This window comes from Beijerinckiaceae bacterium, from assembly GCA_004564215.1.
In the GTDB taxonomy this organism is placed as follows: Bacteria; Pseudomonadota; Alphaproteobacteria; order Rhizobiales; family Beijerinckiaceae; genus Methylocapsa.
On sequence record CP024846.1, the window covers coordinates 173014 to 230413 of the forward strand.

The following is a 57400-nucleotide window of genomic DNA, read 5'->3' on the forward strand; positions in this document are numbered from 1 at the left end:
AATGGAGGTTGCCAATGCCTCGATGTATGATGGGTCGACCGCCACGGCTGAAGCCGTGGCCATGGCCCATCGCATCACCAAACGACGCAAGGCCCTGCTGTCGGGCGGCCTTCATCCGCAATATGCCGAAGTCGTGCGCACGTTTGCGCAGATGAGCGGCGACGAGGTTGTAACGCTTCCGCCCGATGTTTTCGCGGCCGAAAATCTCGGTGCGCTCATTGAGGGAGATTTATCCTGCGTCGTTGTACAAAGCCCGGATGTGTTCGGCAATCTGCGGGACCTTTCGGAGCTCGCCGCCTTTTGTCAGGCGAAAGGCACCTTGCTGATCGCGGTTTTTACCGAGGTGGTCTCACTGGGTCTGATCCAGCCGCCCGGAGCGATGGGCGCCGATATTGTCGTTGGCGAAGGCCAGGGGATCGGCAATCGCCTCAATTTCGGGGGCCCCTATGTCGGGCTTTTCGCGGCGAAAGCCAAATATCTGCGGCAAATGCCGGGCCGCCTTTGCGGCGAGACCGTAGATGCTTCCGGCCGACGCGGCTTCGTGCTGACTCTTTCCACCCGCGAACAACATATCAGGCGCGACAAGGCCACCTCGAACATCTGCACCAATTCCGGTCTCGCCAGTCTCGCTTTCACGATTCATCTGACCTTGCTCGGAGAGGCCGGTCTGCACCGGCTTGCCTGGATCAATCATGCCAACGCGGTTGAACTTGCCGAGCGGCTGGGATCCCTGTGGGGCGTCGAGGTTTTGAACGAGACATTTTTCAATGAATTTACAATCAGGATTAAGGGCGATGCCGCGCAAGTGGTCGAGCGCATGGCGGAAAAAGGCGTGCTCGGTGGCGTCCCCTTGTCGCGGCTTCTGCCGGACTCCGGATTGGACGATCTTATTCTCGTGGCCTCGACGGAAATGAATACGAATGCCGACCGTGAGGCCCTCGCCAAGGCTTTGCAAGGAGCGCTTTCATGTTGATGCGGCAGGTGCAGGCGACGCAAGCAGCCGAGATTGCGGCGGCGGAGCCGCGGACCTTCACGGGCAATCGCGGCCTTGAAATCGAAGAGGGCCTGATCTTCGAGATCGGCCGTCCCGAGACCACAGGCGTCGATCTCGACGAACCCGCGCCGTTCAAACATCGGCTTGGGCCGCACGAACGCCGGCAGCAGACCGGCCTTCCGGGCTTGAGCGAGCCTGAAGCGATCCGCCATTACGTTCGGCTCTCGCGGATGAATTATGCGATCGACGCTAATATCTATCCGCTCGGCTCTTGCACCATGAAGCACAATCCGCGCCTCAATGAGGCGATGGCGCGGCTGCCGGGCTTTGCGGATATTCATCCTCTGCAACCGCAATCCAGCATTCAAGGGGCGCTTGAGCTCATTGCCGAGCTTGGCCATTGGCTGATGACCCTGACCGGGATGGACGCGGTGGCGATGTCGCCTCGGGCCGGCGCGCAAGGCGAAGCTTGCGGCATGATGGCGATCAAATCGGCGATTGCGGCAAAAGGCGAGGGCGCCAGCCGCCGGATTGTTCTGGTACCGGAATCGGCGCACGGCACCAATCCGGCTTCGGCGGCGGGTGCGGGATTCGAGGTCCGCCCGGTTCCGGCTCGGGCCGACGGCACCCTCGATCCGGCTGCCGTCAAATCCCGCCTCGGGCCGGATGTCGCTGCGATTATGCTGACCAATCCGAACACCTGCGGATTGTTCGAGAAAGACGTTGTCGAAATCGCCGCCGCGGTTCATGCGGCCGGCGCCTATTTTTATTGCGATGGAGCCAATTTCAACGCGATCATGGGCAAGACGCGACCAGGCGATCTTGGCGTCGACGCGATGCACATCAATCTCCACAAGACCTTTTCGACGCCGCACGGCGGCGGAGGTCCGGGCGCCGGCCCCGTCGTCCTTTCGCCCTTGCTGGCCCCTTACGCGCCGGTCCCATTCCTGCGCCGGGATGAGCGGGGATATCATCTTGTCGAGCATCGCGGCGAAGCGCCCGATGCGTTTGGCCGGATCGCTGCGTTTCACGGCCAAATGGGCATGTTCGTGCGGGCCTTCGCCTTCATGTTGTCGCATGGCGCCGATGGCTTGCGGCAGGCGTCCGAGGATGCTGTTCTGAATGCAAATTATGTCCGCGCGAGCCTGAGGGATCTGATGTCGCAGCCGTTCGGCGACAGGCCCTGCATGCATGAAGTCTTGTTCGATGAGGCCTGGCTGAAGCCGACCGGTCTCACCACCCTCGATTTCGGCAAGGCGATGATCGATGAGGGTATCCACCCGATGACGATCTATTTTCCGCTGGTGGCGCATGGCGCCATGCTCATCGAACCGACCGAGTCGGAATCCAAGGCGTCGCTCGATCTTTTCATCGCGACTCTGCGCGATCTCGCCTTGGCTGCCCGAGAGGGCGACAAGGAGCGCTTTTTGGGGGCGCCGTATTTTGCGCCCCGCCGCCGTCTCGATGAGACCCGGGCGGCCCGAAATCCCATTCTCAAATGGGTCAAGCCTAAGGCTTAGTCTGCTTCTCTGGCCACATAAAGACTTGCTTATATCTTTATTGCCTCCTGGCCGGGAGCCTGCTATAGACGCGGAAACTTCATCTGGAGCGCCACAGCCCATGACCCATTCGTCGCATGACTACGCCATAACCGACATCGGACTCGCCGGTTGGGGCCGCAAGGAAATCGCGATCGCGGAAACCGAAATGCCTGGGCTCATGGCCGTGCGCGCCGAATATGGTCCGGGCCAGCTGCTCAAGGGCGCGCGGATTGCCGGATCGCTCCATATGACGATCCAGACCGCCGTGCTGATCGAAACGTTGAAGGCGCTGGGCGCCGACGTCCGCTGGGCCTCCTGTAATATTTATTCCACTCAGGATCATGCCGCCGCCGCGATCGCCGCCACGGGAACGCCCGTGTTTGCCATCAAGGGCGAAAGTCTCGTCGATTATTGGGACTACACGCATAAGATTTTCGAGTGGAGCGATGGCGGCACGCCAAACCTCATTCTCGACGATGGCGGCGATGCAACCATGCTCATTCATCTCGGGATGCGCGCGGAAGCGGGGGATATTGGCTTTCTCGACAAGGCCGGCAACGAGGAAGAGGAAGTTCTCTTCGCGGCGATCAAGAAGCGGATTGCCTTTAACCCCGGCTGGTACGGCAAATGCGGTCAGGCCATCAAGGGCGTGAGCGAAGAGACGACCACCGGCGTGCACAGGCTCTATCTGATGGAGCGCGATGGCAAGCTTCTATGGCCTGCGATCAATGTCAATGATTCCGTCACCAAGTCGAAATTCGACAATCTCTATGGCTGCCGCGAATCGCTCGTCGACGGGATTCGCCGCGGAACCGATGTGATGATGGCCGGAAAGGTCGCGATGATCGCCGGTTTCGGCGACGTCGGGAAGGGATCGGCGGCCTCATTGCGCAATGCCGGCTGCCGTGTCCTCGTTTCCGAAGTCGATCCGATTTGCGCCTTGCAGGCGGCCATGGAAGGCTATGAAGTCACGACGATGGAAGAGGCCGCGCCGCGCGCCGATATTTTCGTCACCTGCACCGGCAATGTCGACGTCATTACCGTCGATCATATGCGGGCGATGAAGGATCGTGCGATCGTTTGCAATATTGGCCATTTCGATTCCGAGATTCAGGTCGCCGGCCTTCGCAATTTCAAATGGCACAATGTGAAGCCGCAAGTGGACGAGATCGAATTCTCCGATGGCAAGAGAATTATTCTTCTGTCGGAAGGACGCCTCGTCAACCTCGGCAACGCGACCGGACATCCGTCCTTCGTGATGTCGGCATCCTTCACCAACCAGACCCTGGCGCAGATCGAGCTTTGGACCAAGCAGGGTCACTATGATCGCAAAGTCTATACTTTGCCGAAGCATCTCGATGAAAAAGTCGCCGCTCTTCACCTCGACAAGATCGGTGTCAAACTGACCAAGCTCACGCCGGCGCAGGCAACCTATCTTGGCTTGCCGGAGAGTGGTCCCTTCAAGCCGGATCATTATCGCTATTGAGGTGTTGGGGGTTCAAGGATTTGACATGGGAGCGCAAGGGCAACCGGGCAAGCGATCGAGCAATATCCTCGATGCGGCGCTGACCGGAGCGCTTGGAGGCTCCCATGCGGGTGGGCATTTCAGGTTGGGAAATAGGGACGTTTTTGATCGTCCTTCTTGCGGGCTATGGGTTGCCGGTGTTGTTCACAACGACCGGCCCCGACGCTGCCCCGGCCGGTCCCAACGCGGGAATTCCGGCAGCTTGTGAGCCTGGAAGCCGAACCGGCCACGCTAACCGCGACGACAGTGTGCGAAGCTCGGACGGGCTGAGACTCCTGGTGCGCACACCGAGCGATTATGACCCGACGCGGGCCTATCCACTTCTCGTGGTCTATCCGCCGGCCGGGTCGGACCGCCGCCAATCGGAGCGTTTTTACGGTCTGACAACCGAGGCGACACGGCGCGGGTTCATCGTGTCCTATAGCAATCATTTGCCGTTGTCGCGCGACGCGATTTTTTCACAGGCAAAAGTCTCCGCCACCGTCGCGGCGCGCTTCTGTGTCGACACGCACGCGATTGCCTATCTGGGTCATTCCGACGGCGGCGCGATGGCTGAAGGCATACCTGCTTTTGCGCCGGCGGGCGGTCCCCCTCCAAGCGCCATCGTCGCAAGCGCAGCGGGGATCACCTTTGATGATCTCAATGCAGTCAAGTGCCCGCCCATCCGTTCCATATTGATCGTACACAACCACAAGGACCGACGTTTTCCGGATTTCGGTCGCGGCACCGCGGCCTATTGGGGCAGTTGCGCCTTCTGCAAGCCGGCTCATCTGGACAGCTTAACCTATGGATGCCACGATTTTTCCGGGTGTGCCGAAGGGAAGCGGGTGACCTATTGCGAAACCTCCGAGCCGCATAAGCGCTGGCCGGGTTTGAATCCGTTCATGCTGGATTTCATCGAAGAAGGTGTCGCCAAGTCGCAGTAAAGCCCTGCCATCGGGTCGCTTAGACTTGATCGGAGGGTGGCCGGACATCGGACCATTTTTCGAGCGGTTCTCCGGCAAAGCGGGCGGCCTCTTTTGCGATGGAGCGCCCCGAGAGGCGCAATTGCGGCGCGATCTCGGCCAAGGGGACCAGCACGAAAGCGCGCTCGAATAAATCCTTGTGCGGCAAATTCAATTGCGCGTGCTCGAAGGCGGCTTCGCCATGGAACAGAATGTCGATGTCGATGAGCCGCGGTCCCCAGCGCACGGTCGGCTGCCGGCCCATTTCGATCTCAACGGCGTTGGTCGCGGCCAGCAGTTCAAGGGGCTGCAGGCAGGTTTCTCCGATGGCGCAGGCATTGGCGAAAAAATCCTGGTCCAAAAATCCCCAGGGCGGGGTCCTGTAGATCGACGAAACCGCGGTCAATCTCACAATTCCACGATCTTGCAGAAGAGCCAGCGCCCGCCGGATGTTGGCCGCCTTGTCGCCGATATTGCTCCCGAGGCCGAGACCGATCGCGGTCAGTGGCCCGGTGCCTAAGTGGTCAGGCGCGGGCGATGGCATCGAAAACCTTGAAAGCGGCAACATGTTCGGCCGCGTCATGCACCCGGAAAATGGATGCGCCATGGAAAGCCGCCGTGAGATTGGCCGCGAGGGTCCCGATAAGATCGGCATCGATCGGGCCGGAAGCGAGCTCGCGAACCAGGGATTTTCGCGATACGCCGACGAGGATCGGCATGCCATAGTCCTTGAGTGCGAAAAGATTAGCTAAGGCTTGGAGATTTTGGGAACGGCTTTTGCCGAAACCGATACCAGGATCGAGAATGAGGTGGTTGCGCGCGATGCCCGCCTTCTCGGCGATATTCACGGACCGATCGAAGAAGCGGCGCATGTCCGCGACGATATCGAGCTCCGGATCGACGGCGTCTCGATTATGCATAACGACCACCGCCGCGCCAGTCTCGGCAATTGCGGCGGCCATGTCCGGGTCCTTTTGCAATCCCCATACGTCATTGACGACACTGACCCCGAGCGCCACGGCACGGCGCGCGACGTGCGCTTTGGATGTATCGATTGAAAACGGAACCTCGACGGATTTGATCAATTCTCCGAGGATGGGTTCAAGGCGCGCAAGCTCTTCTTCTACGGGGACCGGTGTGTGGCCGGGGCGTGTCGATTCTGCTCCGACATCAATGATATCGGCGCCCTCGTCCGCGAGTTTTTTTGCTTGCTTCAAGGCCGTGTCGAGGGAAGCAAATTTGCCTCCGTCGGAGAATGAGTCTGGGGTTACATTCAATATGCCCATGATGACCGACCTGGTGCCAAGAAGGGCCAGGAATTGGTCGCGCCGCTCGATCATGGATAAATGCCTAGACTGCTATATTCGGCCGGGCTTTTGGCGCACAAAATCTCAATGACCTTGATAGAGGAACGAAGAGCCGCGTTGCGCAGGCGACGATTGGCAACGACGTAGCTTTTAAGCTGGAAAGAAGATTTCTCCCTTCCCGAGGGCAGCCATGTCCCCCGCGAAGCGATAAAGCGGCCGGGCAAAAAGTCTTGCGGCGCCGGGGCTTTCGGGCCGCAACAGCCCTGCGAAGACGCCGGCGAAAGCCAGTTTGTGAGTCCCGCAATCGGTGAAGGTTGGCGCCAGCTCAGGCGGACGCGCGAGCGCGATTGTGCCCCTGCGCATAAGATAGCCGGGCATCTGGCCACAATTCCCAAGGACGATCAGCGTCCCCGCAATCATGCGGCTGCCGGGGTAATCTCCGGCAGAGCGCTCGACCACGATTGTTCCGCGGCGAAGCCTGTCGCCGGCGCGTTTCCCCACCGAGCCGCGCACAATTAAAAGCCCTCCACTCATGCCTTCCATTTCGCCGTCGAGCGGACCGCCCAGAAAGTCGCCGGCGTTGTTGCCTATTTCCAGCTTTCCGCCCGACATGCAAGAACCGGCGAAGGGGCCGCAATCGCCAACCACCGTGACGGTACCGCCGCTCATGTTGCGGCCGGTATTTTTCCCGCAATCGCCTTCAACGAGAATTTCGCCGCTCTTCATCTCATGCCCGACATTGTCGAGCCGAAGCGAGCCGCCCTCGAATCGGATCGATTGCGCGCTCCCGGCCCGGATCTTGAAAATATCCCCCACCGTGAGTTTTTCTCGGGTTGTCTGCAGTTCAATCTCGGCGATCTCATTCACCGATTTGCCCTCGATCTGGTTGGGTGTCAGCTGGCCGAGATCAAGCCGCTGGTCTGGCTCTTGTTTGAGAGTGAGGACAAGTGGCTTCACGGCAAGAGATCCTTCAGATGGAAATGGAACGGCCCGAGCTTTCCGCCGTAGTTTCCGGCGCCGACGCGCACCGCGCCATTGTCCGGTCCGAGCTCGATGACGGCCGCGAGTCCGGCGCGCATGGCGTCCGCGACGGCCTTTTCAGTCAATCCGTCGATGACGATTTCGAGCACGCAACCGATATCATCGTCGAGGCTGGTGGCGACCGCGCCGCGCAAGGTCGGGCAATAGGCATCGTTGGTGGAGGCCATCATCATCTTATATTTGGAGCCGACCTTGGAGCCCGACCGGACGACGCCGCCGGGGAAGGGCAGCACGACGCCTTCGACCTCATTCATCGCGTCCACCGCGAGTTCGGCGGCACGCATGGTGTTTTTCGGATCGGCGCCCATGAGAAGCAGATTGCCGCCGCCGACCGCGTTCTTGGTCAGGCCCGTCGTCGCCTCGCAGAGAAACTCGCCGTCCATGACCGGAACACGCCAGAAATGGCGGTTGCCGAATTTTTTGGAGATCTGCCAACCGTCGCCGAAATAGCGGATCGCGTCGCCAATCTGCAGCCTGTCCGTGCCGTGAAGATCGGCGAAGCAGGCCGATCCCGGCGAAGTCAGGACGCATTGGCCGACACGATTGACGAGCTGCGTCTGCAAAGTGTCGCTCGACATCGAAAACAGGAGAACCCGAACGCCGGGGCGGCCGTCCGGGGTGCTTTTCTCTGATACTTCGTGATCGATACCGGCTTCGGCACCGCAGCCGATGACGGAGGTGGCAAATCCGGTCATCGTGGTGGCCGCCTGCATGGCCCAGCGGCGATTGGGCGCGGTGATCAGGATCGCCGTGCCGCGCATTGGAAAGGCTTCGGCAAATGAATCGTCGATCCGAACGCCGTTCCTGCTTATCGGGCGCATGCGACCTCCTGAAATGGTTCTGCATGCGGCAGGATGTGCTCCTTGACCGCAAACGTACTGCGAGGGATACCGAAATGCCGGTCGTAGTAGCCGGCGAGACGGCGGTCCATCGCCTTGTCATAGCCTGGGTTCACTTTGAGAGCCTTGCCCCAACGATAATGGGTGACCCGTCCGTCACGCACGACGAGATCGCCATCCTTGAAGACCAGATGCGCAAACCGGAACATTTTGGCCAAATCCTTGCCGGGCGAATAGACGGCGACATCGGCGAGAGCGCCTTCGCCGAGGTGGCCGCGGTCTTTTAAGCCAAGCAGTTTTGCCGGCGAGGCGCGGGTCATGATGGCGATTTCATTATAGTCATATTCGCGCCCGATGGACGGCAAGGTCGTCATCGAAACCGCATCCTGCGGCAAGCGCGCGGTTGCCTCGGCGCGCGCATCGCGGCTCATGATCAGCGCAAAAATTTCGGGATAGGTCGTGAAGGGCGCGCCGTTCGGATGATCCGTGGTGAAAAAGACCTGCCATGGGTCATTGATGAGCAAGAACAGTTCCAGACCGCAAGCCCATTGCACCGCGTTGACGAAATCGCTCTCTCGATAGAGGTAGGGCACGATGCCGCCGCCATTGCCATCGCCATCGTGAATCACCGACTTCCTGGGCTTTGCCATGCCGGTGCTGTTGAACTGGCGCAGCACGTCGGCCGAGACCGTGACGGTCTGCCGGAACATGATCTGGCCCACGTCTATCGTAACATTCGGCGCGGCGTTGACGGCCGCTGCAAGCTCGGCGGAGGCGGAGGAAAAGCCCCGGTCGCCTTCGTCGCCATAGGCGTAGAATTGCAGATGCGCGAGATGCAAAGCCTGTCCCCGCGCCGCTTCGATCGTTGCGATCGCGGTGGAAACATTGCCTGGAATACCGAGATTATTGGCGTGCAAATGCAGCGGATGCGGAATCTTAAGATCGATCACCGCGCGTTGCAGGGCCTCGACGATCTGTCTTGAGGTCAGACCGTAGTAGGGCACGACGTCATCGAGACTGAACGCGCGTTCGTTATATTTGAACGCCGTCGCCCCGCCGGCATTGATGCATTTGACCCCAAGGCCATTGCTTGCAGAGACAGACGCGGCGACATAGTCCGCGACGGCGGCTTGCCCCTCGCCATCGCGCAGCAAGGACAGCAGAAAATCGTCATTGCCGAGGACCGTCAGCGTCCCCTTGTCGATGATCGGGATGTCCGAAAGCTCGAGATGCGCCTGGAGCGCTTGATGCGGAACGATGGCCGGCTCGATCACCGTGGTGAAGCCCATGGACGCATAGATGGTCCCGGTCTGATAGGTCGACCATCCGGCCGTGGAGAGCGGCAGGGCGGCGGGGGCCGGAGTGCGGGCCGGATGTTTTTCGGGGAGCAGAAGCCGGGCGCAATTCACATTGCCGCCCGCGATGTGGGAGTGAATATCGATCGCGCCGGCCATCACGATCTTGCCGGAGACGTCATGCACTTCGTCAGGGAGCTTGCCGCGCGGCTCCGCGACAATGCGCGCGTTCTCGATCCAAAGATCGGCGACTTCATCCCGTCCGTTCACGGGATCGACGATGCGGCCGCCTTTGAGAAGTATCAGCATTTAGGCGTCTCTCCCGATGTGTTGTGCAATTTGGCCGACTACGGCGGCAACCGAAAGCGCTTCACTGGTATGCGAGGCGTCCCGACCGACAATCGTCCCCGTTTCACGCGCAAACTCCGCCGCATCGTGATCTATCCCCGGCTGACCGATTTCGATTCGCACCTGCGGGACTCGCGCAAATTTGGTTTTTGGTGGAACTAGCGCGATGAGCGGAACCTGCTTCTTCCAACTCGGCACCTCGCGGCCGTAAGACGAGATCCACAAAGCGGCATCGGCCTCGCCGCTTTCGATCATGCGGTTTGTGTCGAAGCGCCAACTGTCATGCTCCGGATAGCCGCGCCCAAAGGATGTCCGCATGGGAAAGCCGGTCATCCAGCCCGACGTCTGTAAAACGCCGCCCGCATTATTCTCGGCGCCGAGCGGCAGACCCGTGAATCGCGTGGTCTTGTTGATGTCGGTGATGAGGCCGTACAGCATTTCAACTGAAAGACTATCGAGCATATCGCCGCCCCAGACAGCGACGCCGAAGCGAGCGTTCTTTAAGACTTCGGCAAATTCGTCGAGTTTGCGAAGCACGGCCTTGCCGGCATTGATGGGCTTGCCGGAGAAGCGAGCGCGCAAGGACGCAAGCGTCGCGTGCAGATTGGTGGTGTCGAGCGTTTCGATGGGGAACTTCTCGGCCTTCGCCGCGCTCCGGGAGGGGGCGATCCACAAGACCTTCCGCTTTTGGTGGGCAAGATCGAACGGCGGCATTTCGCCGGGCGAAAGCCGCTCCATCATTGCCGGCCAAATGCGCGTCAGATCATTGCCGATGAAAAGCAGAACGTCGGCCCGCAGCCGCGCCTCGCTCGGCGTGGTGAACATTAGGCCCGCTTGCCGCATGACGTCGAGGTCAGCAAAAATTCTGTCCGACTGCAAATGATCATAGGCGCCGCGCAGCCGCTCCATGAGCGAGATTGAAACGCGGGCGCCCGCAACGTCCGTTCCAAGCCCGGCTACGATGGGCATGCGCGCGCTGAGCAGGATTTCCGCCGATCGCTCGGCTGCCGCTTTGAGCGAAACCGGCTTGCCATCTATTTCGGCTTCACTCATCTCTCCTCCTGAAGCACGCAAGTGTTCTGCAAATGGCCGCGGCCGTCGTCACCCGGCATTTGGACGCTCACGGCTACGTCATGCGACCCATCGGTGCAAGACGGGGATTGAGTTTTTTTTCTGCGGAGCAGGTTTCGCAGGCTTCTGGCAAAGCGGACAATGACGAGAGATTCAAAAATTCGTCAGAGGCCAGCCGGTGGCCGTTTTTTCCCACAGACAGACCATGCGGGCTGCGGCCTTGACGAAAATCGCGTTCGAGCCGAATAAGGCTCAGCAGGAGGGCCCATGCCACACACGAACGGAATTCTGAAGAAAACACAGTTTGCGCCCGCCACCGCTTTGGGTTTGCGAGCAGCGTCGCCTTCTACGAGACGGCGGACCGATCGATTTGCCTACAAGGGGCGCCCGGCCGCCCGTCCAGCGGCTCCTCAGAAAGCGGCCCCCCGCCGCCGGATAAGAAATCCGCACCACCAGCCCCGGAATCCCCGAAGCCGTCGGAACCTCCAAAAAAGCCCGGAAAATGACCGAGGCGTTGAGCCAGCGACGGGAAATTGCGAGATAGCTGGCGGAAAACCTGCTGCGACCCTCGGGTTAGGCTTGGCGGACGCGCTCCGGTTCGTCATATTGGGTGAGTCCCGCCGTTAGCCGATTGTCTTGGCGTCGGCCGTCGCGTGTTTGAACGGGGCTTTTGGAATCTGTGGGCACCTCCCATATCCAATGAGTTCCCGGCAACGGCCGAAGAACCGGGGAGGGTTTTCATCATGGCCGGGAAGTTGCAAAGGCAGCTCGATGCACGTCATCGAAATCGATTTTTGTGACCCGGCCGAGGCTGCTTTTGCGCTTCGCGATCTGCCGTTCCTGACTTTTCTCGATAGCGCGATGGCGGACCCCAAGCTTGGCCGCTACAGTTTTATTGCCGCGGATCCCTTTGCGCGACTTGAAGCCGCAGAGGCCGGGAGCGGCTGGGCCGCACGCCTGAAGGCCGCTCTGGACAAATATAAGATCGCGCCTTCGCCTGGCTTGCCCCCGTTTCAGGGTGGCATCGCCGGTTTGTTTTCCTATGAGCTCGGCCGCAGTTTGGAAAATCTTCCGAAACCGGCGTTGAACGATCTCGCCTTTCCGGACCTTTCGCTCGGACTCTACGACGTGGTCGTTGCCTTCGACTTGAGCGAACGCCGCGGTTTTGTGCTTTCGACGGGTCTACCCGAGATGGAGCCGGCCGCGCAAATTCGGCGTGCCGTCGAGCGTGGGCGTAAATTCGAGGATTTGCTGCGCCGCGCTGGCACGGCGCCCAGGGACGGAAATACATCGCTTCTCGGCTGGCACAGCAATTTCACCCGCGCCGGATATGAGAGGGCGGTTGGCGAAGTGATCGAGCGCATCCTTGCCGGCGATATTTTTCAAGCGAACTTGTCGCAAAGATTTGAAGCTGCCGTTCCGGCGGATTTCGATCATTTCGGTTTCTACCGCCGCCTGCGTAAACGCAATCCAGCCCCTTTTGCGGCCTATCTCGAGCACGCCGATTTCGTCATCGCCTCGGCCTCCCCCGAGCGATTTCTCAGGGTTGCGGGCGATCGCGTCGAGACACGGCCGATCAAAGGCACGCGGCGGCGCTTCTCGGATGCCATTCTCGATTCATTGCAGGCGCGGGCGCTGACTGAAAGCCGCAAGGATCGCGCCGAAAACGTCATGATTGTCGATCTGTTGCGCAACGATCTCTCGAAAGTGTGTCAGCCCGGCTCGGTGCAGGTTCCGCAATTGTGCGGCCTTGAGACCTTTGCATCGGTGCATCATCTGGTCTCCTCGGTTGTTGGTCGCCTGAACGAGGGCATGGGCCCCATCGATGTCTTGGCGGCTGCGTTTCCCGGAGGCTCCATCACCGGCGCCCCCAAGCTTCGCGCGATGGAAATCATCACCGAATTGGAAGGCCATGCGCGGGGCCCTTACTGCGGCTGCATCGGCTACATCGGCTTCAACGGAACGATGGATACGAATATCGTCATCCGCACGGCAAGTTTTCGGGCCCGGACCTGCGTCGTGCAGGCGGGTGGCGGGATCGTCACGGCGTCCGATCCCGCGGCCGAATACGAAGAAACGCTCGACAAGGCGCGGGCCATTTTCGAGGCCTTCGGCACCAAGGAACTCGCCCGATGATCCTGGTCATCGACAACTATGATTCCTTCGTCCACACGGTCGCCAATTACCTCCGCGAACTCGGGGCTTCGCCGGTCGTCGTCCGCAACGACGCGGACCTCCCCGGCGAAATACCCGAAGCGATCGTAATTTCGCCGGGACCATGCACGCCGAACGAGGCGGGGGTCTCGATGCAGCTTGTGCGGGAATATTCCGGGCGCGTGCCGATCCTTGGGATTTGTCTTGGCCATCAATGCATCGGGCAAGTTTTCGGAGGGAAGGTTTTGCGGGCTCTGCGCCCGATGCACGGCGAAGCGAGCCTGGTACGCCACAAAGCATCGGGAATTCTGGCTGGCTTGCCGGATCCGCTTGGCGTTGGCCGCTATCATTCGCTGATCGTCGAGCTGGACGCCGGTGCCACCGAACTCGAGCCGACGGCCTGGTCGATCGAAGACGAGATCATGGCTCTCCAACATCGTGAGCATCCGACCTTCGGGGTGCAATTTCATCCCGAATCGATCCTTACGGACCATGGTCATCAAATGCTCCGCAATTTTCTCGGCCACATCCGGCCGCAATGATGCGGGTATGGCTGGACGGAGACATGGTGGCGCCGGAAGCGGCGCATATCTCGGTCATGGATCGCGGATTTCTGCTCGGGGACGGGGTGTTCGAAACCATCCTGGTCCATGGCGGTCGGGCCGTCGATCTGGAGGCCCATCTTGAGCGGCTGGCGTCGGGCCTCGGCGTCTTGGGCTTTGCAGGAGCCGTGGATCTTTCCAAGCTCCGTGCTGGGCTTGCGCATTATCTTGTGGCCGAGAGCGTCTCTTCCGCGGTGCTCCGCCTCACCGTGACCCGGGGAAGCGGTCCGCGTGGCCTCGTCCCGCCGGAGGCGCCGCGTCCGGCCATTCTGATGTCGCTCGCGCCGCCGCCGCCCAGGGAAACGCCACTGGCACTCCGTGTCGCGACGACGACGCGGCGCAACGAACTTTCGCCTTGCTCCCGGATCAAGGCGCTGCCCTATCTGGATAATCTTGTCGCGCTGCGGGAGGCGCGCGGGCAGGGCGCCGACGAGGCGCTGATGCTCAACACGCGCGGCACGATCGCTTGCGCCAGCGTCGCCAACCTGTTCGTCATTCGGGACGGGCGACTGGAAACCCCGCCGGTTTCCGACGGCGCCTTGCCGGGCACCATGCGGGCGTTGATGTTGCTGTTGGCCGCGTCGGCGGGGTTGGTTCCGGTCGAAACCTCGCTTCAGGCGGCCGACCTTGCTGCGGCGGATCAGGTTTTTCTGACAAATAGCGTTCGCGGTGCGATGGAAGCCGGATCCTGCAATGGCTTACCGCTTCAGCGGCGAGCAGGCGAGGCGTTGGAACGGCTGCGCGCGCTTGTTGCGACCCATCTCGGAACAGCTTGATGCGGTCTAGGTGGCCCCGTGGCGGACCGCTTTCATATTTTTCGAAAACATGCAAAGAGACCGGCAAGTTCATGAATAACGGCGCGATCCAGGTTCCATGCGGCATCTTTGCCGGATACGCCGGTCCCCGCGAGCTTGCTAACAACGGCCGCCAGGCAACGCCATTCGAGGAAATGCCAGAATGACATTGATGCTCGCGAGTGTAACCAGTCCGGCCGAGGCGGAGACGGTTTGGGCCCAGGGCGCCGACATCATCGATCTCAAGGACCCCAAAAATGGGGCACTCGGCGTCCTCGATGCGCATGTCGCCGCCGAGATCGTGCGTGCGATCGGCAAGCGCAAACCGGTGAGCGCAGCGGCCGGGACCGCATCGGATGCGCCGCACGCCGTCCTCGGCGCCGTCGCGGCTGCCGCCGCTTCGGGGGTCGATTACGTCAAGGTTGGTTTTTTATCGAAGAAAACCGACCACGATACGATCCGCGCGCTGGAGCCTCTCGCCAAAAACACCAAGCTGGTTGGCGTTCTTTTTGCTGATCGTCAGCCCGATCTGAATCTGTTGCGGCTGATGGCCCAACATGGCTTTGCCGGCGCCATGCTGGATACGGAGAAAAAGACGGCGGGCCGTCTTCTCGATCATATGGGCGTTGCCGAACTCGATCGGTTCGTCGCAAGGTGCCGAGAGGAAGGGCTGCTGTCTGGCCTTGCGGGATCGCTTGAAGCTCCCGATGTGCCGCGTCTGCTCCCGCTAGGGCCGAATTATCTCGGATTTCGCGGAAGCCTCTGCATCGGGCGATCGCGTGAGGCGGCGATCGATGCTGCGTCGGTCCGGATTATTCGGGACCTTATTCCTTTTGAAGCAGCGGGACTGAGCGTGGGCGATGAGCCGGGCGTCGATTGGCGCCTCCTGGGGCGGGGCTATGTTCTCCCCGACGAGCAATTCGTCGAGACCGATGTGGTCTTCGTACATGATCTCGTGCTCCCCTGCGAAATCGGCGCCTATGACTTCGAACGCGGTCGCAACCAGAACGTACGGTTCAATGTCGATGTGGATGTTCGACGCGCCCAACGCCGGTTGGACGACATGCGCGGCGTTTTTTCGTATGACGTCATCATTGATGCGATCAAAATCATTCTTGGCCGGGGCCATGTCGATTTGATCGAAACCCTCGCAGGCGATCTCGCGGATGAAATCCTGCGTCACCCAAGCGTGACGCGAGCTTGCGTTCGCATCGAAAAGCTCGACGTCGTCAACGGCATGGTCGGGGTCGAGATCAAACGCGAGCGCGTAGCGGAATCGGCAGTCGCCGATCAGCGTTTCCTGGGATTTCCCGGCAAAACTGGCAAGACGAGAAATCATTGAGCGAGACGATCGTCAAACTTGGCGGTAGCCTCGCGTCCTCTCCACTGCTTAAGGCCTGGCTCGAAGCCCTGGTGGCTTGGGGCGGGCCGCTTGTCCTGGTTCCGGGCGGCGGTCCCTTTGCGAGATGCGTACGCGCTGCACAGGAGCAATTGGGCTTTGCCGATTCGGCGGCCCACCGCATGGCGCTCCTGGCTATGGAACAATTCGCAACTGCGATCGCGGCCTATTCGGAGAAGTTCGCTTTGGCGGCCTCCCCCGCTGAAATCGCAAGCGCTTTGGACGCGCGCAAGATACCGGTCTGGCTGCCATCGGCGATGGTGCTTGGTGCATTGGATGTGTCCACATCCTGGGACATGACCTCGGATTCCCTCGCAGCCTGGTTAGCCGGAGCAATGCACGCGCGCCGTATCCTGCTGATCAAATCCTGCGATCCGGCGATGGTCTCGGTTGATGAAATTGCTGCCGCCAAAATTGTCGATCCACTGTTTCCATTTTTTGCCGCGCGAAGCCAAGCCGAAATCTGGTTGGCGGGCCCGGCGTCACTGCCTGGGGCTCTGCTGATATTGCAAAGTGGCGGAATGCCGGGCATAGCCATCGGCCAATCGCCAGCGCTGCAACCACAAGCGGCGGCCACGCGGACCGAACTTTAGATTGGGAGGAAAATGAGCAAAGTCGTCACGCCGCGCTGGGGTTGGGCGCTCACCGGTTCAGGGCACTTTTTCAACGAGTGCCTCGATCTCGTGCGTGAACTGGAGCATGTCGATCTGTTCGTCAGCAAAGCCGCCGCCGAGGTGCTTCGCATGTATAAGCAGAAGCTCGACATGCCGAAGTCGGCGCGGGTTTTTAAGGATTCGGCAGCGAGCTCCCCGCAGGTCGGCTATTTCTATCATGGGGTGTATCATACGCTCGTCGTGGCCCCGGCGACGTCGAATGCCGTCGCCAAATTCGTCTATGGCATATCAGATAATCTTGCGAGCAACGTGTTTGCGCAGGCGGGCAAATGCCGGGTTCCCACCATTGTTTTTGCCTGCGACACGGCGCCTGAGCTTGAGACGCGCGCGCCTGACGGCATGGTCAAGGTCTTTCCGCGGCGGATCGATCTGGAAAATTCCGAGAAGCTGAAAAGCTTCGAAGCAACCAGCGTGGCTGAAAGCTTGAGCGACCTACAAGCGTTTATTGCGCAGCGCCGGAGCGAATTGAAGGTGACATGAACGAACGCGTTCTGTTTCTCACCGGTCATCTCGCCTATCCGCGATTGGATAGGATTTTGAAGTCCATGGGAGAAACCCCGTTCAGCTGGGAAGTTCGCGATATCGGCGTCAAAGTGGCCGCCTTGATGACCGAAGCCATCATCACGCGCCGCTTGGCGCGGCCCGTCGATGCCGACCGCATTATTTTGCCTGGCCGCTGCCGCGCCGATCTTGCCAGGCTGTCGAGCGATCTCGGGGTTCCGGTTGCGCGCGGGCCCGATGAATTGAGCGATCTTCCGGCCTATCTGGGGCGCGGCGGACACATCAGGGATCTATCGGGTTTTTCAGTTCGAATTTTTGCTGAAATCGTCGATGCTTCCCTGCTTGCAGTTCCGGATTTGCTTGCCCGCGCGGCCGCGATGCAAAAATCCGGCGCCGACGTGATCGATGTCGGATGCCTCCCCGATACGCCGTTTCCGCATCTTGAAGAGTCCGTCAAGGCCCTCAAATCCGCGGGTCATCTGGTCAGTATCGATTCCGCCGATCCCGGTGAACTCGCCCGCGGGGCCAAGGCTGGCGCCGATTTTCTTCTGAGCCTTGATGAAACGACGCTCAATATAGCGGTAGGGTCAGCCGCGACGCCAGTCCTTGTGCCAAGACCGCATGGCGACCTCGACTCGCTGATCCGCGCCGCAGAACAAGCAGAGGCGTTGGGGCTTTCCTTTATTCTTGATCCTATTCTCGATCCTATCCAATTCGGCTTCACGGAATCGCTCCAGCGCTATGCCGAAGTGAGACGCCGTTTGCCTCATGCCGAGATCATGATGGGAAGCGGTAATCTCACGGAATTGACCGAGGCGGATTCGAGCGGCGTCACCGGCATGCTTCTGGGAGTTTGTTCGGAACTCAATATTCGCAACGTGCTGACGGTTCAGGTCAGTCCGTATACGAGGCGCACGATCCAGGAGCATGATGCAGCACGCCGTCTCATGTTTGCTGCGTCCGCCGACGGCGCCTTGCCCAAGGGCTATGGCGCCGGGCTTTTGCAGCTTCATGATCTGGCGCCCTATCCTTTGTCGAGTGAGGACATCGCCGAACTCGCGCGGGAAGTGCGGGACGTGAGCTTTCGGATCATGACAGCCACGGATGGTATTCACGTCTTCAACCGCGAAGGCCATTTCATCGCCAACGATGCGCTTTCCCTGTTTCCCAAACTCAACGTTGAAGCGGATGGTGCGCATGCGTTCTATCTGGGGACTGAGCTCGCCAAGGCCGAGATCGCCTTTGCGCTCGGCAAGCGCTACACCCAAGATGAACCGCTGGATTGGGGCTGCGCCGTGGATAAATTGCAAGAGGACACGGACCGTTTGCGCGAAGCCGGTCACACCTTGCGGAAAAAGCCCTGACATGATCCAACAATCACACGTGTGGGGGCAGGGAAATTCGGATTTCTCGCGGGGCGCCAACCGATGCCGATGATCCGCGAAACGATTGTCACGACGAGTAATCGCTCAGGCAGGACACACATTGCGCCGCTGGGTTTGACCGAGGACGGGCAGGGGTGGATCATTGCGCCGTTTCATCCCTCGACGACGCTCGACAATCTCGTGGACAATCCTTTCGCTGTCGCCAACTATACCGATAACGCGCGCATGTTCGCGGGCTTGGTCACGGGCCGGCATGACTGGCCGCTGGTGGCGGGCACAAAGGCGCCTGTGCCGCGCCTGGCCGGAGCACTCGCCCATGCAGAACTGAAAGTCACGCGGGTGGAGGAAGACCCGCAGCGGCCTCGATTCCACTGTGAGATTTTGCACAAAGAGCAGCATGCGCCTTTCGAGGGGTTTAATCGGGCGAGAAACGCGGTCCTTGAATTTGCCATTCTTGTCACGCGGCTGCATATCCTACCGCGCGAAAAAATTGATCGCGAGATCGCCTATCTCTCGATTGCTCTTGAGAAGACGGCGGGTCCCGAAGAGCGTGAGGCTTGGTCCTGGCTCATGCAAAAATACGAAGCCTTTTACGCTGGAAATTGAGCGGCCGCGACAAGGGCGACTGCCGCCGCCGGCGCGCAATCGGACGCTTTGTCCCTTGCGTGAGGCGTCACTTCTATCAAATCGGCAAATGCGACGAAGGGTCGGTCTAGCCTTCCGGCGAGCTTCTGAATGATACCGCGTCCAACGCCGGCACCGACGACGAGAGCTTCGGCGTCGATAAGACCGCGGGAAAGGACAAGACTTGCGGCGTCGAAGATGTCGCGCAATTGTATCTCCGCAAAGAACTGCGCAAGCCTGTCCCAAGCGGCATCATTGGCCTCGGCGCCATCGCGTCCGATCATGCGTGCCAGCCGCGCGCGCGACGCTTGCTTGGTTTTGTCGCGCCCATCTGCCGCATCCATTAGGTCGGCGCCTTCCGGCAATTGGTCGAGAATACGATAAATATCGGCGGTATTCGCGAACCATTCATTCATCAGCGGCGTCCATTGACCTGCAAAAGGCACTCGCTTCGGGCCTGCCATCAAGAAAGTCCGGGCGAGGCCGGTGTAGACCAGCTCTCCCTGGGTGAGACGTTCGGCATCGGTGTAGCCGCGACTTGCCGGCATGCCTTGCGCGACCGGAATAATGTCCGTCGTGGTTGAGCCCATGTCGACAAACAGCGCGGCATGTTTCGTCATGCCCGTCAGGGCCGCGCTCGCGTGCCAATTGGCGGAGGCGATATCCACCGCGTGCGCGGCGGTTGCTTCGGGACGGACAAAGCCCGCACGGCTTGCATAAAAAAATACATTTGCAGGGGCCAGCAGACGTTCCATGAGCGTGGCCAGACCCGCAACGCCTTCTGCGCGTGTTGCAAAGGCGTCGCATAATTCGCCCGTCATCGTGACGGCGTTGAGCGGAGCCGAGCCGATTTCCGCCCGAGCTTGCTGGTAGGCGCGTTCCAGCTCTTCAAGGCCCAGCCAGAGCGGAGATGCGATTTGCACCGCTTGCGTAATTATCCCATTTTCGGCACGGGCGGCCTTAAGATGCGCGCCGCCCACATCCCATCCGATAATCGTTTGCATTTGTCTGTGGAATATCCCGTTGATCCATGATCGAGCAGATCATGCCGGAGCGTGCGATGAAAGTCATTCCCGTGATCGATCTTAAAGGCGGCGTGGTCGTTCGAGCTCGTCAGGGCCTGCGCGAGAGCTATGCGCCGATCTCAACGTCGCTCGCGCGGACAAGCGGGCCCCTCGACGTCGTTGCCGGGTTGTTGGCGCTCTATCCTTTCGACACGATCTATGTTGCCGATCTCGATCGCATCGAATCGCACGGCAAGCGGAGGCCGACGCTCGATGATTTGCAAATTGCTTTTCCGGGCATCGATTTTTGGGTCGACGAGGGTGTGCGCGATGCCATCGAAGCCCGTTCTTGGCTCGATCGCAACCAAAATGCGCATCTTGTTCTGGGGACCGAGTCGCTCCTCAACAGCAAGGCGCTTGCCGAACTTGCCGGAGAGCGCCGGCTCGTTCTGTCCCTCGATTTTGGCAACCAAGGATTTCTGGGTCCGGAGGGAATTCTTGACCGGCCGGATCTGTGGCCTGCGCGGATCATTGTCATGACGCTGGCTCGGGTCGGCAGCGATGCGGGTCCCGACTTGGATCGGCTTGCCCAGGTCGCGGGGTGCGCGCCGAACGCCGGTCTTTTCGCGGCGGGCGGCCTTCGCGGCTCCTCGGATCTCAAGCGTCTTGAAAGCGCGGGAGTCCGAGGAGTCCTTGTTGCGTCGGCATTGCACGATGGCCGGCTGACCGGCGTCGACCTTGCAGCCGCGCGACAAGGGGCCCCAAAGGAAAAATAAAAGGGGCCAGGGCCCCTTTATGCTTTTGATCGAGCGACGATTTAATTCGGCGCGAAAGGATGTTTCGCAACATTGCGCTGCGCAACGACATAGGCCGGTGTCGGTTCGCCATTGACGGCGCGCGCGATCGACTCTTTGGTCGCTTGGTAGTTGAAGTCTTGAATCTTCTGGTTGTCCTTGGCGTCCCAATGGATGAACACGCCGACGCAGATGAACAGATTGTCGGCTTCCTTGACCGGGATGACGCCGGAGGCAACGCTGTCGGCAACGGCCTTGGCAACGCCGTGCTGAGCCGGACCGAACATCTGGACCGCCTGCGTCGCGTTCTTGATCGTCACCTTGTTGAAGAGGATGGTCGCTGGCTTTACGAGGAGATTGGGCGCTACCACGGCGAGCAATGTGGTAAAACCATCTTTGTTATTGGTCAGCGCGTTTGCGAAGGCAGTTTCCGCCGGGCTGCCGCGCGGTCCGATGATGAGGTCGATGTGAGCGACTTCATTACCGTCTCCGACGAGCGATTCGCCGACGAGGAGCCTATTGATTTTCGCCATGCTTAAAACCCCCATTGTTAAAACCTCCCTGAGGAAATTCGCTCCGAATTGCCGTCGAAGGAGCTCGACAAATGCAGACGAATATCCTTGTTGTCAACGTCCTACATTTGACGGGCCGGTTGAGCTGGATAGCAACGAAGATTTCCGCCGCCGGCGCACTCAACCATCATTGCGTCACTTGATCAAGATCCGAGTTAACCGATCGGCGAAAACCGTCGCAACGGTAAGGTCCGCACTGGTCCCCGGATTGAAACCGGAGGTCTTTAGCCACCGGTCGAAACTCAGGAGAATTGGCAGCGCATCCTCTGGATTTACATATGTCTTGAAGCTTTTATAGGCGTCCCTGGCCTCATTTTGCACGTGAGCGGCCGTTTCAAGACCATGCTTTCGGCTGATATGACTGTCGGGAAAGCTCGAAAGAAACGCGAGATAGACGTTCACGACCGGCCAGGGGGCCGTCCAATGCTTACCGAAAGCGTCAGCCAGCACGCCCATCCCTGTCGTGAATATGTCAGAAAAATCAGTTGTATACTGAAAAGCGATCCGGTCTCTGGGGGCGGCTTCTCGCATGGCCTCCAGGAGCGTGACATCCGCGGGTCCACGAACGTCGTGGCGCGGCGCCGTTCCGAGTCCCGCCGGCGAGGCGCGAAGAATGCCCCGGTAAGCGCCCGCCGCATCCGCGCGGGTGAGCCCAGCGAGAGTGGTTTTTAATCCCGTTTTCAGGTCCCCGCCTTTTTGCGCCGCAGCAGCAAGCGGAGCGCATAACAGAATGATGCCGAGATTGGTGTTCGTGCCAACTGCTTCAAATGTTGCCTCGACCGCTGAGCTGATGCGTGCGCCGACCGTTGCGGAGGGATCGATTAAGGCAGGGGCGGCGGCTTCGGCACTGCGCAAAAAATCATGGGCCGTCATGCCGTGTCCATCTGCAAAAATATGGACATTGCCGGGCTTTGGGGCTTCGATCTCGTCGCGGCAAGCGGCGATGAACGCCTCGGCGATTGCGTTCAACCGGCGGCCTCCGCCCTCGGCCGGCCGATCCTTGTCAAAAGATCGCCAGCAAGCTGGTCGGCGATGGAGAAGGGCGCCACCTTTTGTAGGCCGCGCCAGCCGGGCATGCTGTTGACCTCGAGGACGCTTGGGGAGTTGGTGGCGTCGCGAATAATGTCTACGCCGGCGAAGTCCGCCTTGACCGCCGCCGCCGCGCGCAGGGCAAGGTCGATCATTTCGGAGTCGGCTTCGAACCATTCCGGCCGCGCGCCGAGTTTGACGTTGGTGATCCAATGTTGTGCGTGGCGCGTCATCGCTGCGATCACTTTGCCATGCGAGACGAACAGCCGGATGTCGTGAAATCCATTGCGCTCCACCGCGACAAAACGCTGAAGATAATAGACCGACTCGACGGCGTCGAAGGCAGGAAGATCGTCCTCGCGGCGGATCAGTTTCAGTCCAAACCCTTGGGCGCCGAACAAGGGTTTAAGGACAAGCGGGCCTCGCCCGGCTTCGCGGCGCACGATCTGGCGAGCCGCCTGTTCCGATTGAACGGTCCAGGTCGGCGGGGTTGGAATGGAGTTGCGCGCAAGTGCGAAACTCGTGGCCGCCTTGTCGACACAGAGTTCGATCGTTCGCGCCGAGTTGACTACGGGCACGCCTATCGCGCCGAGACTGTGCAAGACCCCAAGGCGCAAGGTCACGCTCTCGAAGGTGCCGGAGCCGATCGCGCGCACGAAAACGGCATCCGGCAGTTCAGCGCCGAAGCCCGGAATAATGAGACCGCTCGGACGCTGTGTATCAAACCCGCATTGCGAGAGCCGGATAGGCACCGCCGTCGCGCCCGCGCGAGCAAAGGCGGCGGCCAAATCGCGCGCATGCCAATCGTAAAGATCGACGGCTATCGCGATTTTAGGCCCGCCAAGAGTCCCGCGCGCCGTCTGATATCTATCCGAAAGAGGCATCGAGCAGTGCTTGATCGATCTGGCCCGCATGGAACGTCTGGCCGGTATCCACAGCGGTCACGATCGCCCGCGCGGGGCTGAACAACATCGGATCGATGGAATAGAAATCGCCCTTGTAAGCCTTGAATACCTCGGCGAATGGTCGCCCATAATCGCGCGATGTCACGCTCGGAAGTTTTTCAGCCAGCGCCTTTGCATCTTCGGCGGGCCCGCTGACGAAAAGATGCGCTTGGCCGCCATAGATGATCGCATCATTGGTGCGTCCCATCGCCTGAATAAAGTCGGGATGCGGCGGCGAGAGCGGCGCGGAGGCAACGCCGTCGAGGATGCGGGACAGCGGAAATTTTAGCTCATGTGCTTTGTGCAGAGCGACTTCAAGCACCCGGGCAACGACCTGAATGCTGCCCGCGAGGCTTTGTGTCGGCGCGAAGATGAAGGTGAGATTTGCGGCCGGAACCCCGCAATCATGCGCCACTTTTTCCACGATTTCACGTGGCGGCGCGCGCTCGGACTCAAGGACAAGTGTCGCGCGTTTGGCGTGATCGCGATATTCCAATTCGGAAAACAGAGGTTCTTTGCGAGCAAGCGCGCGGCCGGGCCCGGAGCCAAGCGCGAAAAATGCCGATTTACCTTCACCATGCGACAGCGCCCAGCCCGCATATTGGCTGGCTAGACAGGCAACGACGGGATCGGCCGTGCGAACGCAAAGCTCGAAGGGCCACTTCGGATTGGTGCCGGTCGGCGCGAGTTCAACGCTTCCCATTCCGCCAAGGCAGATTTCGGCAACCCGCAGTCCCGCCTCGATTCCGCCGCGGGCATTCTTGCCGGCGTCGATGATGGTCTCGCCGGCTTCGCCTCGCGACACGGCAATCCGTAGCCGTCCTGCGTTGGCGAGCATGCGGTCGACGATTTCCCCGGTCAGTGTGTTGATACTGAGATCATGATTGCTCAAGATGCAGTTCCCTTCCCCATGATGCTTGTTTCGTTTGCAGCTGGTCCAGCTGATCGAGGATCAAATTGGTCCGATGGTCCATGAGCATGCGCGCGCGGCGCGCCTTTGCGGCGTGCGCCTTCACGGTGCACAGTGGATCATGCCGTCGCAATGCCGTCTGTGGTTTCTGGCGGTCCGAGCTCCAATAGGGCCAATCGACTGCCGGCATAGAGGCAATTGAGCGCCGAGCATAGGCTATTCCCGCAGCGGCGGCGCCATCGAATTTAAGCGGGCTTTTAGGCAGTTGCCCGCAACAGGCATCAAGATGGGCCTGAAACAGAAGTCCGTCGCGATCTTCGAAGATATCGAGCGTCGAGCCGGGCCGGGGATTGATTTCGATCAGCGTGAAACTGTCGCCTTCGACCAGAAAATCGATGCTGTTCAGGCCGCGAAGGCGGCAGGCGCAGGCTACGGTTTCGGCAAGCTTCGTCAACCGGCCTTCCAGATCTCCCGAAAGCTCGGCAGGGCGCAGGCTGCCGCCAAAGCGGAACGGCTCATCCTCTGTCGGCGTCGGCCATTGGCGGCTGGGTCCCAGGACTTGCGCATCGGCTCCGTTGCCGAGCAGCAGGATCGAGACCGGATGTCCCGGCGCAATTCGTTGAAAATAAGCGTTTTGCTGCCCCGGCTGCGAATGTTTGGCCGGCGCGATGTGACTTCCCCCAGATCCACCGATGCTTTTGACGAGCCAGTTTTCGCTGTCGCCCGGTAAAGACGGGCTGATCTCGGGATGCGGAATGTTCAGGGAGGCGCAAAGAGCCGCTAAAACCAGCGGATTCTTTACCCTTTGCACGACCTCGGCTGAATTGCCGAACAAAGTCCAGCGCCGCGCAAGTTCGTCGAGGAGCCCGATGCGATCCTCGAACCCGGCGCCATAGACGAGGCCGATCGGATCTGTTCCCTCGGCCAAGGTTTCGAGCGCTAAAAGCAAAGCGGCGCTCTCGAAACCGACTTCGAGATCGCCGGCCACAAGACGGCTCGCGGCGGCCAGGCTACGGGTGTCCAAGTCGTCGAAAAAATCAGCGACGAGGGGCCTGTAACCGGCGCGTCGCGCCGCCGCCGCCAAAGCTCGCCCAGAGGGCGCCGCGATAAGAATCGCAGCGCCTGGCTTAGGCAATTTCACGTGCGAGTGCGAAAGCGTCACGGAAATCGAGCGCAAGATGGGTGGATGACGTCGCCAAGCGCTGGAACAAACCCGATTCCGTCTTATACTTCACGTCGCCGATGGCGAGAGGCCCGATTCCGAGAATGCCGCCTGGCATTTCGACACCATTGTCCATGAGCTGCAGGCCCTCGACTCCCGCCGGAGGCACCGCATTGACGTCGGCGGCAATGAGGAGGGATTTCGCCGAGGCGAGAGCTTGCGCTGACAAGACTTGCTTGCCCGCAGCCGCCGCGCAAAACACGATCTCGGCGTCGACCAGCGCGTCCAACAGTTTTTCGGGCGTGCTCGCATCGACGGCGTGCAGGTGAACCCCGAACCTCTTCTTGATGTCATCCGCCTTGCCTTGAACGCGGGCGGCTCCATCATAACCGGCGAGCGTCACTTCGGCGCCTTCAAGCGCGGCAATGACGCCGGAGGCATAGCCAACCACGCCGGTCGCTCCGAAGATCAAAATCTTGGATTTGGCGAGATCCCGGCCTTTCTTTTTCTTCAGGACCTTCTCCACACAGGCGACCATGGCGGCGGCGGTCGTGAACGACCCAGCAGGATCGGCGAAAGAGGAAATCTCGAACGGCTTCAACAATGTCGCCTTCAGCCGCTCCATCATGTCGAGGGCGAGGCCGGCATCTTTTCCGGCGAAGAAAACGCATGTGCGGACGGCATCTCGCGGGGAACGCGAAAACATGGCGTCCTGAACCAGGGGCGTGACTTCGTCGAGCGTGACGCCCGTATACGGCGTGACGGAATCAAAACCGGCATCAAGCGCCATATTCACGTCGAACGGGCTCATGTGCTTCAACGGACTGAGCATGTGCAAAATGTTTTTCGTGGCCACGCATTTTCCCCTAGTTGACGGCTGCGAAGGAGTCACCCCTCACCAATGCGCCGTGATTAATTCCCTTACATATTGCGATGTCTAAACCCAAGGTTGCGACTTTTTCGTGCACGGATTTGCAGAGGTCGTGCGCCTGTCGTTCGTCGCGGGCGAAGGCGAAACCGGTTGGGCCCCATGAAGACTGGCCGGTTCCTGTTGCGCCATGCCTGCGAAGGTCCCTTATCACTTCTTCGACGGCCGCGCTCGCAAAAGGCGCTCCGCCTTGGACGGGCGCAAAATAACCGCCGATGATATCCTGGAGGCGTGCGATCGCGTCGCCGAAGGCCTCGATATCGCGTTCGGCAAGGGCGGGCAATATCTTGATCAAGACAAGCCGGCAGATTTCGGCCGCCGAACTCGCCTCGAAGGGTGCCAATGTGGCGAAGGCGTCGCGCTCTTTCGGGCCGTGAACGCCGGCAATTTTCGGATTAAGGACGAGAATAACCCGCCATTCCGTGGGAAAATCCATGCGGGCGATAATCGGAGGCGTCGTGGTCCGCTCGCCGCGCCCGCCGTCGACGACCAATCCGCCGCGCTCGAAAAGGCCGGCGCCGATCCCCGAGCGCGCGCCTCGTTGCAGCAAAAGAGCATCATCCGACGCATTCACGGGAATGCCCTCGAGCCGCCGCAGCGCCGCCCCGATCGCTAGCGCAAGCTGCGTTCCCGATCCAAGTCCGGCATGGGCCGGGATGGCGTCGTGGATCGTCAGGGCATAGGCCGAAGATAGCCCGAAATGGCGGGTCAGGAGTTCGAGATGGCGCGCGGCGCGGCCTGCTTCGCTGCCGTCGATGGTGGTTCCTGTCGCGGCACGACGAATCGTCAGCCGGGTGGACAAAGCGTCGATCGAGAGCCCAAGACCGCCGAAGCGGCGGCCGAGCCCCCCATTCATGTCGAGGAATCCAAGGTGGAGACGGGCCGCCGCCGTCACCGTGACGCTGTCGAACATGGCCTGATCTTCCCCGGAAAATTCCGCGCGCGCCTTAAGCATGGACAAAACGTGGCTCTGGCGCAATCGGACTGAGGGGAGGGTCGCGCGGATTGAGGGATGGAAATGATCCGATATTGAGACCAGCAGGGGGCGGGAGCCAAAAAGGGTCCCTCTCCCATTCGCCGCCGCAGCCAAGCTATGCGGGCGACGGGAGCTGATCTAGATTTTGGGGAGAAAAGCCCTTTTAGGCGTCATCCCCATGGGCAACCTCGTTGATATTGATCGTTCGCATGTTGGAAAAATCGATCGCAACAGGCTTGTTTTCTCGCGCGGCCATGATTTGAAGTGTCTTGATCACATGCTCAAGCCTACGATAGACTTCCTTATATTCATCCGTTGTCGTGGATAACCCAAGCGGCATCAGACAATATTCGATGATTTCGCGGGGCCGGTCTAGTTTGCTCATCTTCATCACTCCTGCGAGCGCTATTTTCTAGAATTAATCGATGAAAAGCAAACCCGCAATTGCAGCATCGGGGGACTGATTATCGCCCGATCACATGCAGGGCAGGGGTGGAACCGCTTTATCGTCCCGGTCAAGACCTCGCGAGCCTGGTTTTGAGCTCAACCGCCATATAAAGGGCCGACCGGGCGCCGAAGCTCCCAGCTTTATCAAACCCTAACTGCGGCCGAAAGACGCGATGGCGTTTTTGAAGCCTCTAGGAGCGAAAGAGAGGAACTTCTTGAGCCCAAGGGGTGGGAGATTTTGCTCCAACCGATTTAGCCGTTCGTATCCCCTCGAATGGATCGGCTGAGACCACCGTCATCAAGTCTGTGAATGCAAATATCGGCCTCAAGCCCGTTGGAGCGCGTCGTTACGCATGATGGAAGTACTCGACCTGGGGACCAAAGCACCCTAGTGTTCCTTGTCCAAGATTCCCGAGTAGATCTTGATACGACGCTGAGAAGCGACGGCGCTTTTTTGACAGAATCGGCGGATCATGGGCCGCTATCAAAGAACAGGAAGGGTTGGGGAGATGGCGGCTGAGAGTAATGTGGATACAATTGTTTTCGACCAGTTCTTTCCTGGCCAGCATAATGGCGTTCTGCTTGAAATCGGAGCCGCACGCCCGGACTTTTTATCCATCGGCGCCTCATTCCGCGCTCAGGGATGGCGGGTGATCAGCATCGAACCAAATCCCGCGTTTGCCAGTATCCATCGGTCACTCAATCACGAAATTTTGGAATTCGCATGTTCGGATACGGATGCCGATGACGTAGATTTTGTGGTTGCCGAGGCAGATGGCGATATTGAATATCAGGGCGAAAAAATAAGCGCTGAATCCTTCTCGTCGTTAGGCATTCGCGGGGACTTCGAAAAGCTCCTTTCAACTATGAAGGATCGATTCTCCACGCGGACGATAAAGGTTAAGACCAGGCGGCTCGATACAATTCTCGCGAACCTCGAAGACCTAAATAGGCTTGATGTTTTGGCCGTGGACGTCGAAGGCTGGGAGTTGGAGTGCCTGAAGGGATTTTCCTTTGGATCCCTAGCACCAAAGGTAGCTATAATCGAGAATCTCTTTCTTGATGTCGGCATAGTGGAATTCATGAAGGGGCATGGCTACGAACTGTGGCGGCGCCTCGAACCTAACGACATTTACCTCCGCGCCAATGCGGATTGATGTGCAGATCAATCAGGAAGGGGGATTGATCCATGATGAGCTTTACACCGAATTTCGAAGATGTGCTCCTTGAGCGTTGTTTCCGTAACGTTCCAGTAGGCTTCTATGTCGATATCGGCGCGCATCATCCAACCAATGCCTCAATCACCCGCTGGTTCTATGATCGGGGATGGTCAGGCATCAACGTCGAGCCAGGGGACGGTATTGAAGCATTAAGGGCGGACCGGCCTCGTGACATCAACCTTGAAGCCGCTGTGGCTGATTTCGAAGGGCAGACAACCTTTTATGTGCATAGCGGAAATACCGGCACCTCCACATTGTCCCAGTCGGTGCCGACGATCGTTGCCGAAAAGGCCGGCGAGATACAGGCGGTGACAGTCGAAGTAACAACTCTCCCCGCGATTTTGGATCGCTACGCCCAAGAGAAACACATCCACTTTTTAAAAATCGACGCGGAAGGTGCGGAAGACGCAATTGTTCGAACGGCAGACTGGTCTCGGCACCGGCCTGAGGTCGTCGTGATCGAGAGCACGGAGCCCTATACGAACATCAGGCGAAAAGAACCGTGGCAAGATGTGTTGAAAGAAAATCATTACAAATTCGCCTATTTTGATGGTGTGAATGATTTCTGGATTAGCTCGGAAAGCGATTACCTCACCAAGGAATTCAATGTACCCGTGAATGTGCTCGATTTTTTTTGTTCCTATGATCCGGAAGTTGTTTCATTGCGAGCGATGGTCGCCGAACGCGAAGCTCTGTTGGCGGCCGTGAACGCGGCTAAGAATGCGGCCACGGTCGCCGCGCCGGCAGCCGAAGTGACGCCGGCAAACGCAGCTGAAAATATTGGCCGCCGGTTGTGGAAGGCCCTTTGCAGCAAGCTGTAAGCAAGGGGATGGGGGCATTGGCGACCTGATGCGCGAGGCTGCGGAACGCTGCAGTAGGATGACCTGAGTCACGGGGGAGTTTATGTTTGGATATCGATGGTTTCGATCTGCGCTGCCGCCAGCAGAGGCGCCAGTAACCCCAACCAAGCCGCCAATCATTGTATCCAAGCCAATCGGCGTTGGCCCAGACGATATGGATCATTTCGCCTTAACCGACGGGTTCGAAGATCCGGTGCAATGGGAAAATACGATCCACCAAGCCTTCAAGGATGCAGAGGAGGATGAGGCTTTCGCTGACGTGCTGCGATGCAATTTCCTTGAAAAGGATCTTGGCGCTTCGTTTCAGCGATTCCAAGATTCCCGCGCGCCGGCGGCCATCTCCAAACTATTAGGCCGATTGGGAGTATCTTTAGAAGCGCCTATTGCTGACGTGGGATGCGGACGCGGCCATTTGGCGTTCGCCATAAATCGGCTCGGGCACAAGAACGTTACGGCGATGGATCCGAACAGCGAATGGTTTACCGGCACTGGCTATCTTAAATCGCGCTCGGATCACAATGTAAAAGTCGTCAATAGCTTAGATCACTGGCGCGACCACCACTGCACCTTTGACGCCGTCGTTTCATCTGGCACAGTACATCATTGGCAACATATTCCCCGCATAGCAATCGATCTGCGCCGGGTTATTAGGCCCGGTGGCTATTGGCTCATGATTTCGGAATATTTCGCTAACACGCCACGCGAATTCTTAACGGCTCTTAACAATCATCCTACTGCAACACGATATAATTCTTACGAATGGGCCTATCCCGCGTCAGCCTATGTTGATCTGGTGCAGACTTCAGGTTTCCTCTTAGCGGGTGTCATTCCCCACACCTATAACGGAAATGAATTTGCGAGTTACAGCGCGCCGAACGATCCTGGGGTTACAAAATGGGTCGACGAAAATCTTACCACGCCGCTTGGCACTGTTGAGGCGTTTTGGTCGGAAGTCGATGCATTGCGGAGGACAAACGCACCGAGTGTGTATTTATATCCGCAAGTCCTTATTTTTCAAAGGGTTGAAGTTTAGAGGACAGGGACACAGAAAAAAACGCGAGACTCACCTATCTTATGGCGCGCTCCTAGCGGTTTTTCCACGCCAATCTCGACACTCTATGGACAATTCGCTTACGCTACCAGTACCGCAGTCAGATGAAGGTTCAGAGGTAGATCAGAGGCCTTTCTTCATACACTAGCGAGACATCATATGATGGTCAGCAGACCGTACTCGTTTCCCACTGAAGACGTTGCCGAACCACTCTCCAAGCGACTGTTCTCGCGCAAGGGTGGAGCCGGCATGTCTGCGCTCATAGATCGTCTGAGCGAACATTGGCCAGCCTTGCACATGGCTTGGCTCGACCGGAGAACTTCTGACGGAGCAAGGGCTCTGGGTTTGCTCTTGCTGCGCGCGGCTCAGACGTCCGATCGGGACGACCTCTTGGGCTTGGATATACGTTTGCGTTCAGCGGGCTTCGGCGACTCGGACAGTGACGCGAATGTCTGTTCGAAAATCGGGCAGGCGCTTCTTGAAACACTGGCACGCGGCGATGCCGACAGCATATTCACGGCCGTTCAGGCCATGGCGCTACTCGACGACGGCGAAGTAGCTTTCTTTGCTAATTTGATCGCCGCCCCACTCTACCTTGAGAGAAAGCAATTCGACGAAGCGATTGCAGCAGCTAAGAGCAACCGGAGCGTGAGGCTATGTCCAACCAGTGAATACCTGCTCTTAAAAAGCGTGCGGGCGAAGGAGGAAAACGGCGTCGAAGTTCCGGGTGGCGATGTCTCCACTCATGATTTGTCCGATCGCTTCTGTGAGCATCCCTTCGGCACACTTTCTACAAATACGCTTCGTCAGGGAGGCCGCACGGGGTTTTTCGCATGCGTATGCGCGGCGACCTTGCCTTACCCTCTTTCCTACGCAGAGAACGATGTGACCATCGACGAGCTTTGGAATGGAGAAGATATCCAGGAGATAAGGCGCTCGATTCTCGACGGAGATTTCACTTATTGCAGCCGCACGATGTGTTCCTACATCGCCCAGGGAACGTTGCCCAAGCGCAACGAGATCACCGATCCATTCTTACGTGACGTCATCGACAATCATCGCACTGAAGTCGACAGAAAGCCGGCCCTGGTCACGCTCGGGCATGACCCGAGTTGCAACCTTGCTTGCCCCTCTTGCCGCTGCGAGGTCATAGCGGTCAAGAACGAGGAAAGAGAGAAGCTCGATGAGCTTTCGGAAAAACTTCTGTTGCCGCTTATTGCGGACTCTTCGGTCTCACTTACGGTGTCGTCGGACGGGGACGCTTTCGCCTCCAAGCACTATCGCCGTCTGATCCACAGCCTTGATGCGGAGCGCTATACCGGCGTGAAGTTGCAGCTTGTGACCAATGGTTTGCTGTTGACTCCGAAAGAGTGGGAGGCGCTCGGCAATGTTCAGAAATTGGTGAAGACCGTCACGGTTTCCATCGACGGCGCCCGCCAGGAGACCTATGAGGATTTGCGGCGTCCTGGAAAATGGAGCGTAATAACCCGCAACATGGAATTCCTAAGCCAATTGCGCCGAGAGGGTAAGATCGGCCTAGGCATCAATTTTGTCGTGCAAAAAAAGAATTTTGAGGAAATGGTTGAATTCGTCGAGCTTGGGAAGCAGTGGGATGTCCATTCGATAGTTTTTATTCGACTGCTCAGCATAGGCTCATTCTCCGCGGCGGCGTTTGAAGAAAATGATGTGAGTGATCCACGGCATCCCCTTCATTTTCGCCTGCTCGAAATTCTTCGTCATCCGGCTCTTCACGAACCACGTGTAAATCTTATGAGCCTAGCTCCCTTGCAAGCGGCGGCCGACGAGATGACGCAGTGTAGTCCAGAGATCAAGCAAGGTCTGTTTCGGCGCCTCAAGTCCGCCTTGGGCCTGAGCGCGTCCCGCGCTGCTTAGGGCTAATTGGATGGGCGTGCCGTGAGGGCCGCGCGGCCGAATGATCGAGCTTATGAGCCTAACGCGAGAGGACGATTGACCTGATCGCCACCCCAAGTTTGCGAACGTCGCCTTCCGGCTGAAATCCCGAACTCTCCAACCGTATGCGGAGGTTGGGAACACCAGTCAGATTGGGTAGCGGGATGGTCCGGTGGATTGGCTCTCCACGCACTTGGCCATGGAACATCTCCAGGCCGTTGACGAGGATGCGAAGGTCGGTCCCACCCGCTGGGGAAATGCCAAAAAGGCGGAAGGCCAAGGCGGTCGGCAATGTTTTCTGATTGAGCGGCACCTCCAATTCCGCAATCTCGCTCGTCCAGCGCAGCGGCGAATCGTCCACCTGCTCCAGCCCATACATTCCCGTTGTCACGACGCCGAGCGGTTCTTCCACACCGATCTCGATCCTCTTCGACCATGGACGCGATACGTCGACATCATCATTCCGTGCCGGCCGCAAAGGGGAGAAGATCGAAGGACGCCGGATGTGCCGCAGCGGCTGGGCTTTGACGTTCGTGATGAGCCGATGCCAGGCGTCGTTGCGCGAGGCGAGCAGACTCGCATACTCCTTTGTCAAGATGCGGCTCATCTCGTTGAGCCGCGGCTCGTCGCCAAGCAGACCGGCGGCGACATCTGCGGCCCCCTCCGCATTGTTCAAGGCGAATTGCGGAATAAGGTCATTAAACGTGACGCCCGATAGGGCGCCAGATGTGGCGAGGATTGGCGTGCCACGGGCCAGACATTGCATGACTTTCATCTTTGCTCCGAAATTGTTTTCAATCGGGGCGATGAAAAGATCACAACTATTGAACAGAAGGTTGAGCGTTGGCTCGTCGCAGCGCCCCATATAATCGATGTTATCGCGGTTCCAATGAGGCTGGATTTGATTGATCGATGTTCCGACAATGCGGATGCGTGCCTCGGGGCAGCGCTGCGCGAGGGCCGGTGCAAATTGCTCGGCCAGCCATTTCACCGCGAGGAAATTCGGATAATGGCCAATATTGCCGACGAAAAAGAGGTCTCGGTTGCAGGAATATCGCCATCGCTCCTGGCTCTCATCCAACACGGGTTCAAGGATTGCGGTATGTTCGCGAACCCGACGATCCGAGGGAAGATCGCCCTCGGAAAGAACAACCAACGCATCGCTGTTGCGGCAAACGGCTCGCTCGAAGCGAGCCAGTCGCCATTGCGCGAGGATTGAATCTGAGACACCGGCCCCCAGCCTTCCGGCACGGCGCATTTCTGCGTGAAACTCGGCTTCCTTGTTGAGCGTAATGGTGATGATTCGTACCGGCATCGAGAATACGGACCGGATGAACAGAGCCGACAATAGATAATCGATGACGACAATATCCGGCTTCAATTTATTCACGAGCGCGCAGAATTGCCGATCGACATCGGGGATCGCAAGCGCTTCAACTTCTAACATAAAGGGCCAACGCCCTGCGGGTCGCCAGTTCTTCGCAGACGTGCTGAGCTTGCGTGTCGCCCGCGGAAGAATTGGATGATGTTGAGCGCCGAGCGTATCAACGAACTTGCGCTCGCCTTGGGCTTGGCTCAGACTTCCGAACGTCGAGACGTGGAGCTCGGTCCCTTCACAAGCCGCCAGCCGCTGGGCATGGTGCCTGCAAACAATGGATCCGCCATGGTCCGGCTCCGCCAGACGAACGGAGGTAAAATAAAGGACTTTGACGGCTTGAGCAGACTTCATCTAGTTCGGCCCCCGCCGGAAATTTATTGTTCAGCGCGTCGCCGAGGGTGCGCCGCTAAGGATGACACTCATTTATTCTGGCTTATTCAGGAAATCGGCCCCGCTCATGAAATCCGAACCATTGCGCCAAAAAACTTTTAGCCTGACCCGAGACCATGTTCTCTATATTGCGGTTCTTCTCATATTCCTCGGCAGGGCTGGCTTTCTACTGACAAACAGTTTGTTAGAAGGTCGCCTTTCGTTTCCACCTCCTTATGACGATATCACCTATTTTGTCGATGCATTGCGTCGTTTGCGACTCTTCAACGAAGAGGGCACCGCGGCGCTGCTCCACGACCTCTATGCAACACCGGTCCACGCGCCGCTTTCTCTGCTCCTGGGTTTCCTCGGCTTCGGGCTTTTTGGGGCACGAGAATTTGCACCCTATCTGCTGAACGCCGTCGTGATTTCTATTTGTGTCGCAAGCCTCATCAAACTGAGTCGCATTGAATTGAGTCACGGAATCCTTATTGCGGCGATCGTTTCATTTTTACCCTTCAATGATTGGGCCATCACGTTTTTTCATCCCGACCTGTTGGCAGGCCTTATCACAGCCACGTTCTGCACGGCGCTGCTGGCGGGAAAGCTCTCATCCTACCAGAGCAAAACCGCCCTGTTGATGGGCGTATTTGCAGGCATTGGTATTTTAAGCAAACCAACCGCCTTCCCAGTTGTGCTTGCTCTCTATGGGACGACAGCTTTAACGATTCTTGCTTCCTACTACCTGGAATTGAAGCGTCAGAAGTCTGCTTTCCTAATAAATAGGAAGGCATTGTTCAATACAGTTTTGCTGACTGCGGCAGCCATCTGCGTGATCGCGCCCTATTTCCTGGTCAATGGCAAGCGTCTCTTGGCATATATTCATATGGCCTTGGTCGATCACCAAGTCGTCGCGGGCGTTGAAGGCTCGTTTTGGCATCAGGCGACTTATTATGCTATTAATATCAACTACTTCATGGGAGTGAGCGTCTTCGTTCTCGCCTTATGCTTGGTGTTTTTGTTTGCCGTCAACCTCAGCAGGAAAGAGGACACCGTCCGTATAATTGCGTCGTTGATTGTAATTGGAATAGTTGCATATATAATAACCTCGTTGCCAAAAGTTAAACTGACTATATTTGGATGCTACATTTATGGCATCGCGATAGCGCTTCTTATTGTTTCGCTTTCCGGCGTGGTCAAGTGGCTTGAGTTAAGATCGCTCAAAATTGCAAATATCCTTTTGGCATCCGCTTTCCTTTACATTGTTTATAATTACAAAGATATTCAGTATAGGCCAGACAAACGCTTGATTGTAGCAGAGAATTCTTATTATTCTGAAGTAAGTGCTATTCTTTTGCCTCGATTTGTTGACTCGTCCGTGCCGGCCAAGCCCGTCCCCCTCGTATTCCTTCTGTATCCCTGGCCGGTCCCGCCTGGCGTCTTCACGTTCAATCTCCTTCGAGGCGGTGTGAAACTCGATGAAATTGCAAATTTGAATTGGGCGACTGCCGATATTATCAAGCCTGATTTCGATACTTATGTTCGAACGTTTAACCGGGCGAATTTAATCATCATCCCGAGTGATGGCGCGATTACTGAGATGGCGGAGCACTATCCGGTCAACGCATTGGTCCCAGAACTCAACCGCTATTTGCGGGAGCGGACGGAGTTCCAATTGATCCACACCGTAGAAACATCCTACGGACAAATCTTTGTTTACCAACATGGCGATTAGCTGTCTCAACACGTGGATGCGGCCTCCATCCGACGCTTAGGGATCTTTTGGCGTGAAAACCAGAACGCCAGTCAATGACGAGGGGGCTATGGTGCCCAGGGGCGGAATCGAACCACCGACACTGCGATTTTCAGTCGCATGCTCTACCAACTGAGCTACCTGGGCGCTGCCGGGGCCAAGCTGGCCCGACGCAAGCCGGGTTATAGAGGAGCCTTCCGCCGATTGTCCAGCGTCCCTTTGATGTAAAACGAAGAGGGCCGTACCGCCGGCGGCGGCAGGCCAGGGTTTCGGCCCACCCCGACCGGAACCATTCGCGGGCTCCGTGGTTCTTTTCTGCAGGCTGCGCCCGCTGGCGAGAGGACTTTCATGCCTTCGACCCCATCGCAAAGCGCACGGTTCAACTGGCGGGAATTTTTGGCGAAATTCTTGTCAAAACCCGGGACGCAGCGCCCTCCAACGGCGATTAACACCGGCTCCCGCCAAAAAACCATGTCTTGCACACTGACGATCAACGGCGAAGATCACCGGTTGGTTTTGGATCCGCGGACTTCCTTGCTCGATGCCTTGCGCGAACATCTTGCTCTGACAGGTACGAAAAAGGGCTGCGATCACGGCCAATGCGGCGCCTGTACCGTGCATGTCGACGGCCGCAACGTGCTTTCCTGTCTGATTTTGGCAGTGGCAACGCAGGGTCACCCAATCACCACAATCGAAGGGCTCGCGGACTCGGACGGATCCCTGCATCCGATGCAGCAGGCGTTCATCGATCAGGATGCCTTGCAATGCGGCTATTGCACACCAGGCCAGATCATGTCCGCGATTGTCTGCGTCCAATCGGGTCAGGCCACATCTCCGGATGCCATCCGGGAATATATGAGCGGCAATCTATGCCGCTGCGCCGCCTATCCCAACATCGTCACCGCTATCCAGCAGGCTAAGGGAAAGATGGAGGTTCGCCCCTCCTTGGAGCATTAACATGCGGCCCTTCGAATATCTGACGGCACGGGAGGCGCCCGATGCCATCGCGGCGGTTTCAGAGATCGCGACGAGGGCGGACCTATCGCATGAGAATGCCACGGTACAATTTCTCGCCGGCGGCACAACACTCCTCGATCTGATGAAGCTCGATGTGATGCGCCCGGAATGCATCGTGGACATAAACCCTCTGGCGGACGGGGACCTCGGCCGCATGAGCGTTAGTGAACACGGCCTGCGGCTCGGCGCGCTCGTCCGCATGTCGGATGCCGCCGAGCATCCGGAGATCAAGCGCAATTATCCGGTTCTTTCGCAAAGCCTGCTGTTGGCGGCAAGCCCGCAATTGCGCAACATGGCAACGCTCGGCGGCAATCTGCTGCAACGAACGCGCTGTTCCTATTTCCGGGACATAAGCTATGAAGCCTGCAACAAGCGCCGCCCCGGCAGCGGATGCGCGGCGATGAACGGCTTCAATCGCAATCATGCCATCCTTGGCGGCAGCGAGGCCTGCATCGCGTCCTACCCGGGAGATTTTGCGCAAGCCCTGCTTGCACTCGATGCGAAGATCGAGGTGCTGGGGCCAAATGGTCCGCGTAGCATCCCGTTCGCGCAATTGCACAAACGTCCCGAAAGCACGCCCGAGGTGGAGACTTTGCTCGCGCCTGGCGAATTGATCGCCGCAATTGAGGTTCCCACCGGCGCCTCCACGAAGCGTTCCCTTTATCTCAAGATTCGTGACCGCGAATCTTATGAATTTGCGCTGGCTTCGGCCGCCGTGGCCATGGATCGCCAAGATGGTATCGTGCGGCACATACGGATCGCATTGGGGGGCGTCGCGACCGTGCCGTGGCGCGCCCGAGAGGCGGAAATGATCTTGACGGGCAGCGTCCTCGACGAGGCTTCGGCAGGCCGAGCGGCGGATGCCGCTTTCACCGGGGCACGGCCGCGCCTCCATAATGCGTTCAAGGTCGCGCTCGGCAAGGAGACGCTGATACGCGCTCTGCTTGAAGTGGCAAAGCTGGAGGACTGAACCGCATGGCTTCGACGTCTCAGCCAGAAGCCAATATGGGCCAGCCCACACCGCGGATTGATGCGGCCGCGAAGGTGACCGGCCGCGCAAAATACGCCGCTGATTTCGTACTCGACAATTTGGCCTATGCGGTCCTGGTGACCAGCACGATCGCTCTCGGATCGCTTGAGGAGATCGACTCTGTCGAGGCCCGTGCGGTCGACGGAGTTCTGGACATTTTCAGTCATCTGAATTGCGCGGGGAAACTGCATAAGCCGGCCATGTTCATGGGCAGAGGCTTCGCGTCGACGACCGTCCAGCCATTCGAGTCAAAAAAAATATGGCACGACAGCCAGATCGTGGCGATGGTCGTCGCCGAAACCTTCGAAGGCGCACGCGAGGCCGCGCGCAAGCTCAAGATTTCTTATCGCGCCGAACCGGCCGTGGCGGGGTTCGACTCAAAAGGGACCGAGACGATTGCCTTGGCCGAGTCCAAAAAGGACTACAACGATCCGGTTGTCGGCGACGCCGCGACGGCACTTTCCAAGGCCGAAGTGACGATCGACGTGGAATATGAGACGCCGACTCAGCATCATAATCCGATTGAACTCTATGCCACCACCTGTGTCTGGGATGGACCGAAGCTCACCATCTATGAGCCGAGCCAAACCGTCTCAGGGCTTCAATTCGGAATTGCTCAGGAGCTTGGCATCGATCCGGCCGATGTCCGGGTCATAAGCCCGTTTGTCGGAGGTGCCTTTGGCGGCAAGGCTGCCGTGACCCCGCGTAGCGCGTTGGTCGCCCTTGCCGCGCGCGCATTAGGGCGCCCGGTGAAACTGGTCGCGAGCCGCGATCAAGGATTCACGATTTCGACCTACCGCGCCGAGACGCGCCACCATGTTCAGCTCGGCGCGTCGCGCGATGGCAAACTGCAAGCGCTCTGGCATGAAGCGTTCGAGCTGACCTCGCGGGCCGATGATTATTATGTGGCTGGCACCGAAACGACCGCCCGTATCTATGCGGCACCAAACATATTCACCAAGGTCAATTTGGTCCGCGCCGACCGCAGCACGCCGGGTTTCATGCGCTCGCCGCTTGAAGTTCCCTACATGTTTGCGCTCGAAAGCGCGATGGACGAGCTTGCGGTGGCGCTGGACATGGATCCGGTGGAGCTGCGCCGTGTCAACGATACGATGACCGAGCCGATCAAGGGATTGCCCTTTTCGAGCCGCTCGCTGATGGCTTGCTTCGATGCTGCCGCGCATGCGTTCCACTGGACGCAGCGCGATCCAAGGCCGCGCTCCATGCGGGAGGGCGATTGGTTGGTCGGTCTTGGCTGTGCGACCGCATGCCATCCGGCTTTGATGGCGCCCGCGACCGTGCGCGTGACGCTGAGCGCGGAGGGCCGTGCGCTTGTTGAAACCGCGGCGCATGATTTGGGAACCGGCGCTTATACCGTGATCGGCCAAATCGCCGCGCAAAAACTTGGGCTTGATCTGTCTCGCGTCACGGTTCTGTTGGGGGATTCGAGCTTGCCGCCGGCGCCGGTCGCGGGAGGATCAATTACCACCGCGAGCGTCTGCAACGCGGTCGCGATCGCTTGCGATCATGTCCGTAACCATTTCGTATTGGGCCAGGAGGGAACCAATGACGGGGCCAATTTTGATCTCCGCGAGGGTCGGCTTGTCTTTGCAAGCGGTGAAACAGAAGAGCTGAGCGCGGCATTCGCCCGGCTCGGCGTCGACACGATCGAAGAGGTCGGGGAATTCGTTCCGCGTGGCAGCGCTCCGGAGGCGCTCGATAAATTGCGCAAAGGCAAGCCGCCGTTTGTCGGCGGCGCGATGGGCAAGGAAAATATCATGCTTGCCTTTGGCGCCGAATTCGTCGAGGTGCGCGTCCACGCGCGAACTAAGGAAGTGCGGGTCCCGCGTATTGTCGGGGCTTTCTCCGCCGGGCATATCGTCAACCCGCTGACAGCGCGGAGCCAACTGATGGGGGCGATGATCTGGGGCATAAGTTCGGCTCTGCACGAGTCAACCGAGATCGATGCCGCGCATGCACGCTACGTCAATAATAATCTTGCCGACTATCTTGTGCCGGTCAACGCGGACATCAAGGCGGTCGAGGTGATCTTCGTGCCTGAGAGGGACGATGTCATCAACCCGCTCGGCATCAAAGGACTTGCCGAACTTGCCAATGTCGGAACCTCGGCAGCCATTGCCAACGCGATTTACCATGCAACGGGAAGGCGCATTCGCAAATTACCGATCCGGATCGAACAATTGCTGGCCGAAACAGCCCATTAATTTGGCCGCTCAAGTCGATCGGTTTGCGCCACAAAATCGCAGATGCGGCCGATCGATATGGTGTCGAGAAGCAGCGGAGGGTGGCCCTGACCTTCGACAACATGGACCTCGGCGCCCGGATGTCTGCGCGCCATTTCCTTCAGAGTCTGCGCGGATAAAAGATCGGAATTGGCGCCCCTGAGGATCAGCATCGGCTTGCCGTTCAAGCCGTCGAATTGCGCCCAGAGGTCGGAAAGCGGCTGCTCGAGATCGAGGTTCTCAAGCGGTTTCATCAGATTCTTATCATAACGCAGGCCGATGCGTCCGACCGAATCGGTAAAGGTGATCTTTGCATAGGTCTCCCAGTCGGCCTCGCTGAGACCGCTGAACTGTTCGCTCATCATCCTCTTTAGGAGATCGACAGCGTCGGGGATCGAACGTGGCGTCGGCACTTTACCGACATAGCCGCGGATGCGGGCCATTCCCCGCGGCTCCAGCACCGGGCCAATATCATTGAGGACAACGGCGTGCACGGCCGTGGGTCGGGTTGCCGACAACGTCATCGTATGCAGGCCGCCGCGCGAAGTTCCGATGAAGGTTGCCAGCTCAATGCCCAAGGCGGTAAGAGCCGTCCGCACATCTTCGTTCTCAACTTCGAGGCTGTAATTCTTCCAGTTGGGATCATATTCCGAGAGGCCCCGGCCGCGATAATCGAGGGCAAGCACGCGTCGTTTTTGCCCCACGATTCCACCGGCCAAGGCGCTGGCCAAGGGACCGAAATCGGCGGCTGTGCGGGAGAGCCCAGGAAGGCATACGACCGGAATACCGGGATCCCTCATTGAGCCATAGTCTCGAATATGTAATTTCAAACCGTCCTGCGCGGACACAAATCGGCTTTGATAGGTAAGCTCTGCCAGGCTCATATCATCGTCCAACGCTCCGCTCGACAAATGGCGCGGCGGAAAGCAGCGATAAGTTACAGACAATCATCTGAAAACTGCACTGTCTACTACGCTCATCAACAATTTAAACAGCCGGACCTTAAATGGAAGCCGTTGGTGGGGCAGCGATGCAGGGGGGAGCGGTACAAGGATTTGGCTTCGACGCCAGATCAGGGAAGTCATGCGTGAGCCGTGGGTGAAACGGAACTGTTCGCTTGGCTATGAGGGGGTGGGAACGCGATCACAGCCGTTAAGCCGTTGGGTCAACTGGACGGACAGCTGACCCGTATATTTTGGTGGCTCCGCAGGCCCGCCACTAGAGCGCTTCCCGATCAGATGGAATCATCTGATCGAAAAAGAATCGCTCAAGTTCAACGAGTTGAAGCATGTTCTGATCGAAAAAGTCGGTCAATTTTTTCGGAACATGCTCTAAAGTTTGGCCTGCGCCTTCAGCAGGGCATCGGCCGAGACCGGCCCCGTCTCGCCAAAGCGGACCCGATAGACGCTGAGATTTTCCATCACGCGCTGGACGTAGTTGCGGGTCTCGGTAATGGGGATTCGTTCGATCCAGTCGATCGGATCAACGCCGGGCTTGGTCGGATCGCCATAGGCGTCGATCCATTGCTTAACCCGTTTTCCGCCGGCATTATAGGCAGCGAAGGTTAGAATATAGGAGCCGCGCTGCTCGGCCATGAGTTCACCAAGATGCCTGGCTGCGAGTTGCGCGTTGAAAGCGCCGTCATTGAGAAGCCGATCTGCATCGAAGGCGACACCGGCGCGCTGTGCGGTCCGTTTCGCTGTCGACAAAATCATCTGCATCAAACCTTTGGCGCCCGCCGAGGAGACCGCGGCCGTATTGAAGGCGCTCTCCTGCCGTGCGATCGAATAAATCATCGATGGCCCGGCGGAGTTTTGCAGGGGCTCGAACGCAGGCACGCCATAGTTCGGAAAGGCCAGCGTATCGATCGCCATGCCCCTCTGGCTGGTGATCTTGCCGACCGTCAGTGAAAGGTGAGCGTCGCGCTGCTGGGCCACGATGCTCGCAAGAGAGGCCACTTGGGTTTCATCGGCAAGATGGCGCGCCGCTTCGATGATAAGCGGAATCGCCAATTCCTTTTCCCCGGCGCCCAACAGCATTGCAACGACCTTGACCGAATCCTCGCGCTCGTCCCCCTTGGCCTCATCTGCAATGGTGCGGATCGGCAGGGTCGTTAGGCCTAGTTTCGCGCGGGCGAGTTGTCCGTAGTAGGCTGCCGCGTGAATCGCCGCCTTCTCATAGAAGGCGTTTGCGGTTACGAGGGCGTCGGACGCGGATGAAGCCTCGGCGGCACGGCCCTGCCAATAGGCGGCCCGCGCAAGCGACATCGGGGTCTCGGCGAGTTTGGTGAGGGCGGCAAAATGTTCCGCCGCGCGCGCGGGATCGTTAAGGAAGCGCAACGCAATCCAACCGGCGTGAAACTCCGCCTCGATGCGCATTTCGCGCGACTTCGCGGAGTGTTCCGCGCACAGCCGATAGGCGGTGGTGGCATCATTCTGGTCGAGGAGTTTGCGGGCCAGAAGGCGCCGTTCGATCCACCATTCATCGCCGTCGATGAGGAGAAGAGGGTCGCGCGGCGAAGCCAGCATCAGGTCTGCCGCCGCCTTGATCTTTTCGGAGTGACGCAATTTATGGATCAGCGCAAAAGTAAAACCGGGATCGGAGCGAAGGGCCGAAGGAACGGAGGCAATCAGCTTATCGCTGGCGGCGTCTTTAATGGCCGCGGCACGCGCCTTGGCGAGCGCCACGACATCGGGTCCGGCCTGGGCGGCGGCTACGAGAGCCCTCCCGACTTGCTCCTTGTAGAGCAACCGGTCGGCGCGATATTTATGGTCGGCTTTCTGTAAATAAGAACCGAAATCGGCCTTCAACCTCGCTTCGAGCCACGGGTTGAGATCGGCGTCACGCCATACGGCGCGGGCCAGCACGGCCGCCTCATCGGCTTGGCCATCGTCTTTCAACACCCTGGCAAGGGCGAGCTTACCTGCCGGCGTTTCAGGATTGACGCTGCTGAAATAGCTTTTGATGAGCGCATTGCTCTTGCGATCGCCTAACAGCGCTTCCTCGCTACGCTTCTTGAGCCAGTCTAGGGCGGGCCACGCCGGATGCGCCTGCATGAAAGCTTGCAACCGCTCAAATCCGGTCTCGCGCGGAAAATTGCGAAGCGCGATCCATTCCAGTGCCGTCTTGACGGTCTTGTCGGTCGCGGTTGCCGCCGCCGCGTCACCTTGCGCAAGTTGCCCGGTCTTATAAAAAGCAATCGCCTCAGCGAATCCGGTCAAGTCGCGGTCGGATGGCGAAACCAAATTCGGGGAGAAAAGTCCGTGTTGGGGCGCCGCGCGGGAAAGCGCGTTCTGGCCTCCCATGGAAACCGCGCCTTGCTGAGGGGCCGGGTCTTGGGCGTCAGGTTCGGGTTCCGATGGCACCAAGGCCGGCGCCGCAACTTCGAATCGAGCTTGAACGTGACGCGATCGCTCGCCTGCGACCCAGCCAGCAGCGAGCGCACAGCAGGCCATGACGCCTATTCCCGGCATGCGCCAGAAAAGGAATTGCCTTGCGAGCATGGTTCATCCAATCCTACAAAGCGACCGGAAAACGGATAAGCCTGATGGATTCTTCGTTAACAAAAGCGAAATAAAACCCCGTTTGGCACGAAGAAGCCGGCGATCTGGCTTATTGCTGGCCGGTCTCACAGACCGGTTGGGTCTTTTGAAAGAACCCTTTCCGGAAGCGGCTTCAGCGTCTATCTCTGGCGATGTGCCCTTGGATCGTCATTTCGGGCGCATTCATGTTTGTAATTGGGAGTTGGCCCGTAAATTACGGCGTCACTGGGGCAGCTTAGCGGAAAGGTAAGCGGGGCAATGGCAAAAAAGGCGGCTTTCAAGGGCTCTCTCACCGCGCTTGTCACGCCATTTCGAGAAGGTCGCTTCGACGAGGGTGGGTTCCGAGCCCTGGTCGATTGGCAGATCGTCAGCGGCACGCACGGCCTGGTCCCGGTTGGAACGACCGGGGAAAGTCCCACTTTGTCGCATGACGAGCACCGCAGGGTTGTCGCGGCCTGTATCAGCGAAGCCAAGGGGCGGGTGCCGGTGGTTGCCGGTGCCGGCTCCAACAATACGCAAGAGGCAATCGAACTTGCGTGTTTTGCCGAAGCTGACGGCGCCGACGGTCTGCTGGTCGTTACGCCCTATTACAACAAGCCGTCCCAGGAGGGTCTGTTTCAGCATTTCAAGGCTGTCAACGATGCCGTGGGCATACCGATCATCATTTACAATATTCCGCCGCGTTCGGTCGTCGACATGTCGATCGAGACGATGCAGCGCCTTTACGAATTGAAGAACATCGTGGGCGTCAAGGATGCCACCGGCAATCTGGCCCGGACGGCGCTGCAGCGCCATGCCTTGGGCCCGGACTTCATCCAGCTTTCGGGCGAGGACATGACCGCTCTGGCGGTGATGGCACATGGCGGCGATGGCTGCATTTCGGTGACCTCGAATGTCGCCCCCCAGCAATGCGCGCAGATGCAAGAAGCCTGTCTTGCCGGCGACTATGGGACAGCCTTGAAGCTCCATGATCGATTGACGCCGCTGCATGCCGCTTTGTTCGTCGATCCAAATCCGGCGGGCCCGAAATTCGCACTGTCGGTGCTGAAAAAGATTGGCGAAGAAGTGCGCCTTCCCATGCTGCCGGCCTCGGAAAAGGCGCGCGCCGCAATCAAAGCGGCGATGGTGCACGCGGGCCTTACCCATGGCTAAGGTGACCGCAGGTTTGCGCTGTGAAGCTATACTAAACCGAGATCCCCGGAGTGTTTTGCAGTGACCGTCAAGCCAGAGCGTCCGCGCAAGATCGCCGCGGAAAATCGGCGGGCGCGTTACGATTATGAAATCGGCGAAATTTTCGAGGCCGGCCTGATGCTGACGGGCACCGAGGTAAAATCCTTGCGCACCGGAAAGGCAACCATCGCGGAAAGCTATGCCAGCGTCGATAGGGCCGGAGAAGTTTATCTCATCAACGCCAATATTCCAGAATATTTGCAGGCCAATCGCTTCAATCATGAGCCGAAACGGCCGCGCAAGCTGCTCTTGAAAACGCGCGAGATCGCCAAACTTGCGCAAGGGACCGAACGCCAGGGGATGACGATCGTGCCGCTGAAAATCTATTTCAACGAAAAGGGCAGGGCGAAGTTAGAGATCGCGCTCGCGCGCGGCAAGCAATTGCACGATAAGCGCGAGACGGAGAAAAAGCGCGATTGGTCTCGCGAAAAGGGGCGGCTTTTACGAGAAAAAGGCTGAGGCAAGCCGACTGCAAGTTTTCATCTCTCAATCTGCTTGGCGTCCCATGTCCCACAATACCTTCGGCCATCTGTTTCGCGTGACGACTTTTGGCGAAAGCCATGGTCCCTCAATCGGCTGTGTGGTCGATGGCTGTCCGCCTTTGATCCCGCTTGAAGAGCACGAGATCCAATCCTTTCTGGAAAAGCGCCGTCCCGGCCTGACTCGGTTCACGACGCAACGCCAGGAGGCGGATCGGGTCAAAATCCTGTCCGGTGTTTTTCAGGGCGAACCAAGCACCGGCCAAGTGACGACGGGAACGCCCATCGCGCTTTTGATCGAGAACACCGACCAGCGCTCCAAAGACTACAATGACATCAAGGACACCTATCGGCCTGGCCACGCCGATTTCACCTACGACCTCAAATATGGAATTAGGGATCATCGCGGGGGTGGCCGTTCCTCAGCGCGGGAGACCGCCATGCGGGTCGCGGCGGGCGCGATCGCACGCAAGATCATCCACCGCGTGTTGATCCGCGGTGCCCTTGTGCAGATCGGTCCATACAAGATCGATCGCGCCAATTGGGACTGGGAAGAATGCTCCCGCAATCCCTTCTTCTGCCCCGATGCCAAGGCGGCGGAGCGTTTCGAAACCTATCTCGATTCCATTCGTAAGGCGGGGTCTTCCATCGGCGCGGTGATCGAGATCGTAGCGGAGAATGTGCCGCCCGGCTGGGGGGCGCCGATTTACGGCAAGCTCGACGCCGAACTCGCCAGCGCTTTGATGTCGATCAATGCGGTCAAAGGCGTCGAAATCGGCGCGGGATTCGCCGCCGCCGAACTTTCGGGCGAAGCCAATGCCGACGAAATACGTCTTGGCAATGATGGCGCGCCGCTGTTCTTGTCGAACCACGCGGGCGGGATCCTCGGCGGGATCTCCACCGGTCAGCCCGTCGTCGCGCGTTTCGCGGTGAAGCCGACGTCTTCGATCCTGCAGCCGCGCCGAACCATCGATCGTTTCGGCTCCGAGACCGAGATTATCACCAAGGGCCGTCATGATCCCTGTGTGGGGATACGCGCTGTTCCGGTTGGCGAAGCCATGGTCGCTTGCGTGCTCGCCGACCAATTTTTGCGGCACCGCGCTCAAATCGGGGGAGGGGGCACCGATCGCCCTACGACCTGGCCCTTTGGACATGAATGACCGGCATGTCACCGCCAGGCAGTGGCCGCCGGAGCGCCGATTGACGGCCGAAACGCCGCGGTGATGTGAAGCGCGGATTGGAAAACCGCTTCCATCGACGTTCAGCGGCTGGTCCAACCCCGGCATTTCGGACGCGAAATTCGTTGGCTTGTCCTGCTGCATTGATAAAACAGTTGCTCAAATGTCATGGCAATGCCAAATTTTTAGGTGGTACCGAGGCAAGGTGGCCTCGTGCCAAAGGCTCGACTGAGCCAAACGCCGGGCGCGAAGCGTCACGCGCGCGGCTTCGGATAAACGCCAGATAGGGAGGGTATGCCATGCTACCGATCAGCTCCGAGGGGGCCAGCTCGCGGTCTGTCCGTCTGCTTTCAGGTCACCGCTTGAAAATCGCAGCAGCGATTTTGATGTTAGGCGGGTTCAATGGTGTTGGAGGCGCTTACGCACAAACAAATCCGGACCCCGCAGCCTGTACTGAAAAATGCAAGGCTGAAGAAACCAAATGCCTTAATGCTCAAGGCTCGGAAGAAATGTGTGATTACGATTTAAAGATGTGTAAAAAGGAGTGCGGCGGCGATAGTAAATAATCGCGTCGCATTGCACCGCTCCCCATGTGGAGCATGTTTTAGGCGAGCGCCTCTCTTGGTTCGCAAAAACTTGGCGCTCCGCATGAAGCCCTTCGGCGTGTGGAAATAAACTAACCTCGCGTCGAACGGCCCTGCATTACCTTTAAAGTTCTGATACAAATACGCTCCATGACCGTGAAAGATAGGGAGCCTGCTCGCGTTCGCGCAAAAGAATTTTGCGCGCGCTATGGCCTCGATGTTCCGGTCCTACTCGCTCCGATGGCCGGCGCGTGTCCGGTGGCTTTGAGCGTGGCGGTTGCCAATGCCGGCGGAATGGGCGCGATGGGCGCCGTGTTGACGGCGCCGGAAGCTATTCTGGCATGGTCCGAAGAGTTCCGGCCAGAGCAGCGGGCCCTTCCAGATCAATTTGTGGATTCCCGATCCGCCGCCTGTGCGGAATGCGGACAATGAGGAAAAAATCCGGCGTTTCCTTGCCAACTGGGGCCCGGAGGTCCCGCCGGAGGCCGGCGATGCGAGGCCGCCCGATTTCTCCCAGCAATGCGTGGCCCTGCTGGAGGCGCGGCCCAAAATCGTGTCGTCGATCATGGGGATTTTTCCGCCCGAATTTGTGACCGCGTTCAAGGCGAAAGGGATTGGGTGGTTTGCCTGCGCGACAACCCTCTCCGAGGCTCTTGCCGCACAGGAAGCCGGCGCGGACGCGATTGTCGCGCAGGGCATCGAAGCGGGTGGCCATCGCGGAGCCTTCGATGCGGCGCTCGCCGAGCGGCAAAGTGTTGGTCTCTTCGCCTTGCTCCCACGCCTCGCCGACAAGCTCGCCATTCCGATCATAGCGGCTGGAGGCATTGGCGATGGGCGCGGCATCGCGGCGGCCCTGACTCTTGGCGCGTCGGCGGTTCAGATCGGCACTGCGTTTCTACGTTGCCAGGACTCCAACATCAATCCGGCATGGGCCCAGGCGCTTGCGGAATTGGAGCCGGAATCCACAGTGTTGACCCGCGCCTTCAGCGGGCGGCTTGGACGGGCGATTGACACCGCCTATCTTAGGGCAGTTGCCAAACTCGATACGCCACCGGCGCCATACCCGGTCCAGCGTGGCCTGACCCAGGCGATGCGGGAGCAGGCGCAGAAGGTAAACGACAAGGACCGGCTGCAGGCCTGGGCAGGGCAATCCGCGGCGATGGCGCGGACCGAACCCGCTGGGGATTTCGTGCGTCGGATCTGGAATGAGGCAATGGACTTAATAACTTAGGGTCGTACCCTCGCTTCTAGGATCAGTTTGGCATTGCCAAACAATGGTGGTGAAGCTAGTTAAATAGCAATAAACACTCTGGGCCTGTCTCTGCCGTGAAGCTCGACGATTGGCTTAAACTTAAGAATATCAGCCGGGCCGATTTTGCTCGGCGGACCGGGCTGTCGAAAGGCTCGATTTCGCAAATCTGTAACCAGGATTCGGCGTGGGTTTCGCGCGAGACGGCGCAGCTCATTTTGCGCGAGACGCGCGGCGCGGTGACGCCGAACGACTTTCTCGAATCAGGGATCAATAAGGAGGTTGCCTCAATGCCCAATACGGTCACCGAGGCGATCGAAGCGGTCGCGCGGGGTGAAATCGTTGTCGTCACCGACGACGACGATCGCGAGAATGAAGGCGATCTGATCTGCGCGGCCTCGCTTTGCACGCCGGAAAAAATGGCCTTCATAATCCGCAATTGCTGCGGCATCGTCTGTGCGCCGGTGACGGTGGCGGACGCAAGGCGATTGAATCTTCAGCCGATGGTGGCGGCCAATGATGCCCCGCACGGGACTGCTTTCACGGTTTCAGTTGACGTGCGGCACGGCCTGACCACGGGGATTTCCGCCGAGCAGCGCGGCAATACGGTGCGGGCCCTGGCCAACAGCAATATGGGGGCTGCCGATTTCGTGCGGCCAGGCCATGTGTTCCCGCTCATCGCGAAAGAGGGCGGGGTGCTTATGCGCTCGGGTCACACCGAGGCCGCAGTCGATCTCTGCCGTCTCGCGGGCCTGCCTCCTGTCGGCGTGATCTGCGAGCTTGCCAATGACGACGGAACGGTCATGGTCGGCGGGCAAATCGAGGCGTTTGCCTCGAAACACGGTCTCAAATGGATTTCGGTCGCCGATCTGATCGCCTATCGTCAGGCGAGGGAAAAAATTGTCGAGCGGGTGAATACCTTCCAAGTCATGGGCACGAGCGGTCCCTTGACCGGCTATGCCTATGTCACGCCCTATGATCAGGTGCAGCATTTCGCCTTCGTGCAAGGCGATATCGGCGATGGCCGCGACATTCCCACCCGGCTGCACCGTATCGACATCATCGCCGACGTCATCGCGGGCGGCGAGAATATCCAAAAAACCTTTGCGGCGTTTAAGAAATGTGGGCGCGGCGTTTTCATCTTTTTGCGCGATGGCACGGCGGGGGTGCCGGTCAATTCACCCGGAATACAGTCGCCGGATTCCGAAACCCTGCGCACAAAGGAATGGCGCGAAATCGGACTTGGCGCGCAGATCTTGCGGGACCTCGGAATCTCGTCGATCCGTCTGCGGACCTCGACACCGATGACCTATGTCGGCCTGTCAGGTTTTGGTATTGAAATCTCGTCAAGCGAAGGGCTGGATTAAGGGGCCATCATCTGAACCGTGCGCGATGAGATTGCGTTAGGCCCCGGCAAGCGCCGTGACATGGGCTGAGACTGACAGGGCCAGCCCTTCGAGATCGTAGCCGCCTTCCAACACCGAGACGATACGGCCGCGGGCATGCCGCGCGGCAATTTCCATCATTCGTTCCGTTGCATAGGCGAAATCGGCTTCAACCAAATAAAGACCGCCGAGAGGATCGCGGCGATGCGCATCGAACCCGGCCGAGATGACGATCAAATCCGGACAAAATGCCTCGATGCGAGGCAACAAGCGCGACTCCATTGCCTCGCGGAACATCACCCCATCGGCCCCCGCCGATAAGGGCGCATTGACGATATTATCATGATCTCCGCACTGCCCTAGAGCACCGGTGCCAGGAAATAGTGGCATTTGATGAGTCGAAGCATAGAGGACCGTCGAGTCGGACCAGAAAATTTCCTGCGTGCCATTGCCATGATGGACGTCGAAATCGAGGATCGCGACCCTCTCCGCACCGTGCACGGCCTGCGCATGGCGGGCTGCGATGGCCGCAGTGTTGAAAAAGCAAAATCCCATCGGTTGGGTGGTTTCGGCATGATGGCCGGGGGGACGCATCGCGACAAACGCATTTGACGCGGTTCCTCGCATCACCTCGTCGACGGCTGCCGTTACGCCCCCGACGCAATGCGTTATCGCTTGAAAGCTTTTCTCACTCATAACCGTATCGGCATCAAGATGGACCCGCCCGCCCGCGGGCGTCGCGGCCTCGATCGCATCGGCATAATTCTTGGGATGAACCCGTAAAATCGCGGCACGATCATTGCCAGGCGCGGAGGCTCGACGCAGCATCGAAAAGCGTTGCTGCCCGAGGATCTCATCGATCGCGCGGATACGATCGGGGCGTTCTGGATGATGCGGCCCGGTATCGTGATCGAGACTGGAGGAATGGCTTACAAAAAGCGTGGTCACAATGAAGGAACTCGCGATGTTTGTCGCCGAGACAGGCATAAATTTAAAGAGTCAACTCAAAATGCCTGATGCCCGTCGCGATATCACTTATGGCGTTGCGATCTGTCTGTCCAATCTTCTTGCTGCTGCGCAACAAACGCAAAGAGTCAGCCGCTATTCAAAAAAGCCAAGATTAAGACCGAACCAAAGCTGTGTGCCGTTCGTTCGGATCTGCGACAGTTGGTCTCACACGCCGTGTCAGTTATACTAAAACAAAAACAAGAATGCTGGGGGCGGAAATTGGTACGTAGTATACCGGAAGGCGTCGATAGTTTGCTGGCATGGCGCGCAGGCGGACGACTTTTGATGGGACGCGAGCGTGTCGCCCTTTTGGAAGCAGTGATTGAACACAAAAGCATCACCAAGGCGGCCGAGATGGCCGGGTTCAGTTACAAAACCGCTTGGGATGCCGTCAATGCAATCAACAATCTTCTGCCTCGCCCGGCTTTCATTACGCGGACGGGCGGTTCGCGCGGCGGCGGCGCCGAAGTCACAGACGAGGGCCGGCGACTCATAGCGGCCTTCCGCCGTCTCGAGGAAAAGCTCGGCCGAATTTCAACCGCCATCGCCGAGGAAGGTCTGGAGAAAGAACAGGACCTTTTGTTTTGGGGGCTCGGCGTCAAGCTTAGCGTCCGCAACGCGTTTCATTGCAAAATTGTGGAAATCCTGCCGGCGCCGGTGGATGTCGAAGTGAAGCTCGAAATTTCGCCGGGCTCCGTCTTGACCTCCGTTGTGACCAATACGGCCGTCCAGGAGCTTGGTCTCTCGCCCGGTCGATCCTGTGTTGCAATGGTCAATGCATCGTCGGTTATGCTGGCGCCCAACGAGACACCGCATATTTCCGCGCGCAATCGACTGGCGGGTACGGTCGTCAGTCGCGTCGATGATGAAGTGAATAGCGAAATTACCATTGATTTAGGGGGTGGCAAGACCATCGTTTCGGTCATCACGCGCGAGGGCGCGGACGATGTCGCGGCTATGCCCGGTGCGCAAGTTCTCGCGATCTTCAAGACGTCCCATGTTTTCTTGGCAAGTGATTGAGTGCCTCACGCGGCAGGACGTAAAATCCGCAGGGCTTTTGGCAGCCTAGTGTCGATCCAATCGCCGATGGCATCCTGCTTTTTATGAAATAGGATTCCAAGGCCGATGGTCAGGAGACCGATCCCCGACAAGGCGAACGAGAACAACAGACTGTCCTCGAAGATGGTGGAGGCCAGATGGCCCAGATAGATCGAGATGCCGATCGCTCCGAAAACCGCGTAGATGCGACGGTTGAGATAGACGCTCAGGAAAACCAAGCCGATATTGATCAGGCAATATAAGAATGCCAGCCACTCGCTCGTCGATTCATTCATGGTCAGGCTGCCCCAGAAGGCTGAGGCGCCGGCGAGATGCAACCAAAACCCGAAGCGCCGCTCGCGCCAAACGAGATCGATGAGCCAAGCGAGAGCCATCACAGCCAGTCCAAACCACAAGGTGACGTGACGTCGAAGTTCGAAGTCGGAGGGATCCGTGTGCGAAAAAAACGCCGCGAGGTCCATCGACATGAACCACACTGCGACGGCGGCCACCATGGTGATGAAAGGGAAGGGATAGAAGACAAGCGCTAAGACCGCGGCAATAATTGTCGCGAGCTCCATATAGAGCCAGCTTCCGTTGATATAAGGAAAGAAATCCTTGTATTCTCCTGGCCTCGGCAACGCGTCGTTCCACAGTTGCAGATAGTCCTGAATGCCGTAAACGGCCATCGGTGTCATCGCGACGGCGACGGCGATGGCAAGGCCGCCCGGCGTGCGCAATCCCTTTCGCCAGAGATAGCTGCCCAACAGGACAAAAATAACGGCATAAATGATTGCGGTGGCGGTCAGGGCCGACCCGCCCATGCGATTGAAGGCCTCGGTCGTAAATAGCCCCATCGCCGACATGATGATGAGGGCGCCGGCGTACCAAAGAACATGGGTGAGATCGAAGCGAACCGCCGTTGCCTGGTCAGCAACAGGAAGGTCTTCCGCCGTCAGGCTTCGGGCGCGTGTTTGCAAGAAAACGCAAAGCTGATTGTAGTCACTGTCGTTCAAGACGCCGGCATCGCGGGCGGCGGCGAGATCCTCTTCCGAAAAACTATGCGGCATCCGACCTCTCGCCTCCCAGATCACGATGATTTTGGATTGCCTCAATCCAAAATCATCGTGATCGATTCCAAAAGCTTAGAGCGGGATGCGGGCGGAAAACCGGCTTCCATTTTTCCTCATCCCACTCTAGCGCGTCGTCAACAGCTCTATCATGGCAAGGACGCGTGTTTGTGCGGCCGGACACCAGGGCGACGGCTGAGGAGGTTCTTGGGCGGCCGCGTCGATTTACCTGACGTGTCTACGGTAATGCGCGCGATGATAGTGTCTGTGGCCTCGCATGCCCCAACTCGACGCAATGGACGGTCCGGCCGTATAGCCCACGATGCCGCCTGCGACCAAGCCAACCGGGCCGGCGACCACGGCGCCGGCGAGCGCCCCCAGAGCTCCGTCTCCCAGCCTTTCCTGCGCCTGCGCCGAGACCGTCGCACAAGATATGCCGGCGATTGCAACCAAGACTGCAAGCGTTTTGTTCATATTCATCCCTCCAGAACGCAGCCATCCGAGGATGCCATGCGGAGCCGATTCATCGCCCTCATTCGTGAAAAAAGTGAGAAGAACTCGCGTTCTTTCCTGGGCGCGAGCGCAAGGATTGGCGATTTGCCCCGATATCGAAGCAAGCGTGACAGCCGCTTGGGCGGCTCAAGCCCGGCTGCGGATTAGCCCCCGTAACATTGCGCACTTTACTGAGCAGGACGGATAAAAAGTGGCTTATTTGGGGGATGCGGAGCGACCTGACCCATGTCATTTAACGGTAACATTAGAAACCTTAGCGCCTCGGCTGGGCGCGGTCTTGGCGCGGATTGATCTCTCGCTGGCAAGACGAAAAATTATTTTGGAGTCAAGATCAATGGGTAAGGTCGTTGCTTTCAGGTCAATCTTGGATGTCGAGCGAGTGAGACCCGCGCCAGACGAATGCGGTACGGTCGTCACTTTCACAGGCATGTGGTACGACCGCCCTACGGATGAAAACATGGACGCCCATCCAGCTCTGCCGGAAAAATCGCTCGGTAGAAGGCGTTTTTCTGGACAGTTGTCCCGCTTCCTCAGGTTGCGTGCGCGTTGAAGCACGCTTGAACGGCACCACTACTCGTCGTTTTCGCTGGTCAGATCTTCGACCTTGATAGCTGCGGCCGGGTCGCCCATCGCCCCGGCGTTTCGTAGCCGCACGCCGGCGCCGCCGCCGTTTTCAGGAATGAACTCGACGCCGGCTCGTTCAAGTGCGGACCGAAGCGCGTGAATCATGGCTCCGGCATGGGGCAGGCCGCTTTCAAATTCGGCGATCGTTGAAGGTTCAAGCCTTGCTTTCTCCGCAAGCTTTTGCGCGGGCCAGCCGAGGAGCGCACGCGCCGCCCGGCATTGAGCGGGAGTCAATTCCGGCATTTCATCCTTCTTTTCGTTTCTGCCTTGCTCTTGAGATCGGCGGTCAAATATGCACCTTTAACTCGTCGTATCGTTTAACCCGATAGATCAGGAATGAGACAATCCAAGCCAAGACAAAAATGCCGATGATGACGAATCCGATGACTCCAAAATTGTCGTTCAGCCTGCCTATGAATTCCCAGAAAGAGCCCTCCAAACCAAGCTTGCCGCCGATGAGGCCGAGCGCTTCAATCCCACCGACCGCCAACGCCACAAGTACCGAGACGAAGGTGATGGTCATGTTGTAATAGAGCTTGCGGATAGGCTTGATAAATGCCCAGCCGTAGGCACCCAGCATGAGAATGCTATCGCTTGTATCGATCAACATCATGCCGACTGTGAACAGCGCCGGAAACACCAGAATCGACCAGACCGGCAATCCCTTGGACGCCTCCGCCGCCGAGATGCCCAGCAAGCCGATTTCCGTGGCGGTGTCGAAACCGAGGGCAAACAGAAACCCAAGCGGATACATGTGCCAGCTTTGGCCGATGACTTGAAATAGCGGTCGAAAAATCCGGACCAGAAACCCTTGTCCCGCGAACAACAGGTTCAGATCATCGTCGGCATAGCGGCCACCGGCCTTGACATGCTGGAACGCTCTGAAAACATCCGCCAGGATGATGATGTTGATGATCGCGATTACCAATAGGAAGCTGGCCGAGACAAGAGTTCCGACGACCCCACCCATCGTATGGAATGCCTCGAACCGATCCTTGAAGGCGGCTGCGCCCGCCGCGACGGCCACCGACGCAAGGACCACGATCGTCGAATGACCAGCCGAGAAAAAGAGGCCGACGGTCACTGGCGTCTTGCCTTCCTGCATGAGCTTACGGGTGACATTGTCGATGGCGGCAATATGATCGACGTCGACAGCGTGCCTAAGGCCGAAGCTGAAGGCCAGCAAGGAGGTCCCAAGGAGGACAGGGAAATTATGAAAGGAGACGAAGGCCCAAGCCCAAACGGCCATGGTCGCGCAGGTGAGAAAGATATATATGGCGACAATCTTGCCGAGCAAGGATCGGCGTCCGGGCTTTAAGATCTGTTGCAGAAAGTGGAGCATGATCCAACCCTTCGCCGCTTCCTTCAGGCAGGTCTGATAAACCCCCGCACTGCCGCCGGCATAAGCCCAGAGTAAATCTGCAACGTTCGGAAGGACGAAAAAGTTCTGCTCCCTTGTCGTTCAGTTGAACGCTTCCTCACGCGCTCTTGCGGATTCCTGGCGGAGCCAAGCATACCAGGTATCGAGCCCTTCGCCCGTGCGAGCAGAAACCTGCAGAACGAGAATCTCCGGATTGACCTGCCTCGCGTTCGCGATCACCCGCGCGACGTCGAAATCAAGATGGGGCAGGAGGTCCGTCTTGTTCAAAATCATGACCTTCGCGGCTCGAAACATGTGCGGGTATTTGAGCGGTTTGTCTTCACCTTCGGTCACCGACAGGATGACGACTTTGGCACGCTCGCCAAGGTCGAACAGCGCCGGGCAGACCAGATTGCCAACATTCTCGATCAGGATGACGGCGCCGGTTGTGGGTTTTAGTTCGGCTATTCCGCGAGCGACCATGTCCGCCTCGAGGTGACAGCCGGCGCCTGTGTTGACCTGGACGACGGGAGCACCTGCCGCCAAAATGCGCTCACCATCGCTCGAGGTTGCTTGATCCCCCTCGATGACGGATAGGCGCAGCTCGTCGCGAAGATCGCGAATTGTTCGTTCGAGCAGAGTCGTTTTCCCCGCGCCCGGCGCGCTCACGAGATTGAGGACCAAAATCTCCCGACCGGCAAACCACGCGCGGTTTTTGGCAGCCAAGGCATCGTTCTTTGCCAGAATGCGCAGATCGAGGTTGACTTCGGTGCCCGGACGATTTCGGTCATGGTCCTCGGTATGGTGGTGAGGCCCCTCATGAACGTGACCATGATCGTGGGTCTTATCCCGACCGGCAACATCGCCGTGCGTATGGGGATGCTGATGATCGTGCTCGTGGCCGTCCTCATGGCGATGCGGCGGCGGGTCGCGCATAATTGAGGATGAGACGCCGGTTTGAAGATTGTGGATCGTCGCCGTCATCTCGGTTTCGCATCCGCAGGTCGCACACATCAGGCAGCCTCCTCAAGTTCCATGCTCTTGATCTTCAGTTCTTCGCCCTGAAGGCGCTGAAAGCGCAGCGCGCCGCATTCACACGCAGCGTAAAGCGTTGGCGTGGTGAATTCTGCGCCACATTCCAAGCAGCGGGCACGCCCTTCTATCATCCGGATGTCGAGGGTCGCACCCTCAAGCATCGTTCCTTCGACCACCATGTCGAAGCAAAAGGCAATTGCCTCTGTCATAACACCCGACAGCGCCCCGACCTCCAGCGTGACCCGTTTGACCCGTCTGTTTCCCGCCGCGTTGCTCACGAGCTCAACCAGATTGGATGTGATGGCCAGTTCATGCATGATGATCCACTCAACAGATGCGCGGCAATTGTTCGCCGACCAACATATCGACGATGCGTCGGCCACCAAACGCCGTGCGCATGGTGACCCGGCCTGCCTCTCCTTGGCAGACCCGTCCGATCGCACTCGCAGCGGACCCGAGCGGATGCGCG

Annotated in this window: 53 protein-coding genes, 1 tRNA gene and 1 pseudogene (2 of these 55 running past the window's edge); 27 read left to right on the forward strand and 28 right to left on the reverse strand. The window is 58.7% G+C overall.

The window, feature by feature from the left end:
• From CU048_00715 to CU048_00730, 4 genes are all read left to right on the forward strand, one after another.
• Positions 1-973 carry the 3' portion of an aminomethyl-transferring glycine dehydrogenase gene (locus CU048_00715; GenBank protein QBR70043.1) on the forward strand. It extends 374 nt beyond the left edge of the window, so 973 of the gene's 1347 nt are visible here — the last part of the coding sequence; its start codon lies beyond the left edge, outside the window; it ends in the stop codon at positions 971-973.
• Entirely contained in the window at positions 967-2514 is a 1548-nt protein-coding gene (locus CU048_00720) for a glycine dehydrogenase (aminomethyl-transferring) (protein QBR70044.1), read from the forward strand. The genes CU048_00715 and CU048_00720 overlap by 7 nt, the downstream gene beginning before the upstream one ends.
• Positions 2515-2614: 100 nt before the next feature.
• Positions 2615-4021, forward strand: coding sequence for an adenosylhomocysteinase (locus CU048_00725; GenBank protein ID QBR70045.1), 1407 nt, complete (start codon positions 2615-2617; stop codon positions 4019-4021).
• Between the two features lie 104 nt (positions 4022-4125).
• A complete protein-coding gene (locus tag CU048_00730; GenBank protein QBR70046.1) occupies positions 4126-4986 on the forward strand; it encodes a poly(3-hydroxybutyrate) depolymerase in 861 nt (286 codons plus the stop codon).
• Positions 4987-5005: 19 nt separating this feature from the next.
• Here the strand turns inward: CU048_00730 and folK are convergent, their stop codons facing one another.
• From folK to CU048_00765, 7 genes are all read right to left on the reverse strand, one after another.
• Positions 5006-5548, reverse strand: coding sequence for a 2-amino-4-hydroxy-6-hydroxymethyldihydropteridine diphosphokinase (gene folK, locus CU048_00735; protein QBR70047.1), 543 nt, complete (start codon positions 5546-5548; stop codon positions 5006-5008).
• A complete protein-coding gene (gene folP, locus CU048_00740; protein QBR72546.1) occupies positions 5529-6290 on the reverse strand; it encodes a dihydropteroate synthase in 762 nt (253 codons plus the stop codon). Before folP ends, folK begins: the two co-directional genes overlap by 20 nt.
• 171 nt (positions 6291-6461) lie before the next feature.
• A complete protein-coding gene (locus CU048_00745; GenBank protein ID QBR70048.1) occupies positions 6462-7268 on the reverse strand; it encodes a formylmethanofuran dehydrogenase subunit C in 807 nt (268 codons plus the stop codon).
• On the reverse strand, positions 7265-8173 hold the full coding sequence (gene fhcD / locus CU048_00750) for a formylmethanofuran--tetrahydromethanopterin N-formyltransferase (GenBank protein QBR70049.1): 909 nt from the start codon (positions 8171-8173) through the stop codon (positions 7265-7267). The genes CU048_00745 and fhcD overlap by 4 nt, the downstream gene beginning before the upstream one ends.
• A complete protein-coding gene (locus tag CU048_00755) occupies positions 8161-9795 on the reverse strand; it encodes a formylmethanofuran dehydrogenase subunit A (protein QBR70050.1) in 1635 nt (544 codons plus the stop codon). Before CU048_00755 ends, fhcD begins: the two co-directional genes overlap by 13 nt.
• Entirely contained in the window at positions 9796-10887 is a 1092-nt protein-coding gene (locus CU048_00760) for a tungsten formylmethanofuran dehydrogenase (GenBank protein ID QBR70051.1), read from the reverse strand. It abuts the gene before it with no gap.
• A gap of 73 nt (positions 10888-10960) precedes the next feature.
• On the reverse strand, positions 10961-11179 hold the full coding sequence (locus CU048_00765; GenBank protein ID QBR70052.1) for a hypothetical protein: 219 nt from the start codon (positions 11177-11179) through the stop codon (positions 10961-10963).
• Between the two features lie 497 nt (positions 11180-11676).
• Between CU048_00765 and pabB the strand changes: the two genes are divergently transcribed.
• The 8 genes from pabB (at position 11677) to CU048_00805 (ending at position 19020) form a co-directional block, all read left to right on the forward strand.
• On the forward strand, positions 11677-13041 hold the full coding sequence (pabB, locus tag CU048_00770) for an aminodeoxychorismate synthase, component I (GenBank protein ID QBR70053.1): 1365 nt from the start codon (positions 11677-11679) through the stop codon (positions 13039-13041).
• Positions 13038-13601 (forward strand): aminodeoxychorismate/anthranilate synthase component II, encoded by a 564-nt coding sequence (locus CU048_00775; GenBank protein ID QBR70054.1) that lies wholly within the window; start codon positions 13038-13040, stop codon positions 13599-13601. Before pabB ends, CU048_00775 begins: the two co-directional genes overlap by 4 nt.
• Entirely contained in the window at positions 13598-14437 is an 840-nt protein-coding gene (locus tag CU048_00780) for a 2-keto-4-methylthiobutyrate aminotransferase (protein ID QBR70055.1), read from the forward strand. Before CU048_00775 ends, CU048_00780 begins: the two co-directional genes overlap by 4 nt.
• A gap of 181 nt (positions 14438-14618) precedes the next feature.
• The gene (locus CU048_00785; protein QBR70056.1) at positions 14619-15797 is read left to right on the forward strand and encodes a dihydroneopterin aldolase; all 1179 of its coding nucleotides are present in this window, start codon (positions 14619-14621) and stop codon (positions 15795-15797) included.
• Positions 15794-16447, forward strand: coding sequence for a hypothetical protein (locus CU048_00790; protein QBR70057.1), 654 nt, complete (start codon positions 15794-15796; stop codon positions 16445-16447). Before CU048_00785 ends, CU048_00790 begins: the two co-directional genes overlap by 4 nt.
• A 12-nt stretch (positions 16448-16459) precedes the next feature.
• Positions 16460-17008, forward strand: coding sequence for a flavoprotein (locus tag CU048_00795; GenBank protein ID QBR70058.1), 549 nt, complete (start codon positions 16460-16462; stop codon positions 17006-17008).
• The gene (locus tag CU048_00800; protein ID QBR70059.1) at positions 17005-18393 is read left to right on the forward strand and encodes a dihydropteroate synthase; all 1389 of its coding nucleotides are present in this window, start codon (positions 17005-17007) and stop codon (positions 18391-18393) included. Before CU048_00795 ends, CU048_00800 begins: the two co-directional genes overlap by 4 nt.
• A 63-nt stretch (positions 18394-18456) precedes the next feature.
• Positions 18457-19020, forward strand: coding sequence for a DUF447 domain-containing protein (locus CU048_00805; protein QBR70060.1), 564 nt, complete (start codon positions 18457-18459; stop codon positions 19018-19020).
• On the opposite strand, the gene CU048_00810 is transcribed toward CU048_00805, so the two are convergent.
• Positions 19005-20042 (reverse strand): H4MPT-linked C1 transfer pathway protein, encoded by a 1038-nt coding sequence (locus CU048_00810; protein ID QBR70061.1) that lies wholly within the window; start codon positions 20040-20042, stop codon positions 19005-19007. The genes CU048_00805 and CU048_00810 overlap by 16 nt on opposite strands.
• Positions 20043-20098: 56 nt before the next feature.
• On the opposite strand from CU048_00810, the gene CU048_00815 reads away from it, so the two are divergent.
• Entirely contained in the window at positions 20099-20818 is a 720-nt protein-coding gene (locus tag CU048_00815) for a nickel transporter (GenBank protein ID QBR72547.1), read from the forward strand.
• Between the two features lie 41 nt (positions 20819-20859).
• Here the strand turns inward: CU048_00815 and fae are convergent, their stop codons facing one another.
• The 8 genes from fae to CU048_00855 all read right to left on the reverse strand — a co-directional run bounded on the left by fae (position 20860) and on the right by CU048_00855 (position 27742).
• On the reverse strand, positions 20860-21369 hold the full coding sequence (gene fae, locus CU048_00820; GenBank protein ID QBR70062.1) for a formaldehyde-activating enzyme: 510 nt from the start codon (positions 21367-21369) through the stop codon (positions 20860-20862).
• 174 nt (positions 21370-21543) lie between these two features.
• Positions 21544-22476, reverse strand: a complete 933-nt coding sequence (locus tag CU048_00825) for a triphosphoribosyl-dephospho-CoA synthase (GenBank protein QBR72548.1) — start codon at positions 22474-22476, stop codon at positions 21544-21546.
• Entirely contained in the window at positions 22374-23351 is a 978-nt protein-coding gene (locus CU048_00830; GenBank protein ID QBR70063.1) for a RimK family alpha-L-glutamate ligase, read from the reverse strand. The genes CU048_00825 and CU048_00830 overlap by 103 nt, the downstream gene beginning before the upstream one ends.
• Positions 23305-24273, reverse strand: coding sequence for a methenyltetrahydromethanopterin cyclohydrolase (locus CU048_00835; protein ID QBR70064.1), 969 nt, complete (start codon positions 24271-24273; stop codon positions 23305-23307). Before CU048_00835 ends, CU048_00830 begins: the two co-directional genes overlap by 47 nt.
• Positions 24260-25432 carry a hypothetical protein gene (locus tag CU048_00840; protein ID QBR70065.1) on the reverse strand — a complete coding sequence of 391 codons (1173 nt, stop codon included), beginning with the start codon at positions 25430-25432 and terminating at the stop codon, positions 24260-24262. The genes CU048_00835 and CU048_00840 overlap by 14 nt, the downstream gene beginning before the upstream one ends.
• Positions 25419-26285 carry a methylenetetrahydromethanopterin dehydrogenase gene (locus CU048_00845; GenBank protein ID QBR70066.1) on the reverse strand — a complete coding sequence of 289 codons (867 nt, stop codon included), beginning with the start codon at positions 26283-26285 and terminating at the stop codon, positions 25419-25421. The genes CU048_00840 and CU048_00845 overlap by 14 nt, the downstream gene beginning before the upstream one ends.
• 34 nt (positions 26286-26319) lie before the next feature.
• On the reverse strand, positions 26320-27294 hold the full coding sequence (locus CU048_00850; protein QBR72549.1) for a GHMP kinase: 975 nt from the start codon (positions 27292-27294) through the stop codon (positions 26320-26322).
• Between the two features lie 226 nt (positions 27295-27520).
• A complete protein-coding gene (locus CU048_00855; protein QBR72550.1) occupies positions 27521-27742 on the reverse strand; it encodes a hypothetical protein in 222 nt (73 codons plus the stop codon).
• Positions 27743-28277: 535 nt separating this feature from the next.
• On the opposite strand from CU048_00855, the gene CU048_00860 reads away from it, so the two are divergent.
• The 4 genes from CU048_00860 to CU048_00875 all read left to right on the forward strand — a co-directional run bounded on the left by CU048_00860 (position 28278) and on the right by CU048_00875 (position 32828).
• Entirely contained in the window at positions 28278-28961 is a 684-nt protein-coding gene (locus tag CU048_00860) for an FkbM family methyltransferase (protein ID QBR70067.1), read from the forward strand.
• 32 nt (positions 28962-28993) lie between these two features.
• On the forward strand, positions 28994-29845 hold the full coding sequence (locus CU048_00865) for an FkbM family methyltransferase (protein ID QBR70068.1): 852 nt from the start codon (positions 28994-28996) through the stop codon (positions 29843-29845).
• A gap of 82 nt (positions 29846-29927) precedes the next feature.
• Complete coding sequence (locus CU048_00870) at positions 29928-30917, forward strand: hypothetical protein (protein QBR70069.1); 990 nt, start codon at positions 29928-29930, stop codon at positions 30915-30917.
• Positions 30918-31232: 315 nt separating this feature from the next.
• Positions 31233-32828, forward strand: a complete 1596-nt coding sequence (locus CU048_00875) for a hypothetical protein (protein ID QBR70070.1) — start codon at positions 31233-31235, stop codon at positions 32826-32828.
• 58 nt (positions 32829-32886) lie between these two features.
• On the opposite strand, the gene CU048_00880 is transcribed toward CU048_00875, so the two are convergent.
• On the reverse strand, positions 32887-34575 hold the full coding sequence (locus CU048_00880) for a hypothetical protein (protein QBR70071.1): 1689 nt from the start codon (positions 34573-34575) through the stop codon (positions 32887-32889).
• A 61-nt stretch (positions 34576-34636) separates the two neighbouring features.
• Here CU048_00880 and CU048_00885 point away from each other — a divergent pair, with 61 nt between their 5' ends.
• Positions 34637-36328, forward strand: a complete 1692-nt coding sequence (locus CU048_00885; protein ID QBR70072.1) for a hypothetical protein — start codon at positions 34637-34639, stop codon at positions 36326-36328.
• Positions 36329-36417: 89 nt separating this feature from the next.
• On the opposite strand, the gene CU048_00890 is transcribed toward CU048_00885, so the two are convergent.
• Positions 36418-36493, reverse strand: a tRNA-Phe gene (locus CU048_00890).
• A gap of 201 nt (positions 36494-36694) precedes the next feature.
• Between CU048_00890 and CU048_00895 the strand changes: the two genes are divergently transcribed.
• From CU048_00895 to CU048_00905, 3 genes are read left to right on the forward strand one after another with little or no spacing between them, the layout of a single operon-like run.
• Complete coding sequence (locus tag CU048_00895; protein QBR70073.1) at positions 36695-37303, forward strand: oxidoreductase; 609 nt, start codon at positions 36695-36697, stop codon at positions 37301-37303.
• Position 37304: 1 nt separating this feature from the next.
• Positions 37305-38333: an FAD-binding molybdopterin dehydrogenase gene (locus tag CU048_00900; protein ID QBR70074.1), complete on the forward strand. Its 1029-nt coding sequence runs from the start codon at positions 37305-37307 to the stop codon at positions 38331-38333.
• 35 nt (positions 38334-38368) lie between these two features.
• A complete protein-coding gene (locus CU048_00905; protein QBR70075.1) occupies positions 38369-40618 on the forward strand; it encodes a xanthine dehydrogenase in 2250 nt (749 codons plus the stop codon).
• On the opposite strand, the gene CU048_00910 is transcribed toward CU048_00905, so the two are convergent.
• Both CU048_00910 and CU048_00915 read right to left on the reverse strand, forming a co-directional pair.
• Positions 40615-41520, reverse strand: a complete 906-nt coding sequence (locus tag CU048_00910; GenBank protein ID QBR70076.1) for an alpha/beta hydrolase — start codon at positions 41518-41520, stop codon at positions 40615-40617. The genes CU048_00905 and CU048_00910 overlap by 4 nt on opposite strands.
• 447 nt (positions 41521-41967) lie before the next feature.
• A complete protein-coding gene (locus tag CU048_00915) occupies positions 41968-44109 on the reverse strand; it encodes a lytic transglycosylase (GenBank protein QBR72551.1) in 2142 nt (713 codons plus the stop codon).
• Between the two features lie 327 nt (positions 44110-44436).
• On the opposite strand from CU048_00915, the gene CU048_00920 reads away from it, so the two are divergent.
• The 5 genes and pseudogenes from CU048_00920 (at position 44437) to ribB (ending at position 50265) form a co-directional block, all read left to right on the forward strand.
• The gene (locus CU048_00920) at positions 44437-45330 is read left to right on the forward strand and encodes a 4-hydroxy-tetrahydrodipicolinate synthase (GenBank protein ID QBR70077.1); all 894 of its coding nucleotides are present in this window, start codon (positions 44437-44439) and stop codon (positions 45328-45330) included.
• 60 nt (positions 45331-45390) lie between these two features.
• Positions 45391-45867 carry an SsrA-binding protein gene (locus CU048_00925; GenBank protein ID QBR70078.1) on the forward strand — a complete coding sequence of 159 codons (477 nt, stop codon included), beginning with the start codon at positions 45391-45393 and terminating at the stop codon, positions 45865-45867.
• A 46-nt stretch (positions 45868-45913) separates the two neighbouring features.
• Entirely contained in the window at positions 45914-47047 is a 1134-nt protein-coding gene (locus CU048_00930) for a chorismate synthase (protein ID QBR70079.1), read from the forward strand.
• 752 nt (positions 47048-47799) lie between these two features.
• Positions 47800-48880 (forward strand): annotated as a pseudogene (locus tag CU048_00935) (nitronate monooxygenase).
• A gap of 95 nt (positions 48881-48975) precedes the next feature.
• Positions 48976-50265: a 3,4-dihydroxy-2-butanone-4-phosphate synthase gene (gene ribB / locus CU048_00940; protein ID QBR70080.1), complete on the forward strand. Its 1290-nt coding sequence runs from the start codon at positions 48976-48978 to the stop codon at positions 50263-50265.
• 36 nt (positions 50266-50301) lie between these two features.
• Here ribB and CU048_00945 read toward each other — a convergent pair whose 3' ends face one another.
• Entirely contained in the window at positions 50302-51231 is a 930-nt protein-coding gene (locus CU048_00945) for an acetoin utilization protein (GenBank protein QBR72552.1), read from the reverse strand.
• A gap of 345 nt (positions 51232-51576) precedes the next feature.
• On the opposite strand from CU048_00945, the gene CU048_00950 reads away from it, so the two are divergent.
• The gene (locus tag CU048_00950; protein ID QBR70081.1) at positions 51577-52311 is read left to right on the forward strand and encodes a molybdenum-dependent transcriptional regulator; all 735 of its coding nucleotides are present in this window, start codon (positions 51577-51579) and stop codon (positions 52309-52311) included.
• 5 nt (positions 52312-52316) lie between these two features.
• On the opposite strand, the gene CU048_00955 is transcribed toward CU048_00950, so the two are convergent.
• From CU048_00955 to hypE, 7 genes are all read right to left on the reverse strand, one after another.
• Positions 52317-53399: a hypothetical protein gene (locus CU048_00955; protein ID QBR72553.1), complete on the reverse strand. Its 1083-nt coding sequence runs from the start codon at positions 53397-53399 to the stop codon at positions 52317-52319.
• Positions 53400-53624: 225 nt separating this feature from the next.
• On the reverse strand, positions 53625-53873 hold the full coding sequence (locus tag CU048_00960) for a hypothetical protein (protein ID QBR72554.1): 249 nt from the start codon (positions 53871-53873) through the stop codon (positions 53625-53627).
• A 609-nt stretch (positions 53874-54482) separates the two neighbouring features.
• A complete protein-coding gene (locus tag CU048_00965) occupies positions 54483-54779 on the reverse strand; it encodes a transcriptional regulator (protein ID QBR70082.1) in 297 nt (98 codons plus the stop codon).
• 43 nt (positions 54780-54822) lie between these two features.
• Entirely contained in the window at positions 54823-55878 is a 1056-nt protein-coding gene (locus tag CU048_00970) for a HoxN/HupN/NixA family nickel/cobalt transporter (GenBank protein ID QBR70083.1), read from the reverse strand.
• Positions 55879-55998: 120 nt separating this feature from the next.
• A complete protein-coding gene (gene hypB, locus CU048_00975) occupies positions 55999-56910 on the reverse strand; it encodes a hydrogenase accessory protein HypB (GenBank protein ID QBR70084.1) in 912 nt (303 codons plus the stop codon).
• Positions 56910-57248 (reverse strand): hydrogenase maturation nickel metallochaperone HypA, encoded by a 339-nt coding sequence (locus CU048_00980; GenBank protein QBR70085.1) that lies wholly within the window; start codon positions 57246-57248, stop codon positions 56910-56912. Before CU048_00980 ends, hypB begins: the two co-directional genes overlap by 1 nt.
• Positions 57249-57258: 10 nt before the next feature.
• A protein-coding gene (gene hypE / locus CU048_00985; protein QBR70086.1) for a hydrogenase expression/formation protein HypE crosses the window boundary here: on the reverse strand, positions 57259-57400 show its final stretch. Its footprint extends 926 nt past the window's final position; the window shows 142 of its 1068 coding nt (coding positions 927-1068); its start codon lies off the right edge, out of view; the stop codon is at positions 57259-57261.

What these genes read in the sequence shown, in the direction of transcription:
- CU048_00720 (QBR70044.1), top strand. Translation starts at nt 967, where the DNA reads ATGTTGATGCGGCAGGTGCAGGCGACGCAAGCAGCCGAGATTGCGGCG.
- CU048_00725 (QBR70045.1), top strand. Translation starts at nt 2,615, where the DNA reads ATGACCCATTCGTCGCATGACTACGCCATAACCGACATCGGACTCGCC.
- CU048_00730 (QBR70046.1), top strand. Translation starts at nt 4,126, where the DNA reads ATGCGGGTGGGCATTTCAGGTTGGGAAATAGGGACGTTTTTGATCGTC.
- folK (QBR70047.1), bottom strand. Translation starts at nt 5,548, where the DNA reads ATGCCATCGCCCGCGCCTGACCACTTAGGCACCGGGCCACTGACCGCG.
- folP (QBR72546.1), bottom strand. Translation starts at nt 6,290, where the DNA reads ATGGGCATATTGAATGTAACCCCAGACTCATTCTCCGACGGAGGCAAA.
- fhcD (QBR70049.1), bottom strand. Translation starts at nt 8,173, where the DNA reads ATGCGCCCGATAAGCAGGAACGGCGTTCGGATCGACGATTCATTTGCC.
- CU048_00755 (QBR70050.1), bottom strand. Translation starts at nt 9,795, where the DNA reads ATGCTGATACTTCTCAAAGGCGGCCGCATCGTCGATCCCGTGAACGGA.
- CU048_00760 (QBR70051.1), bottom strand. Translation starts at nt 10,887, where the DNA reads ATGAGTGAAGCCGAAATAGATGGCAAGCCGGTTTCGCTCAAAGCGGCA.
- pabB (QBR70053.1), top strand. Translation starts at nt 11,677, where the DNA reads ATGCACGTCATCGAAATCGATTTTTGTGACCCGGCCGAGGCTGCTTTT.
- CU048_00775 (QBR70054.1), top strand. Translation starts at nt 13,038, where the DNA reads ATGATCCTGGTCATCGACAACTATGATTCCTTCGTCCACACGGTCGCC.
- CU048_00780 (QBR70055.1), top strand. Translation starts at nt 13,598, where the DNA reads ATGATGCGGGTATGGCTGGACGGAGACATGGTGGCGCCGGAAGCGGCG.
- CU048_00785 (QBR70056.1), top strand. Translation starts at nt 14,619, where the DNA reads ATGACATTGATGCTCGCGAGTGTAACCAGTCCGGCCGAGGCGGAGACG.
- CU048_00795 (QBR70058.1), top strand. Translation starts at nt 16,460, where the DNA reads ATGAGCAAAGTCGTCACGCCGCGCTGGGGTTGGGCGCTCACCGGTTCA.
- CU048_00800 (QBR70059.1), top strand. Translation starts at nt 17,005, where the DNA reads ATGAACGAACGCGTTCTGTTTCTCACCGGTCATCTCGCCTATCCGCGA.
- CU048_00805 (QBR70060.1), top strand. Translation starts at nt 18,457, where the DNA reads ATGCCGATGATCCGCGAAACGATTGTCACGACGAGTAATCGCTCAGGC.
- CU048_00810 (QBR70061.1), bottom strand. Translation starts at nt 20,042, where the DNA reads ATGCAAACGATTATCGGATGGGATGTGGGCGGCGCGCATCTTAAGGCC.
- CU048_00815 (QBR72547.1), top strand. Translation starts at nt 20,099, where the DNA reads ATGAAAGTCATTCCCGTGATCGATCTTAAAGGCGGCGTGGTCGTTCGA.
- fae (QBR70062.1), bottom strand. Translation starts at nt 21,369, where the DNA reads ATGGCGAAAATCAATAGGCTCCTCGTCGGCGAATCGCTCGTCGGAGAC.
- CU048_00830 (QBR70063.1), bottom strand. Translation starts at nt 23,351, where the DNA reads ATGCGGGCCAGATCGATCAAGCACTGCTCGATGCCTCTTTCGGATAGA.
- CU048_00845 (QBR70066.1), bottom strand. Translation starts at nt 26,285, where the DNA reads ATGCTCAGTCCGTTGAAGCACATGAGCCCGTTCGACGTGAATATGGCG.
- CU048_00850 (QBR72549.1), bottom strand. Translation starts at nt 27,294, where the DNA reads ATGTTCGACAGCGTCACGGTGACGGCGGCGGCCCGTCTCCACCTTGGA.
- CU048_00855 (QBR72550.1), bottom strand. Translation starts at nt 27,742, where the DNA reads ATGAGCAAACTAGACCGGCCCCGCGAAATCATCGAATATTGTCTGATG.
- CU048_00860 (QBR70067.1), top strand. Translation starts at nt 28,278, where the DNA reads ATGGGCCGCTATCAAAGAACAGGAAGGGTTGGGGAGATGGCGGCTGAG.
- CU048_00865 (QBR70068.1), top strand. Translation starts at nt 28,994, where the DNA reads ATGATGAGCTTTACACCGAATTTCGAAGATGTGCTCCTTGAGCGTTGT.
- CU048_00870 (QBR70069.1), top strand. Translation starts at nt 29,928, where the DNA reads ATGTTTGGATATCGATGGTTTCGATCTGCGCTGCCGCCAGCAGAGGCG.
- CU048_00875 (QBR70070.1), top strand. Translation starts at nt 31,233, where the DNA reads ATGGCTTGGCTCGACCGGAGAACTTCTGACGGAGCAAGGGCTCTGGGT.
- CU048_00880 (QBR70071.1), bottom strand. Translation starts at nt 34,575, where the DNA reads ATGAAGTCTGCTCAAGCCGTCAAAGTCCTTTATTTTACCTCCGTTCGT.
- CU048_00885 (QBR70072.1), top strand. Translation starts at nt 34,637, where the DNA reads ATGACACTCATTTATTCTGGCTTATTCAGGAAATCGGCCCCGCTCATG.
- CU048_00895 (QBR70073.1), top strand. Translation starts at nt 36,695, where the DNA reads ATGCCTTCGACCCCATCGCAAAGCGCACGGTTCAACTGGCGGGAATTT.
- CU048_00900 (QBR70074.1), top strand. Translation starts at nt 37,305, where the DNA reads ATGCGGCCCTTCGAATATCTGACGGCACGGGAGGCGCCCGATGCCATC.
- CU048_00905 (QBR70075.1), top strand. Translation starts at nt 38,369, where the DNA reads ATGGGCCAGCCCACACCGCGGATTGATGCGGCCGCGAAGGTGACCGGC.
- CU048_00910 (QBR70076.1), bottom strand. Translation starts at nt 41,520, where the DNA reads ATGAGCCTGGCAGAGCTTACCTATCAAAGCCGATTTGTGTCCGCGCAG.
- CU048_00915 (QBR72551.1), bottom strand. Translation starts at nt 44,109, where the DNA reads ATGCCGGGAATAGGCGTCATGGCCTGCTGTGCGCTCGCTGCTGGCTGG.
- CU048_00920 (QBR70077.1), top strand. Translation starts at nt 44,437, where the DNA reads ATGGCAAAAAAGGCGGCTTTCAAGGGCTCTCTCACCGCGCTTGTCACG.
- CU048_00930 (QBR70079.1), top strand. Translation starts at nt 45,914, where the DNA reads ATGTCCCACAATACCTTCGGCCATCTGTTTCGCGTGACGACTTTTGGC.
- CU048_00950 (QBR70081.1), top strand. Translation starts at nt 51,577, where the DNA reads ATGGGACGCGAGCGTGTCGCCCTTTTGGAAGCAGTGATTGAACACAAA.
- CU048_00955 (QBR72553.1), bottom strand. Translation starts at nt 53,399, where the DNA reads ATGCCGCATAGTTTTTCGGAAGAGGATCTCGCCGCCGCCCGCGATGCC.
- CU048_00960 (QBR72554.1), bottom strand. Translation starts at nt 53,873, where the DNA reads ATGAACAAAACGCTTGCAGTCTTGGTTGCAATCGCCGGCATATCTTGT.
- CU048_00965 (QBR70082.1), bottom strand. Translation starts at nt 54,779, where the DNA reads ATGCCGGAATTGACTCCCGCTCAATGCCGGGCGGCGCGTGCGCTCCTC.
- CU048_00970 (QBR70083.1), bottom strand. Translation starts at nt 55,878, where the DNA reads ATGCTCCACTTTCTGCAACAGATCTTAAAGCCCGGACGCCGATCCTTG.
- hypB (QBR70084.1), bottom strand. Translation starts at nt 56,910, where the DNA reads ATGTGTGCGACCTGCGGATGCGAAACCGAGATGACGGCGACGATCCAC.
- CU048_00980 (QBR70085.1), bottom strand. Translation starts at nt 57,248, where the DNA reads ATGCATGAACTGGCCATCACATCCAATCTGGTTGAGCTCGTGAGCAAC.